This window comes from Cryobacterium sp. TMT2-42-4 (genome assembly GCF_004402645.1).
Classification (GTDB): domain Bacteria; phylum Actinomycetota; class Actinomycetes; order Actinomycetales; family Microbacteriaceae; genus Cryobacterium; species Cryobacterium sandaracinum.
Genome location: NZ_SOFT01000030.1, coordinates 1 through 57,671, shown reverse-complemented (window position 1 = coordinate 57,671; position 57,671 = coordinate 1). Strand labels below are relative to the sequence as shown.

Genomic DNA, 57,671 nt, shown 5'->3' with positions numbered 1-57,671 from the left:
GCAGGGTCAGTGTGATGACGGGGAGTCCCTGGTCCAGGAGATCCTGGGTGTCGCCGGCGGCCTGGGCGGCCAGAAGCTGCTCGAACGTGAATGGGCGACCCGGGATGAAGAGATCTGTGGATCCGGTTGTTGTGATCTGCAGGAACACACCCTTCGCCGAGCCTCCTTCCTGGTAGAGGCCGGTGGAGTGCAGGAATCGAGGACCCCAGCCCAGGGTGACAGGTCGGCGGGCCTTGGTGGCCAGGCTGTCGCGCAGATCTTCCAGTTGGGGGAAGGCCAGGCGGTTGGCATAGACCTGCACGGCCACATAGCCGTCGTCGCCGAGGTATGACAGCAGGGAGTCCACGGCCTCCTTCAGCGTATGGGAGTCGTTGACGATGTCGGCGGAGCCGCGCACTTCGATCCGTTCCGAGGTCAGGGCGGGGGGCACGGGTTGAGATCCCATCCGGACGAGTGCGCGCGTCGCCATATCCGATGCGTCGATGTCGGGCTGTGCGAACGGGTTGATGCCCAGAATTCGTCCGGCCACCACGGTCGCGTACTCCCATAGGAGGACCAGGCCGCCCAGAGAACCGCTGACGATGATGTCTCCCGGCCGGGAGTCCTCGTAGGAGTCGGCGTCATCGACCAGACGTACGATCTGCAGATCGGGCAGGTGCATGGCCTCCCGGGCGTCGAGCTCCGGTGCGTTCGGGGCGAGCGTGAACGGGAAGAGGCCTCCTGCTCGCTTGCCGATGGACTCGGTGATCAGCTGTTCGGCCCAGAGATCGAAGCCGACGGCACTGGTCCCGGTGACGATGAAGCCGAGCTTGTCCCGCAGGGGGTTGGTGGCCGCGATTGCGGCACCGAGAACGAACCCGGGATTCTCGATCGCGTCCACGGCCAGATCCGGGGTGATCGCCTCCGCCTCGTCCAGGAGCTGCTGGATATCGGCGCCGGCCAGGCCGGCCGGAACCAGCCCGATGGCCGTCAGTGCCGAGTATCGGCCGCTGATGCGGGGGTCAGTGAGGAAAACGTAGTAGCCAGCGTGGCGTGCGCTGCCTTCGAGCGGGGTGCCAGGGTCGGTGACGACGATGATGCGTCCTCGAGGATTGATGCCGGCATCGACAAATGCCTTCTCGTAGGCGCGGAGTTGGCTGTCTGTTTCTATGGTTTCGCCCGACTTCGAGCAGATGACGAGTGCCGTGCTGCTCAGGCGGTCGTGGAGGGCGGCGTGCACCCAGTCGGGATCGGTGGTGTCCAGAACGGTGAGCTCGACCCCGGCGGTGCGGGCGATCATCTCCGATGCCAGGGCGGATCCGCCCAGCCCGCCCAGCACGATGTGGCTGATCCCCGCGGCGGCAAGTTCATCGCGCAGGGCGAGGATCTCAGGAATGAGGGGCCGGGCGGCGGCGACTGCCGGTGTCCAGCCGAGACTGATTCGGGCGGCCGGCTCCGCGGCAGCTCCCCACAGGGTTGCATCCTGGGCAGAGAGGCGCGTGGCGACCCTATCCGCGACAAGCAGGGGGACTGCGCGTCGGACAGCTGATTCCGTGTCGCGGCTGCGGCGAATCGTGACGCTCATTTGGCTGCCTCCAGGGCCAGGCGCACGGTTTGGAGGAGGTCGTTCCAGGACGCCCTGAATTTGTTCAGGCCCTCCGCCTCGAGGTAGTCGGTCACTCCGGCATAGGAGATGCCGAGGGCAGCGATCCTGTCCAAGATCTTGACGGCGGCAGGGTAGGAGCCGGTGATCGTGTCACCCCGAACACTGGCATGGTCGTGGGTGGCCTCGAGCGTTTGTTCGGGCATCGTGTTCACGACATCACTGGCGGCGAGCTCGACGACGTACATCGTGTCGGGCCTGGTCGGGTCCTTGACGCCGGTTGAGGCCCAGAGCGGCCGTTGTTCGTTGGCTCCGACCGCGATCAGTCCCTGTGCGCGCTGGTCAGTGAACGATTCCTGGTAGACCTCGTATGCGAGCCTCGCGTTGGCGATTCCTGCTTGTCCCCGCAGGGCGCGGGCCTCGTCCGTGCCAATGGCGTCCAGGCGGCGGTCGATTTCCGTGTCCAGTCTGGATACGAAGAAGGATGCAACGGAGTGGATGCTGGACAGGTCCAGTCCGGCTCTCTTTGCCCTCTCCAGCCCCGCCAGGTACGCTTCGATCACCTCGCGGTAACGGTCCAGACTAAAAATGAGGGTCACGTTGACGCTGATCCCCGCACCGATGACCGCCGTGATGGCCTCCAGTCCGGCAGCGGTAGCGGGAATCTTGATCATCACGTTGTGCCGGTCGATTCGGGACCAGAGAGCCTTCGCTTCGGCAATCGTGGCATCGGCCCGATGGGCGTTCACGGGCGCACACTCGATCGATACCCGCCCGTCGAACCCCTGGGTCTGCACGTAGATGGGTCGGAGCATATCCGCCGCCAAGGCAACGTCCGTGCTCGTGATTTCAAAGACCGCATCGGCCGCGCTCGTACCTGTGCCCGCCAAATCCCTGATCTGCTCGGCGTACGCATCACCGTGGGCGAGGGCCGCCGCGAAGATCGTCGGGTTGGTCGTGACCCCGACTACATTCCGATTCTTGATGAGCTCTTTCAAACTCCCGGACTGGATTCGCTCCCGCGACAGGTCATCAAGCCAGATGCTGACTCCCGCATCAGAGAGCCTCTGCGTGGGAGTCATTGTGGACGTGTGGGTCATAGCTGTTATCTCCTTGACGCTGGCAGTAGACAAGGCCAGCTGGTTTCGTCGCGGTGATCACGGGAAGATCGTTGCCTGTTGCAAACGTGGGGGAGGGTTCAGCTTCTATCGCTACCGGATCACAGCACCCCAACTCTACACTTACGTAAGAGTATGTTTTGAAGATCAGGTCGTGGTGACGAAGACGGTGTTGGTCGACGTGCCGCCGGTGATCCGGTTGTCGAAGGAGATGACGTGGGCGGTGGACGTCACGAAGACGCTGCCCAGGCTCGCCATGAAATCGTCGTCGGGCGGATCGTCGGACCACAGCGCGAAGATGCCCCCGACCTGGAGGTGACGCGCGAGCGCCTGCAGACCAGAAACGGTGTACAGATCGGCATGACTGGGATCCAGCTGGTGGCGCGGCGAGTGATCGATGTCGACCAGGATCGCGTCGTAGCGTGGGGAATCGGGCGTCGGCTCAGCGCGCATCAGTGCGAAGAAGTCGTCGGCCTGCAGTCTGGTGCGTGCGTCGCCGGTGAGGGCGCTTGACGTGGGAAGCAGCCCTCGCTGGTGCCAGTCGATCACGGTGGGAAGGGCGTCGACGACGGTGAGGGCGTGCACGCGCGGGTCGGCCAGGGCCGCCAGTGCGGTGTAGCCCAGTCCGAGTCCGCCGACGAGCACGGCCAGTTCGTCGCCCTCGGTTGCAGCGAGGCCCAGGTGTGCCAGCTCTTTTTCCGCGACGGTGAAGAGGCTGGACATGAGGAACTCCTCGCCCAGCTTCACCTCGAAGACCTCAACCCCCAGCGTGGGCTCGATCCGACGCCGAAGAGTCAGCTCGCCCATCGGCGTCGGCTGCCAGTCCAGTTCTTCGAATCTCGCGATCATCGGCGGCCTCTTTCCATCACTGCCTTATTCCGGTGCACGGTTACTCGCCGCCGAGATTCCCGGCGAGACGGGTGTGGATGATGGTGCTGGCGTCGTTCAGGCCGACGAGGATCACCCGTTTGCCGTGACGTTCGTACTTGTTGGTGATCGCGTCGAGTGCGGCGACGGTCGAGGCGTCCCAGATGTGTGAGCGAGTCATGTCGATCACGATGCGGTCGGGGTCGTCCGCGTACTCGAACTGGGTGGTGAGGTCGTTGCTGGAGGCGAAGAAGAGCTCGCCGGTGACCGTGTAGAACGCGGTGGGCACAGGCTCACCCTCGGGCAGGGTCCGCTCGACGTTGACGAAGTGGGCGACCCGGCGGGCGAAGGCGACCATCGCCACGAGCACCCCCACGATCACGCCGATCGCGAGGTTGTGGGTGAGCACGACGACCGCGACGGTGGCGACCATGACCGTCGTCTCGCTCTTCGGCATCCGTTTCAGGGTGGACCAACGGATGCTGTGCCAGTCGAAGGTCAGCACGGCCACGATGATCATCACGGCGACCAGGGCGGCCATTGGGATGATCGCGACCAGGTCGCCGAGGCCGACGACGAGGATCAGCAGGAACACTCCGGCGAGGAATGTGGAGATGCGGGTGCGGGCGCCGGAGGCCTTGACGTTGATCATGGTCTGGCCGATCATGGCGCAGCCGCCCATGCCGCCGAAGATGCCCGACAGCATGTTGGCGACGCCCTGGCCCCAGGCCTCGCGGGTCTTGCGGGAGTGGGTGTCGGTGATCTCGTCGACGAGCTTCGCCGTCATCAGGGACTCGAGCAGACCCACGAGAGCCATTGCCACGGCGTACGGGGCGATGATCGCGAAGGTGTCCCAGGTGAGCGGAACGTTGGGGATGAACAGCTCGGGCAGGCTCTTCGGCAGTTCGCCCTGATCGCCGACGGAGGGCACGTTGATCGCGGTGACGACGACCACCACGGTGAGCAGCACGATCGCCACGAGCGGGGCGGGAACGATCTTGGTGAGGCGGGGCATCACCACCATGATCAGCAGCCCCACGGCGACCAGCGGGTAGACCAGCCACGGCACGCCGAGCAGGTGGGGGAGCTGGGCCATGAAGATCAGGATCGCGAGAGCATTGACGAAGCCGACCATGACACTGCGGGGGATGAACCGCATCACCTTCGCCACGCCGAGCACCCCGAGCACCACCTGGAAGACCCCGCCCAGGATCACCGTGGCGATGAAGTAGTCCATCCCGTACTCACGGGCCACGGGGGCGATCACGAGCGCGATTGCGCCGGTCGCGGCGGTGATCATCGCCGGCCGTCCGCCGAGGAACGCGATCGACACCGCCATCACGAACGACGAGAACAGTCCGACCCGGGGATCGACGCCGGCGATGATCGAAAACGAGATCGCCTCCGGAATCAGCGCCATCGCCACCACAAGGCCGGCGAGCACCTCCCGGGTCAGCAGGCGCGGGGAGCGCAGTGCGGTAAGCACCGAAGGGTCGGCCTTATAGCGAGTGGATTTGGGCGAACTCGTGAGAACAGCCATGAGGCCTTCCGGCAGGGAACGAAGCCGGACCCGGGAGGACAGCCGACATGGAAACGCTACCCTAACGTCAGGTTAGAGGTGCTCAGGGGGTATGCGGCGTTGTCCGCGTTCGGCAAGGTCAGAGCGTTGATCTTTCTGCCAGTCAATCAACCCTTACGTGAGGTTTGATTTAGTCTGAAGTTGCACGAAAAGTTTTTGGACAGAAATCGCAGGGAGCATGGAAGTGGAACTACAGGCTCACAACTCGGACGAACGACGGCTTCAGCGCACTTCGGCGGGTGCTCTCGCAAGCGCGTATCCAGCTGCGGCAGGCGTGCTCATTTTCGGGCACTTGGCGACGGGGTCATCTGCGCCGTCGTACCGGTTGCTTACTGCAGTGTCCCTACTAGTGTTCTTTTGGGCGCTGGCTACCCACTGGCATCTTCGTGGCCACGTCAACCTTCGGCCCAAACGCCCGGTCCCAGCCGGTAGCGCTCGCACGCCCGCGCGATCCAGCATCCTGTATGCGTTCACTCCGGAGGCATGGCAAAATTTCCCCGCCTATTCGGGAACGCTGATGATCGCAAGCTACGCCGGATGCGTCGGCCTGATGGTCGTCGTCGTTTCCGCGGGCACGCCCGCCGCATCGGGGGAGACGGCGTTGGGATATTTCGCAGCTGCGGGCTTGTCTCTGTGCCTTCACGAGCCCGCTCGGTGGGCCTTCCGACGTCAACAACTGGGCCTGGAGTCGTCAACCTAACACATACGTTAGGGTAGAGTTGCGGTGTTTGGTCCTCACTGAAACGCCTCCACGTCGCGATGAGTTACGCCGCGATCAGTCCTGACCCGATCAGTTTGACGCGATGCACGCATCCGGAGTGCACCTCCGCAGGAGAAACACATGACAGACATCCTTACCAGCGAAGAAGCAGCCGAACATCGTTACCTCGCGAAGACGCTCGAGCTTCTGGAGTCGGCGCACGCGAACATGGTCGATTCGATCGACCGCACGGCCATCTCGATCGGCGAACAGAAGCGCCAGATGTGGGAGCATCAGCGCGATATGGATCACGCTGAGAAGGCGAATGCTCGCATGGAAGTCTCAACGACGATCACGGTCGGCAACTACGCGGTCAAATCGCGTGACTCACTTGAGCGGCTGAGAAACTCGCCCTACTTCGGGCGAGTCGACTTTCAGCACACTGACACGGATGCCTCAAAGCCGTACTACATCGGCGTGCACGGATTCTGGGACCCCGAGACGCAAGACCTCCGGGTGCACGATTGGCGTGCACCGGTTTCGAGTCTCTACTACGACTACGAGGCCGGTTCGGCGTCGTTCCTCGCGACTGAGGGTGTCGCCGAGGGTGAGATCACGGGTAAGCGCCAGTACAAGATCGAGGGCGGGCAGCTGCAATATCAGCTCGAGAGCTCGATCAATATTGGTGATGAGGTGCTGCAGCGCGAGCTCAGCGAGTCTGCCGATGACAAGATGCGCAACATCGTCGCGACGATCCAGCGTGAGCAGAACGCGGTGATCCGCAACGAGACGGCCAATGTGCTCATCCTGCAGGGCGTTGCGGGCTCCGGAAAGACCTCCATCGCACTTCACAGGTTGGCGTTTCTGCTCTACCGGTTCAAGGACACCTTGTCTTCCAGCAACGTCATGATCCTGTCTCCCAATAAGGTCTTCGCCGACTACATCGCCGACGTCCTCCCTGAGCTGGGCGAGGAGCAAGTCGCGGAGATCGACCTGGACCGCATCGCCGCGCGCTTCCTCACCAAGGTCGTGCAGCACCAGACCTTCAGCGAGCAGGTCACCGGCCTCCTCGACAACGTCGACCATGCTGCCGCCGATCGGATGCGAGCCAAGGCGACCCCGGAGTTCGTCGAGGCGCTCAACGAGTGGATCGCCGCCCGGGCAAAGGACTTCGCGCCCGAGGGGATTCTGCAGCATTCAGAGCGGGTGACCGCGGACTGGGTCACGGAGACGTACGCGAGCGGACACACCTCGCCCGTTTTCACTCGACTGGATCGAGTTTCCGACAGCGCTATCCACCTGATGAAGCAACGTGTACTCGACAGAGAAGGCAAGTGGAGTGCCGCTGACTCGACCGGTGTCCGCAAACAGGTTCGCGCAATGATCCCCTTCAGAGACGCTCTCGCGCTGTATCGGGCGTTTTTCGATCAGCCATCGCGTCGTGGACAGTTCAAGATGCTCGATCGCAAGCGCATCGAGCACTCAGACGTTGCACCGTTGATCTACACGATCATTGCGACGGCACGCCACGACAGCTACGAAGACATCCGTCACCTGCTCATCGATGAAATGCAGGACTACACCCCCATCCAATACGCGGTTCTGCGAAAGCTGTTCGCCTGCAACATGACGATCTTCGGCGATTCCAACCAGTCCGTGAACCCCTTCAGCTCCTCGAACCTCGAGACGATTTTCAGCATCTTTCCCGACGCCGACTGCCTCGAGCTCCGCAAGAGCTACCGCTCGACCACCGAGATCACCGAATTCGCTCAGAACATCTCCCGCAACGACAAACTCATCCCCATCGAACGCCATGGCCAGCCACCGCAGCTCGTCGCCTGTGAAGCGCCGCAGGACGAGACCGCGCTCATTCTCGACATCATCACGACGCACGAACGAAGCGAATACCGATCGCTCGGCATCGTCTGCAAAACTCTCGACCAGGCGGAGCAGCTCTATCGATCCGTCGCGGCGGAGGGCATCGAACTCACCCTCCTCGATTACGACAGCAAAACCTTCACCGGCGGGATCATCATCACCTCAGCCCACATCGCTAAAGGACTCGAGTTCGACGTCGTCATCGTCCCGCACGTCAATGACACCACCTATGCCACCGATATCGACCGCAGCATGCTCTACATCGCGTGCACCCGCGCCATGCATCAGCTCCACCTCACTCACACCGGCACTGCATCGGAGTTTCTGCACTTCGCGCTCGAGCTCAGGCACCAGGAATCGCAATGAGCCGGTGGCGCCCGCGCCGACCAAGTGGCCCGGCCTCGGCCTGGTCCAGGTGTCATGCTGTGTTTCCGAAATTGCGTGCATTCAGCGTGGGCTTTGTGCCCACGTCGTGGGTGATGACGCACCCTGGAACCAATGGGTACCTCTCCACCTGGGGTGCCATTCTCGCGGGCTCTTCTCCCGCACAGATCGTCTCCTAGGCGTCGAGCGGAGATCACCGCGCGCGTTGCGCGGGGGATCCGCTTCCTTCCCGGTTCGGTGCGGTTTCACCGCACGACGACAGGGCTGCCGCATGTGTGGCGGCCCGTCCCCCCCCCTCCTCACCCATTCATCACGGACTCGTACGCAGAGTCGGGGACGCGGCTGTACCCACCCCTTTCGGTGGCCGATCCACGTTCCTAGAAAGGTGCTCCTTTGAGCGTCATCACCCTTCCCACATCGCCTGACTCAACATCGGGAATCCCGGCATCGCCGCACTCTCAAAGCGCAGAAGCTGTACTCAGCGATCTCGTCAGCAGCATTGACGGGCTCAGCACCGCGGATGCAGCCCAACGTCTGGGCACGTATGGTCCGAATGCGCTGCCGGTTCCGCCGAAGAAGAACCCGATACTGCTATTTCTCGGCCACTTCAACGACGTGCTGATCTACGTTCTCCTGGGTGCCGCTGTTGTCACTGCCGTTTTCGGTGAGTGGGTCGATTCCGCAGTCATCCTCTCCGTCGCCGTCATCAACGCCGTGATCGGTTTCCTCCAGGAGGGTCGCGCCGAGAAAGCCCTCGATGGCATTCGCAAGATGCTGTCCCTCAACGCACAGACGAGACGGGGTGGATCCTGGCTCAATGCCGATGCGTCGACCCTGGTGCCCGGCGATATCGTTCGAGTGAAATCCGGTGACAAGGTCCCCGCAGACGTCCGCCTCGTCGAAGCCAGCAACCTCAGGGTCGAAGAGTCTGCTCTGACTGGGGAATCTTCCCCCGCGGGCAAGCAAACTGACCCCGTTCCCGCCGATTCGGGTATCGGTGACCGTCACGGGATGCTGTTCTCGGGCACCCTCATCGCCACGGGGAGCGGAGTCGGCGTCGTTACCGGCACCGGTGCGAACACCGAGATCGGGCGCATCCAGTCGATGGTTGCCGATACCGGCCGACTCGCCACACCGCTCACCCGTCAGCTCGAGGCTTTCAGCAAGAAGATCTCCCTGATCATCCTGGGCGTCGCAGGGCTGATGCTCGTCGTGGGCCGCCTCATCCATGAACGCGACTTCGGTGACCTGTTCTCGGCGACTGTCGGATTCGCCGTTGCGGCGATTCCCGAGGGGCTACCCGCGTTGGTGACCATCACGCTGGCCCTCGGAGTTCGCCAGATGGCGAAACATCAGGCCATCGTCCGCAAGCTCACCGCGGTGGAGACTCTTGGTTCGGTTACCACAGTCTGCACCGACAAGACCGGCACCTTGACGCGCAATGAGATGACTGTTCGCACCGCCATTACTGCACGTGGAGCGTTCCAGGTCGGTGGAATCGGCTACGCGCCCACCGGCGAAATCACCCACAATGGCGCGGCCGCGGCGCTATCTGACTTTCCCGATTTGGGCAGGCTCATTGAAGTGCTGGCCGTATGCAACGACGCCCGTGTCAGTGAAACCGAGGGGGTCTGGCATGTCGTCGGTGAGCCCACCGAAGGCGCCCTCCGCACCCTCTCCCTCAAATCCGGGTTTGACGATGCGGCCCACGAGCGACTCGGCGTCATCCCGTTTGAATCCGACAACAAATTCATGGCAACCCTGAATCAGTCGGCCGACGGAAAGCCGCGCATCCTGATGAAGGGGGCCCCGGATCGCCTCCTCAACCGTGCTACCCAGCAACTAGGTGCCGGCGGCGAAGTCGAGCCCCTCGACGAGGCGTACTGGACGCAGCACATCGACGACCTCAGCGCGCAGGGTCTGCGTGTGCTCGCCGCCGCAATCAGCGACGCACCTGTGGGAACGGGCTCCCTGCAAGTCTCCGACCTGGACACCGGCATGGTGTTTCTGGGAGTGGTCGGAATTGTCGACCCGCCGCGGCCCGAAGCGATTACGGCCATCGCCACAATGCAGGGCGCGGGCATTCGGGTGAAGATGATCACGGGCGACCACCCCGGCACAGCGCTGGCGATCGCCCGAGAGATGGGCATCGCCAAGGCGGACTCTCGGGTGCTGACCGGCAGCGAACTCGAAGCCATGTCGCAAGACCAGCTCGCGAAGATTGTCCGCGACGTCGACGTGTTCGCTCGCACCAGCCCGGAACACAAGCTCCGAATCGTCAAGGCGCTCCAATCCCACCAGGAAGTGGTGGCGATGACCGGAGACGGCGTGAACGATGCCCCGGCGCTCCGGCGTGCGGATGTTGGAGTCGCGATGGGAATTAAAGGCACCGAGGCTACCAAGGAAGCCGCTGACATCGTTCTCGCCAACGACAACGTCGCCACGATTCAGCGGGCCGTCAAGGAGGGCCGCCGCATCCGCGACAACCTTCAGAAATCCATTGTGTTCATCCTCCCGACGACGGCAGCCCAGTCCCTGGTGCTGCTGCTCGCAGTGGTGTTCGGGTTCACGCTGCCGCTGCAACCCACCCAGATCCTGTGGGTCAACCTCATCACCGCTGTCACCTTGTCTCTGGCGTTGGCATCAGAACCTGCGGAGGCCGGCATCATGCTCAGGAAGCCGCGAGCCCCCGGCGGATCCATACTTGACCGCGCGTATGTCGGGCGGATTGTCTGGGTTTCCCTGTTGATCACGGCAGCGACAATTGCAGTGTTCTTCCTCGAACAAGGGCTCGGGTCCACCACAGCGGAAGCGCAGACGACCGCCGTCACGATGCTCACCCTCAGCCAGCTCGCGTTCCTGTTCAACTCACGCTTCCTCCGGGCATCGAGCCTGACGGTGAAGGTCTTTCGGGGCAACCGTGCGATCTGGATCTCGATCGGCATTCTGCTGGTCCTTCAGCTCGTATTCGTCTACGCGCCATTCATGAACGTGTGGTTCAGCTCGACGGCCGTGGGGCTCCGCGAGTGGGGCTACACGCTAGGCCTTTCCGCGGTCATCTTCCTTCTCGTCGAAGCGCAGAAGGCTCTCGGTCGGTTACGCGTTCGCCGCGCCTGAGCGTCAGCGGTGAGGGAACGATCAGTCGATTGCGTTGGTTTCTTTCCTTGGGAGTAATGGCCAAGGTGACCACTGTCCGACAGGCGGTATCGCGGTTCGCGCGGACTTGACCCGGTCCTCGGGCAGGTCCGCGGCGCGGCTACGTCCGGATCGCATCCCGACCCCTGGATCATCGAGTCGGTATTCAACCCAGCCGCCTGACACGCGTGTTCGCGGCCGCCGACTTCGCGGGCGACGTGGGCCCGCGGATGTGCTGCACCGAAGTGGACGCCCTCGCGGGGATGCTCCGTGCCGTCGGAGCCGACACCGCCGCCGACACCTGGGTATCCGCGCACGCCGAAGAAGACCAAGAAGGAGACAGTCAGCACCAGGCCTGATCATTTAAACGCCCCCCCTTGACGACGATCAAGGGGGGCGTTTGGTCACCCCAGCAACTCACCGACCGGAGTAATCGCCGACGACGGTTACGGCCGATTCTGGCGCGAGGACGGCGTCGGTTGTAGCGGCGCCGTCCCGGAACCTGGCAACGATGAGGCATCGGGCGAACTCTGCGCGCACACCCGTTGGGCGGACCGCTCAGCATCCTCCGACGAGGCTCCGGCGGGACCGACGGGACCTATTCACTCCAGCGAAGAGACCAAACCAGACCAGGTCAACGGCCTCGTCGAGAGTTCAATGGCTTCAGAGGGTAGGAGTCTTCTTGACGTCGCGAAGCGCCAGACCGAGGCGGCCGGCTACTTCTGCCTTGGGGGTTCCGAGCTCGAGCATGGACGCGATGACGGCCGCCGCTGATGTGCGGGCGGCCGTGCTCTGCTGCGCTGCGCGTTCCTGGATGGCTACGATTTCCGCCTGTGCCGTCGCGTCGATCTCGTCGAGCGAGTCAGTGGCGACGAAGTAGTCGGTGGCCAGCTGCTCGAGCTTGTCTTCCTTCGCGCGGAACTCTGCCGCCTTCTCGCGTGCGCGAGAGCGGGCGGCAGTCTGCTTCGCAGCGTCGATGGGTCGGGTGCGGAACTGCTCGACCTGTTCGTCGAGGTCCTTAGCCATGATCGACACCTGCGACTTGGACAGGCGGGTGATGCCGAGGGACTCGACGAGTTTCTCCATCCGCCTGGTCGAGACCCCGAGCAGGTAGCAGGTCGCCACGACGCTGGTCAGGGCGGCCTCGGCGCGGCGGCGGCGCTCGAGGAGCCAGTCCGGGAAGTAGGTGCCGGTGCGCAGCTTCGGGATCGCGACGTCGAGGGTGCCGGTGCGGGTGTCGAAATCCCGGTGCCGGTAGCCGTTGCGGGAGTTGACCCGGTCGGCGGAGACTTGGCCGTATTCGGCGCCGCGGACGGCTTCCGCTTCGGCGCTCATCAGCGCGTTGATGAACGTGGTCAGCATCTGCCGCATCAAGTCCGGCGAGGCTTGCTCGAGTTGTTCGGACAGGAAACGGGCAGGGTCAATAAAATGGGGTGCGGTCATCGCGTGTACTCCTTCGGAAAAGACTTGATCGGTCTTTCCAAGAATCACGCGGTGGCCGCCTCACATCGGTGCAACACACCCATCAGGGCCGGGGGTTACACCACGCTATTGGACGCAACCCGGAATGGCCGGCACCACAGCAGCCAACAGGTGCGCTGCGCAGGGATGGCGCGACACTAACCTTCAGCGGGCGGCTTTCGCCATGCTGCACTTGCCGATGGCGCACCTTCCGGGTGGGACTTATCGCTCGCCGCTGGCGGATCGTGACTCGGCCCATTCCGGCTGGTCCGCTCCCCACTGGCTGCCGATCCACCTGTAGCGATTCGGACCGCCGCTAATGCTGATCGCGGGTGCGGCACAGGTGACGGTCCCTTTTAACGTTTCCGCGTTCACGGTTTGGATCTTGTATGGGCCGGCTTCGGTCTGCGGGGAATGAGGCTGGGCGAGTAGCTCGTGAGCGACCCGGGCCAGTGAAATGTCGACGGTCCACCCGTGCCCGTCGAGGTGGCGACGTCGAAGTGCTGACATGATCCCGGCGGCAAGTAGGTACCCGGCGGAGTGATCCAGTGCTTGGGCCGGCAAAGCTCCTGGCCTGCCAGTGCCGTCTGCGTGAATCTGGGCGATGCCGCTGGCTGCCTGGACGATGCTGTCGAATCCTCGGCGCTCGGCCCAAGGTCCGCTTTGCCCCCACGCGCTCACCCGGCCGATAACGAGCCCTGGATGGCGGTTGTGGAGTTCGACCGGCGAGAGGCCGAATTGGTTGAGGCTGTTCGGCCTGTATCCCGAGACAACAACGTCGGCGTCCGTCAGTAGCTGTTCGAGGCGGTCTCGATCCGGTTTGTAGCCGAGATCAAGGAGCGCGGAACGCTTCCCTTGCCCGGTGTCGAGGTACTGCCAGGGAAGTTCCGGCATGCTAGGACTGTCGATGCGAAGGACATCTGCCCCGAAGAACGCGAGGCTGCGAGTGGCCACCGGCCCGGCTATGACGCGGGTCAAGTCGAGCACCCGAACGCCCTCCAGGGGCGCGTGTCTGTCGGCCGACCCCAGGCTATGGAGGCCCGAGTCTCCTGCCTGCTGCACCAGGCTGATGAAGGGAGCTGCTTTCAGGGATTGGGCTTGAGGATGTCCTCTCCAACTGCTCGGGCTGCGAACCGCGCTGATCACCGCACCAGAATCTGATGCTTCATCCTCCAGATCGAGGGCGCTGCGGCGCGAAATTGCGCGAGCGACAACCTCGGTGGTGGCGGAGCCATCCAATCTCAGAAGTGAGCGCAAAGCCGCTTCGTGATGGGGATAGTTGGCGTGAGTGCGAACCCAACCGTCGCTCGAGGCGAAGAATCCGGACAGGGGCGCCCACGCTGGCGCGGGGTCCCCGTTCCACCGAAATAGTTGGTCACTCCGGAAGGCGCCGGCGACCAGTTGCGGCGCAGAGCCCACCCGCGGAACTTCGTCCGCCTTCGGATCCCGCACTTCCGAACGGACAAGGTGCAGTAACGAGGCCATCAGCTTGGTCGCCGCGATGCTGTCCGCGGCAAGATCCCCGACAGGCAATGGCGACGAAAGCGGCACCGGCCCGGACAAACGAACACGATCGGCTAGCTCCGGAAGTTCCGCGGAATCGGAGAGAAACGTGCTGAGGAAGGTGCCCATCGGTTGCCTCCCACGCCCTCGACCGTTCACACGTGGGCGTGAAACCAGGCGACCATCGGTGACTTCCACTCTATCCCCACGTCACGGATTGCAATTGATGTCATGAGGGGCCGGGCAATCACTTGACGGAATCAAAACGGGGGGAGAGCCGGCGGTAGGCCAGCCGAGGAACCCCTTCCGCGAAGGGAAATGAAGGTCGAGGTCTATCGAACCTGGCGTGTGAGTCGAAGGCCGAATGGGTGTGGCCCGGCTAAATACAAAACGAGCGCGCCGAGTAGAGGCGCGAATACGACGGCGATCATCCAGAGGACTTTCTCCACCTCGGACTGGTCGCGGGTTCGCGCAAGGCGGTTTACGCGGTCACTCGTTCCGGCCGGCCTGCTCCACGGGCAAGGTACGTTTAATGGGCGGAGTCAATTAGTTGCTAGTTCGATCCGCACCTGAGAAAGAGACCCCATTTATGCGCTCTCGCGCCCATACAACATCCTGGCTGCGCGCCGCAGCTGCCATTATTGCCACCGTCGCTGTGGTTTCGGGGTGCAGTGCCACCGCCCAGAACACCGCGGCCGACTCCACTACCCTGACCTACGCCATCAACGGTGGCACGCTCAGCGGCGGCAAGATGGACATTCACTCATCGGCCTTCCAAGCCACCGCCCTCGTGATGCGCAATTCCTTCGATTCGCTCGTCTATCAGAAGGCCGACGGCTCCTTCGTGCCGTGGCTCGCCACGTCGTGGCAGATCTCCGACGACGGCCTGCAGTACACCTTCGACCTGCGCGATGACGTCACCTTCCACGATGGTGAGCCTTTCAACGCCGAGGCCGTCAAGGCCAACTTCGAGCACGTGGTCGCTCCCGAAACGGCGTCAGCGGATGCCGCCAGCCTCATCGGGTACGCCGAAACCGGTGGCTTCTACGCGGGCACCGAGGTCGTTGACGAGTACACCGTGCGGGTCGACTTCAGCCAGCCCTACGCCCCGTTCTTGCAGGCCGTGAGCACCGCCAAGCTCGGCTTCTACTCGCCCGCGGCGCTGCGTGAAAACGCAGCCCAGCTGCCCGCCGGCGGCCCCGGCATCTCGGTGGGCACCGGCCCGTACGTGCTGAGCGAGTACACGCCAGACCAGAGCATCGTCTTCACCGCGAACGAAAACTATAACTGGGCACCGGATGGCAGCACCCACCGGGGCGCGCCGGCCATCGACACGCTCGAGTTCCGCATCCTGCCCGAATCGTCGGTTCGCACCGGCGCACTCACGAGCGGTGAAGCACAGATCGCCAGCGACATCACCCCGAACGCCGTGGGACAGATCGGTGACGAGTTCACTATCGAAAACGTGACCATGCCGGGCCTGCCGTACACCCTGTTCCTCAACGAGGCGCACGGCGTCTTCGCCGACGAGAATGTGCGCCGCGCCTTTGCCCTCGGAGTCGACATCGGTCCGGCCGTGGAGAGCATCTACCAGGGGCAGGCGGAACGCGCGTGGAGTATCCTCTCCCCGGCCACCCCGAACTCCTACGATCCGAGCCTCGAAGACAGCTGGGCCTTCGACCCCGATCAGGCCAATGCCCTGCTCAACGCGGCCGGCTGGACCGAGCGCGACTCCGAGGGCTACCGCATGAAAGACGGAGCCCGACTCAGCGCGCAGTGGCTCGCCTACAACCCTGTCTCCGATGCCAACGCGAGCTTCGGAGACGTCGTGCAGTCTGACCTGCGCGAACTCGGCTTTGAAATTGTGCGCGACAACCGTGAAATCGCCCAGTACTACGAAGCATTCGACCAGCGTAATTACGACCTGTCAGACTGGAGTTTTCCCAGTGTCGACGCCGACGTGTTGCGCGCCCACCTGCACAGCGGCGGCTACAAGAACGGCTCATCCACCGCCGATCCGGTCGTTGACACGCTTCTCGACAACGCCATCGCCACGAGCGACCCGGCCGAACGCGAGGCCCTCTACGAGCAGCTACAGCAGTGGAACGCTACCCACGTCGCCATGGTTCCGATCACCGTGCCCACCGCGATCACCGCATACAGCAAGACCATCGAGAACCTGAGCTTCGACCTGTACGGGCAGCCGCTCTTTTACGAGGCGTCCCTCACGACCGCTCCGTGATCGAACGCCACGGGTACGCACGCGGCGCTGGCCGACCGGGCGCTCGCCTGCTCGGTCGGCTCGGCGGCATGGTGCTCGTGGCGTGGGGCGCCGCCACGGTGGGATTCTTCGCATTGCGGCTGATCCCGGGCGACCCGGTGAACGTGCTCATCGGGCTCGGCAACGTCTCGACACAGGTGCGCGACCAGATCCGCGAAGACTGGGGCCTCGCCGACCCGCTTCTCGTGCAATACCTCGGCTACCTCGGCCGCCTCGTGCAGGGCGACCTCGGAACGTCGTACCGTAGGCAGCAACCCGTCGCCGACGTGATCGGCCAGCAACTCGTGCCCACCGTGCAGCTGATGGCCCTCGCCGTTGTGTTCGCCCTCCTGCTCGCGCTCGGGTCGGCATTGCTTGGGCGCGGCCGGCGCACAGCACCGCTGGCCGGCCTGCTCGAACTCGTTGCCGTGTCGTCGCCCACGTTTTGGATCGGTCTCGTGCTGATTAGCGTCTTCGGCTTCGGGCTTGGCTGGTTTCCGGTCGTCGCCACGGTGGGGTTCGGCGCTCTCCTCCTGCCAGCAGCGACCCTCGCCATCCCGGTGGCCGGCATCATCAGCCAGGTGCTGCGGCAGGGCCTCGATGACGCAGCAGCGCTGCCCTTCGTCGACACCGTGCGTGCCCGTGGTGCCAGCCACACCCGGCTCGTCGTGCGCCACACCCTGCGCCACGCCGCCGCCAGCAGCATCACGCTCACTGGGTATATGGTCGGCTCGCTGCTCGGCGGGTCGGTGCTGGTCGAGACCGTCTTTGCCCGCCCAGGGCTTGGCCGCGTAGCCCTCAACGCCATCGTTGACCGGGACGTACCCGTGGTGCTCGGCATTATCGTGCTCGCTGCGGTGGCCTTCTCCGTGATCAACCTGCTCGTCGACCTTGTCGCCGACCGCATCGACCCGCGCCTGGAGACTGAGCAGGCCTACGCATGAGCGTCCTCGTCGCCGTCCGGTCACGTCGAGTCAAGCGGATGCCCGCCCCGGCACTCTGGGCCGCCGCCGGGTTCCTCGTGCTCCTCGTGGTTTCGGCCCTTCTGCCCGGGGTGTTCACCGCCGCTGACCCCCTGCGCACCGACATCGGTGAGGCGCTGCTGGCGCCCGGCCCCGGGCATCCGTTTGGAACGGACCAGACTGGCCGCGACGTGTTCGCCCGGGTGATCTACGGTTCGCGGTACTCGCTCGCCATTGGCTTCGGTGCCACGCTGATCGCTCTGGTCGTGGGGCTCGTGATCGGCTCATTTGCTGGGCTCATGCGCAGCCTTGGTGACGGTGTGCTGAGCCGCGCCATCGAGATCGTGATGGCCTTCCCGGAGTTTCTGCTGGCCTTGATCGTGATCGCAATCATCGGCCCGGGGGAGGCGAGCCTGCTCGTGGCCGTGGCCCTCGCGGTGATCCCCTCATACGCGCGCGTCGCCCGGGTGCAAACCCTCGTGGTCAAGCGCGCCGGCTACGTGGAGGCCGCGCGCACGCTTGGTGTGTCGCCCGCGGTGACCGTGCTGCGCCACGTGCTACCCAACACCCTCGGCCCGCTGCTGGTCATGGCCACCATGGGAGTCGGCACCGCTATCACTGCCGCCGCCGGCCTGAGCTTTCTCGGCCTCGGGCCGAAGCCGCCAACGCCGGAGTGGGGACTCATCCTCTCGGAAGGCCGCAATTTTCTCGCCAGCGCCTGGTGGATCGCCGTGTTCCCCGGGCTCGTGATCACCGCCACCGTGGTGTCGACAAGCATTCTAGGCCGACACCTGCAGGCCCGAAGCGCGCGGCGGCAGCGATGAGCGTCATCACGGTGCGCAACCTGCGCGTGGTTCTGCCGGGCTCGTCGACCGCCGTGGTCGACGGCGTCTCGTTCAGCATTGCCGCCGGGCAATGCCTCGGCATAGTGGGGGAGTCCGGTGCCGGTAAGACGGTGACCGGCCGCAGCCTGATCGGACTCACCCCGGAGGGCGCACGGGTGACTGCCGAGGAACTGACCGTGGCCGGAGTTGACGCTCGAGACCTGACCGAGCCGGCTTGGCGTCGCCTGCGCGGTGCCCGCGTTGGCCTCGTGAGCCAGGACGCCCTCGTCTCCCTTGACCCTCTGCGCCGGGTGGGCGCCGAGGTGGCCGAACCCCTCGAGGTGCACGAACCCACACTCGGCCGCGCCGACCGTGCCGGCCGGGTGCTGCAGCTGCTCGATCAGGTGGCCATGCCAGAGCCCGCCATGCGCGTGCGTCAATACCCGCACGAACTTTCCGGTGGCCTGCGCCAGCGCGCACTCATCGCCTCGGCCCTCGCGGCTTCGCCGGCCGTGCTGATCGCTGACGAACCCACTACAGCCCTCGACGTGACCGTTCAGGCCCAGATTGTGGTCCTGCTGCGCCAGCTGAAGGAGTCGGGCCTCGCGCTGCTGCTGATCAGCCACGACTTTACGATTATCCGCCGGCTCGCCGACGACATCGCCGTGATGAAAGACGGGCGGTTCGTCGAGTTGCAGCCTGCGGCCGACCTGTTCGCCGCGCCGCAGCATCCGTATACTCGCGAGCTTTTGGCGGCGGCGTCGCAGAGCCGACCGCCGGCCCCGCCGAACACCGGCCCCGTGGTGCTCGCCGCGCGGGACCTCGCCAAGACCTACGGCCAGGCGGCCGCGCAGCTACACGCTGTGAACGGGGTCTCGTTCGAGCTGCGCGCCGGCCACACCGTGGGCATCGTGGGCGAGTCGGGGTCGGGCAAGAGCACGGTGGCACGGATGCTGCTGGGCACGGAAACCCCGGACCGCGGCGATGTTCTGTTGCACGGTGAGCCCTGGAGCCGAGTGCCGGAATCGACGCGGCGGGCCCGACGCGGCGGCATCCAGATCATCCACCAGGACTCCCTGAGTGCCTTCGACCCGCGGGCGACAGTACTGCAGATCCTGTCGGAGGCAATCGCTCTGGATGGCACCCGGCTCGGGCGGCGTCGACGGCGCGAACGCCGGGCGCGGGCGATCGAGCTACTCGAGCTGGTGGCACTGAACGATTCCCTGCTGGGGCGGCGGGCGCACCAGCTCTCCGGCGGGCAGCGCCAGCGCGTGGCGATCGCCAGAGCGCTGGCCCGGCAGCCGAGTATCTTGGTCTGTGACGAGCCGGTGTCGGCGCTGGACGCGTCTATTCAGGCCCAGGTTCTCAAGCTGCTGGCATCCTTGCAGGAGACGACGGGGCTGGCAATGGTGTTCATCTCGCACGACCTCGCAGTGGTACGCGCGCTCAGCCACGACATCCTCGTGATGAAGGATGGCGTTGTCGTGGAGCAGGGACCGGCTGCGGCGCTATTTCTTGCGCCGCAGCATCCGTTCACCCGGGAACTGCTCGCCGCGCACGCCACGGCTTAGTCGGATCAGCCAACGGCCGGGTCGAATCCATGAAGACCAAGATCCGACTCATCAATCGCATCGCTTTCGGCTTCACATCCCCGACGCCCTGATCGCCCTCACCGTGCTCAGCCTCGGCGGCCATAAACCGGTACTCCCGAGCAGGGTTTAACCCACGGTTACGACAGGACAGCTTTGACGTACTTGATCGGCTCGACGCTGGCATTGCGGACGACCTGGAGAGATGTGTTGTGCACTTGCGGCGCGTAGTCGGAGACGTTGCGGTCGCGCCGATTGTTCCATGCCGAGTTGTTCTCAAACGTGGCCAGGTGCGCATACTGACCCGCTGAGGACGCTCCCAGCTCAAATGAGCCCTGCGAGCGGATCTCGGCCACGTAGTTCACGACCTCGTTGTGCTCGGCGACAACGACGGCGATCTCGGATCGCAATGTTTGGAACTGGTCGGAACTGGTCGGAACTGAAATAGCGATCCTTGCGGACCTTCCAGATGATCGGGCTGGCGATCAGAACCAGTGCAAGCGCGGCCAAGGCGGCAACTCCGCTTCCGGTGGTTCCGCCAAGGACGAGGGGCGCCGCAATGAGCAGCATGATTTAAAGCGGTTTGGGCATGATGCCATCTTTCCGTGATGTGACGTAGACAAGCTCATTCTGGCGGGCACTTCTGACACAAATGTCTCTTATCCAGCAAAAACGGGTCAACACCTCCAGCGGAAGCGAGGCAGAGGGCAGAGGAAACTCATGCGGGCTGGCGGCTGCGGATTAAATGACGATGCACGGCCAGGGATGCTCGAACGGCCGCTTTTTGGCGCTGCGAATTGTCCTGGTCGTGCGGTGGAGCGATGAGTGGCGGGTGGGTGCGCGAGGTTATGTTCGGAGCGGCGGGTCGAGTTCTGCGCCGTCTGCGGCGCCGGGTAGCACCTTGAGTGGCAAGTTGGCCTTGTAGTTGGAGTGGCCATCGCGGTCCCGACGTCGAGTCGTTGAACGTAACGGCCCCATGCCCGTTGGGGCAGTCGGTTTGCCTTGCGTTGCCTGCGTGGCACGGTCAGTGAGGAACTTAGGACGACATCTAATGCGTTGCCACTCGCGTTCACGGAGTTCTCCCGCCCGTGAACAGATACGCAATCATGGGTACGCTCGATGGAGTGCGTTTGCAGAACTAGTTGACGTGCCGCTCGGCGGGCAATGTCCCGTCGCGTTCAGCTCGAACGTGAAGGAAACACCGTGTCTGATCACGCAAGAATCAAGGGCCACACCGTGACCCGCACCGTGCACATCGAGGCCTCGCGCGCGAGCGTCTGGAAGGCGCTGACCGACCCCGAGGTGATGGTCAAGTGGTTCGGCGACGGTGTGGAGTTCGCCGCGCTCGAGCCCGGTGCTAACGGGAGAATCGACTGGGATGATTACGGCAGCTTCCCGATCGAAATCACCGAGGTGGTGCCCGACGGCTCGTTCGGCTTCCGTTGGTCGGGAATCCCCGCCGAAGAGCTCGACGAGTACTCGACGTACGTGCGATTTACCATCGCCGATGCTGGTACCGGGACGGATGTCACGGTGATCGAATCGGGCTTCGACACACTGCCCGGCGGCACCCGCTACCGTCGCGAACGTCTTGAGCAGAACCGAGAGGGCTGGGACGTCGAACTCGACGAGCTCGCGATCCTACTCGAGGGTGTCACCCAGTAGTTAACGAATACGGGAGAGTCGCTCGACGAGTTGGCCACGTTGCTCGGCCGGTCGAGGAATATTTGGCAGAGCGCAGAGGATGTGCGCGAAATTGCCGAAAAATTGTCCACTGATTCCGCGGCCTCCGACTTATAGGAACAACCCGCCACAGAAAACCCCCTGCATCCCCTTGTTTCACTGGGATGCAAGGGGTTTTTTCTTGCCTGGATTGACCCAGCGGTAACGCAGCGGTAACGGGAACAGCTGTGAGCGGGTGTGAGCAAGTGCGAGTTGAGGCGCGTGGTAGTGAGGCAACCCCCGCGACAGCCGGATAGCCGGCTTCTTCCTGGCTACGATCTCCATGGTGCGCCATGGCGCCTGGAGAGCAGCCGATTCGACGTCCTCGCATCGGTGACGGCGAGGGGGTGCGCTGCCGGTGAGCGCATGGAGATGCACGGCCTCGACACGCCCACCATGTCTGGGAATATGCTGTGTGGCCGATGTCTCTGAAATGCACACTCATACACCCTCGTCGGAACGTGTACTTGTCCGGAAGCGATGCGACCCATCTGCGCCGGCGCTGACCAGTAACAGCAACACCCCTGATTTCCGGCACGACGAGGCGCACCCGAAACCCGCCGAAGATGAAGTACGGGGGCGCGTACGTTAGTACTGGGCGAACGTGAGCAGAAACCCGGCGCGGTCAAGGATGTTGTTCTGGTGCCGTTCGCGGTGGCGGCTCATGTCACGCAGTCTTCGAGGTCGTGGGCCATAGGCGAACGACCTGCTGTTCTTCGAGGCTGTCATAGGGCCGGGGGTGCGTCGCACGTCGCAGCCGCGCTCACAGATCTGTTCGCTTGTACGGTGAGATTGAGGCCAAGGTGCGAGCGGCAAGCGTGTCGCACCCCATCCACGCGCATCTTATTGCGTGCGTCGTCTCTAATCAGCGGAACCGGACCTATCCACGACAGTTCGCGACTCTGTCTCCACCGCGCGTGGACAGCAGACGGAACTCGACATCGTCGCGGTCGGCATGATCATCGAAGGTCCCACGGTCATGCCCCCACCGACGAGGAGCGATGACCACTTCGGTTCCCGCCGACGCACCCTTCACGCGCTGCTGCGCCGGTCTGTCTCCGGGGCGGTTCCTCGAAGGAAAAAGGCCCCCAGTGTTCCGGCAAGGGTGGCGAACACGGCGACCGAGTAGGTCGCCAAGAGGATATGTAGCACCCGCGGGAACCCGTCAACCGACGTGATCCCGGACCCGGTCACCGTTGTCAGGGTCGCTTCGAAGAGGGCATCCGCGTAGCTATCGTAGGTGCCCGTTGCGTACAGAAGCTGGCTTGACCCGAGCGCGACGACTGCAGTCACCGCCGCCAGCCACCCGATGCGACTGGTCAGCAGCCGTCCGGCGGAACGTGTGCCCCGAACACTCGCCGACAGGATGCCGCCCAGGCGTCCCACACGAGCCAGACGAAACAGTCGCAAGGACTGGAGCGATCTGAAGAAGCGGAGGAAGGGCACAAGCAGGAAGATCACCTGCCACCAGTTCCGCTTCCAGAACCTCAGCTGGAAGCGTGCGACGTAGGCCCGCAGGAGGAATTCGGCGACGAAGACGAGCCAGAAGACCCAGCCGAGAATCGTCAGACCGCTGACAAGGGCCTCTTGGGTTGCCACCAGTTGCCCGAGGACGACGAACAGAAAGAGCAGACCGAGTATCCCCATCGGTTTGTCCAGTGACCTCGCGAAGGACTCCGCTCGGCTGAGTTTCGCCTCGCGCACCGCAGAGTCGTCGATAGTGTCAACGATTGCCGACCACCCTCCTCTTGTCCTAAGCTCTCACGGGTTCTTTCAGGCAATTCTTTCGTATTCCGGCCTTGCTGCAATGGCAACGCCCGAACGAGCGTCGCGGATTACGAGTCATCCGCGCTCGCACACCCTGTACCGTCTAAGAGACATGCTCATCTAACCCGGAGGACGACATGGCGCTGAGTAACCCGCGACGGCGAGGAACACGCCGCCTGGCCGAGAGCCTCAGCGCGCAACTGTGGCCCGTCCCCGCCATCGCGATCTCGCTCGCTATTGGGCTTGGCATCGGGCTCCCCATCCTCGACCAAGCGATCGACGACGATCTGCCCGCGTGGCTCACCGTCTACCTGTTCCAGGGGGGAGCGGATGCCGCTCGCGCCGTGCTTCAGGCGATTTCCGGGTCGCTCATCACGGTCACCGCGCTGACCTTCTCACTCACCGTCGTCACCCTTCAGCTTGCGAGCAGCCAGTTCTCGCCGAGGCTGCTGCGCACATTCACCAGCGACCGGATCGTGCACACCACCCTAGGGCTGCTGCTCGGCACCTTCGTGTATTCCCTGACGGTGCTGCGCACCGTGCGCACGGGCGACGACAACCGGGATGTGTTCATCCCGCAGATGGCGACGACATTCGCCTATGTGCTCGCGGTCGCGAGTGTCATCGGCCTGGTTGCCTTTCTCGCGCACCTCGTGCGCGAGCTGCGGATCGAGACGATGCTGACCACGGTGCACCGGGAGGCATCCGGTGAGCTCGAGCGCACGTTCCCCGAAGATGCCGGAGCAACGGTGACCGTGCCGTCCGGGGGAGGCTCGGGCGAGATCCTAGTGGGTGCGGCAGAATCTGGGTTCCTCCTCTCGGTTGACGAGCACTCCTTGCGCGAGGTCGCGACCGCCCACTCCGTGGTTATCCGGATCGATGCGCTGCCCGGCTCGTCCCTGGTGCGCGGAGTGCCGCTCGCGACGGTCTGGCCGCAACAGGCGGGCACGGTGATCGCCGCGGACGACGTGGCCGAGCTGCAGACGAGGGTGGCGGCGGCGGTGTCGAGCGGTTCAGAGCGAACGATCGTGCAGGATGCCGGCTTCGGACTGCGCCAGCTCATCGACGTGACGGCCAAGGCGCTCTCGCCGGGCATCAACGACCCGACGACCGCAGTGCACGCGCTCGGGCACGCCGCGGCGCTGCTGTGCGATCTCGCGGGCCGGGACCTCGGGCCTCGACTGCTACGCAACGACCGCGATCGGGTGTGTGTGATCGTGCGCCGGCCGTCCTTCGGCCACTTCCTCGACCTCGTGGTCGCACAACCGCGCCTCTACGGCATTGCCGACCCCGCGGTCACGGGCCGGCTGCTGCGCCTGCTGCAGGAAGTCGCCTGGAACGGCGAGCACCCTGCGGTGCTCGCCGCGGTGCGCGATCAACTGGCGCGGATGCGGGAAGCGATGGCCCGGCAGGAGTGGATCGCCGCGGATCGCTCCCGGCTGAACGTGCTCGCGACCGAGGTCGACGATGCGCTCGACGGACGCTGGTCTGCCACGGCCTACGAAACAGCCTGAGCGGTCCGGAGCGCCTCAGTCCCCGGGTGTGGTACTCGGCTCCGGCACGATACGGCGCCTCGTCGATGACCGGGCTGAGATCGGCGCCGTCGGGAGATTCGAGAGTGCCCTGACGCTGGTCGAGCGAGATATGGGCCCTGGGGACCTGGGATCGGTCGTAGTCGACGTCGCCGGGACCCGGGTTCGGGAGGAGGTCCTCCACTAGCACGAGGGTGAAGCCTCGGGCCCTCAGGTCGGTGATGATTCCGGGCACCGCGTCGACCGCGGCCGTGACGCTGGCGTCCGCGATCATCGCCCATCGAATCGATGGTTCGGCGCTCTCAGAAGTTCCGGGCGAGCCACAAGCTCCGACGCCGATTCGTCCGAGGAACTCTAAAGGTCTAAATCTAAACAGCCTGTGTCGTGGGCCGAACCTCCAGAGGGACGGTCCGGGTCTGAATCTTCAGAGCGATGCGTGCCAGGTTCGCTGAGTGGCGAGCCGGGCGGTCAGGAAGAGCGCAACGCCGACGATTCCGAGGATCGCGGCGAACGTGATTCCCCAGTCCCACACGCTCGACTCGGTATGCACCAGGAGGAGTTCGCGGTTGCTCGTGAAATAGGAGCATCGGACCCCGACGGGAAAGAACGAAAATGCACCGTCCGCGGTCCAGCCTGCTGAGGGCAGAGCCAGCTTGCCTAGCTCGGGGTTCTGATAGCAGGATTCGCCGATACCCGCATGTGAGATGAACGCCAACTGCAGCCCAGCCAAGGCCATGAGGGCCATCGACGGGAGGCCGAGGATCCAAGACCGCGCAGTCACGGCGAGGAGCACGGGAAAAACCGGTCTGTGGAGTTTCATTTCGTGTACCCCCTCCTTAACAAAGTACGTGCTACCAGACACCAGGTAAGCGTTTAGGGACTGACTGGAAAAAGTCGCCTGCAGACAGAGTCAAGGCCCATAGCCGAACGTTGAGCGGCGCGGAGCCACGCCTGATCCGCAAGCCCTTGCAGCACACGGGACACAAATCGTCCGCAGTTCCGGGTAAAAGTCTCAGCTAGAAATCAATCCAACGACCATCTGGAGCTTGCGAAATCGCTTTCACGGAACTACTTGGAGGGTTCCTCTCCGCATAGAAGACCAATACCGCGGCGACGATCGCCGCCACGACCGCCAGCACGAGAGCTATCGCGACGATGAGTATCATCCAGGAGGCGGATCCTCGCACCGAATCCGCTATTCCTGCGATGGCTCCCAACAGCATGGTTCCCGCGGCTGCCCCGACGGCGGCCAGCGAAACGCGCATGCCTGGCCGTCTCTCAAACCATCGGTCAAACAGTGCAATGGAGGCCCAACCTCCAACACCGGCCCCGAGCATATCCGCGCACGGCGCGCAAACTCGGTATCGATCGGAGCCCGAGCGATGTCCGGCCCGTGCATTGGCGCCGTCGCCCGTAAGCCGGAGCATGACTGCCCCAGGACGACGGCCTCCTGATGGATTCCCCGGGCGGAGACCAGCGCGGTGCGAAGTCGCCCTTTCGCGGTCGCGTACCGTGACCGTGCTGTTGACGCAGTGATTTCGAACGTTTCGAAGAGCAGGTCGGGGTCGGTGACGTGCGGGAGGGCGGTGAGGGTCGCCATGATCCCCGATCCTCCCCTATCCGGCCGGAGGCGACCCCCACCGCATCAGCCACGCCAGGAGATAGGCACGGCTGTTGCCGTCGTCGATCCTCTCCTCCGGCAGACTCTCGGCGTCCGCCAAGGCTGCGGATGCGGCCTCCCGGCCCTGCAACGCGGCGTACATCAGTAGGTAGTCCCCGAACATCACGTCGTACCGATCCGCGTCGACGCCGCCGGTCGGCAACGCGTCGGCGAGGTTTGCCTGCACCCGGTCGGGGTCGCCGCCGAGGTATCCGGCGACGGGGCTCATCGGCAGCACCAGGATGCCGAGCATGGCGCTGGATTCGGCGCTGAACCAGGTGGCGTAGTCGCGCTTGCCTCCCCACACCAGTGAGGTGACGGTGTGTTCGAAGCCCTCATAGACCGGGTCAGCCAGGTCGAAGTCGGTCCAGTAGGCGCGGGAGGATGCCGCCTCGCTGGAAAGCATCCACTCGGCCTCGGTCGCCAGATCCGCCTGCCCGCTCACGCCGCCCCACAGGGCCAGGCCGTTCCACGCGGTCACGGCTTCGGAGCTGGATTCCTGGTTGTTGCCGTCGCCGAACGGCGAGGTGCCGCTGGCCCAGGAATGGCCGGCGTAGGCGTCGAAAACCCGGCGGTCGGGGAAGAAGTCGCTGCCACCACTCGTGGCCAGGTCGGCGGCGAGCAGGTTCATCACCGGTGCCCAGCGCCCGACGGCCTCGGGGTCGTCGGCCGCGACCACCGCGGCGGCGTAGAAGAAGTAGCCGTAGTGGAAGTGGTGGTCGTTGAATTCCTCGGAGCCGAACGAGGTGGCCAGGCCCACAAGACCTTTGGCGTCCGGGTCGTAGACGAAGCAGCGCTCGGTGCCGTCGACGCACCCGTCCGGGTCCATCCACTGGTCCAATGCCTTGGTCAGTCGATCGGTCAGCTCTGTCACGGCATCGTCGGCGCCCACCTGCCGGGCCACCTCGAGCAGGTTGGCGGCCCGGTAAAAGGACTTGCCGCCGAAGTAGGTGTCCGCGGCGAAGGTCTTCGTGGCCGCCACATCCGATCGCACCTGGTCGGCCAGGCGCTGACGTTCATCGTCGCTGAGCCCCGTGAGGTCCAAGGCACCCGACGGCGCGATCGTGGGCACAGACCAGGACAGCGTCGTGCCAAGGCACACCGAGAGCCCCCCATAGATGCTCGAGTATTCCCCCTCTCCGCAGTCGACGTCATCCGCGAGGCCCGCCAGTTGATGCGGCATCGCGGCGACCAGGGTGTCGCCGCCGTCACTGGTGTCGTAGTGGATGGTCGTGGTCGCTGATTCCGCATCGGTTCGGTACTCGACGCTGGTGCCCACAACCGGGTGCACCGCTGCCTCGGCGAAGGTTTCGAGCTCGCCGCCTTCCGGCAGTGCGAACCAGGTGACGGATTGGCCGGCCTCGAGCGACAGGTCGGTGCCGTCTGAAAGCGTTCCCGCGCTGACCAGGCCGTAGGTGCTGCCGGCCACGTCGGCCGTCCACACGCCATCCGCTGTCTCCGTAAAGGCGGTCGACATTGACACGGCAACATCCGTCGCCGCCGTGAACGACACGAACGGTGAGCCTCGGGCGATCACCGTGCGGCCGAGCTCCGAACCATCGCTGGACTGGCTGACGGTGACCGACGCCTCATCGTATGCCGTCACCTCCTGATCCGGGTTACCTTCGGATGCGCCGATGCGTACGCCGATCTGCCCGGTGAAGCCGCCGCGGATCACGTTGGTGTCAGCTGACACCTCCGGCAGTCCGAAGGCGAATCCACTGTCGGTGAGTTGGAACGACAGCGGCAATGGGAACACGGGCATGGACTCCTCACCGAACACCAGGCCGGAGAACCACCGGTTGGTCGGCGGGATGAGCCCGTCGGCCAGTCGCGCTGCCGGTAGGTCCTTCACGGTCCGTTGAGGCATGTCCTCGACGAGCGAGGAAACCTCGCTGGTGGGGAAGACGGCCGCCCCCGACGAGGCCGCTTTAGCCGTTGCCGGCGCCGAGGTCGGCGCCGAGGTCGGCGCGGGGGCATCCGTCATGGTGCACGCCGCGAGGGCAACGACAGTCAGGACGGCAGCGGCCACGGTGATCGATATCTTCGGTGACTTGTGCATACTCATAGGCCGATCGTTTGAAGGAAGTTGAACAGGCCGTCGCTGGCGCCGGCGAGGGGGCCGTCGTCGCGCAGGGCGATCGTCGCCGTCACCGGCGTTCCGGGAGCGATGAGACCGTTCGAGGCACCGTCGACCAGGTCTGGACTGAGCACCTTGGCCGTGGTCTCCGCCTGGCCGTCCGTCGTCTGCACATCCAGGGCTTCCATGGTGCCGGCCATCCGGGTCTGATTGGGCAGCACGATGTCCACGGCAGCGCCGGGTTCGATTCTGGCGTAGTCGCCGCTGGTGAGCACGTAGTCTGCTGACACGAACAGGGAACCGGTCTTGTCGATGACGGCGAGCACCTGGCCGGCCTGAACGAACGAGGCTCGCTCGGTGCTGATGTCGGTGACGGTGCCGTCGACGGACGCGGTGAGGGTGAGCACCCCGTCGTCGGCCACCGAGTATGCGACGGTGTCCGCCGTCACCAGCCCCTCGGCGAGATCGGCCAGCAGGGTGGGACTGTGCAGTGTGAACAAGGGTTGGCCCGCCGTGACCTGGTCGCCATCGTCGACGAGTCGGTCCAGTACGGTTCCGCCGTAGTCGGATCCCACCGGATACTCGGCCGCTTGGATCGAGGCCGAAACGCTCATCACCTGCGCCTGCCGTTGATTGAAGATCAGCGTGAGCACGGCCACGATGCCGACGACCATGATGAGGCCGAAAAAGAGTTTGAATCGATTGGCCCAGGTCATGCGGGCACCACCTCTCGGGTCTGTCCGTGCGGGGAGGATACGGGTCGGCCTTCGGGTGCCGATCGCCGCCCTGACATGCGACGCCGGGAGCGGGCCTGCCGTGCCCGGCGCGACTCGAACATGGCCGTGACAACGAAGGTGCCGAGGATGAGGGTGTTCGTCACGTTCCAGGCCGTGGCCAGGGTGAGCGTGCCGATGCCGACATCACGCCAGATTGCAACCATCGAGGTCAGGAGGAGGAATACGAAGAACAGCACCTGGGGGATCATGAAGTCGAACGGCGACCGCACCCTGGATTTGTCGCCGGTGGCGCTCCAGTGCTGCTCTTTGCCGACGAGGACGTTGATCAGCGCTGCCACGTAGATGGGGAACGATGCTGTGACGAGCATGAGAGTCTCCCAGCGGAACGAGCCCATCGTGTAGAACGCCAGCACCACCTGCATCAGATAAAAGCCCGCGTAGTACAGCAGCCAGGTCACCACGGTTGTGGAGATGTTCATCGGTTGCAGGTCGAAGAAGATTTCCAGTGGCGGCACCAGCAACAGCAGCAGGGGGGCGATCCCGGTGAGGTAGAAGGATGCCGTCACCAGGTACTGCAGGCGCTGGTCGAAGGTGAGACTGCGGCGCCGGCTCAGCGGGTTGCTCTGAAACAGGATCTCGAAGCCGCCGGTAGCCCAGCGCAGCTGCTGCTTGGTGTACGCCTCCACGGTGTCTGGTGCATGCCCGGTCGCCAGCACCGTGGGGATGTAGATGGTCTTCCAGCCCCGCTCGTGCAGTTTGAGCGACGTCCAGACGTCTTCGGACTTGGAGTCGGTGTACATGCCACCAACGTCGTTGATGGCATCCCGGCGGAAGATAACGTTGGTTCCCACGCAGAACGCGGCGTTGAACCGGTTGCGTCCGGGTTGGATGAACCTGTAGAAAACGGCTTGCATGTATCCGGCGCCGCGCGAGATGACGTTGTGCAGGTTGCTGTAGGCCTGCGGGGTCTGCACGAAGGCGACCTTGTCATCGATGAAGAACGGCAGGGTCTCGATCAGGAACTCGCGTTCGGGCACGAAGTCAGCGTCGAAGATCACGAAGTACTCCGCCGTGCTCATCGTGAGCGCGTGATTGACGTTGCCCGCCTTGGCGCCATTCGAGCTCAGCCGGCGGAGGTAGCGCACGCCCAACTCCGCGGCAAGGTCACGTACGTCGTCTGAGTGGCCGTCATCGAGCACCCAGGTCAGGTGCTCGCCCTGCATCGCCCGCACCGCGGTAACAGTTGTCCGGATCACGTCGATGTCCTCGCCATAGGTGGTGACGAACACGTCGACGGTGGCCGGCTGGTCGCCCAGGTGCAGGGGCCACCGCTCTGGCCGGTCCGCCAAGCCATCCTTGGCAACGGATCGGGTGTGCACGAGGCTCGCCCGCGCCTGGTGGAAGTTGAATTCCCGTGGGTCGCCCGACCCGGACAGGATCGTCCACATGGACAGCAGTGCCTGGAAGATCAGGATCGACTCGGCCAGGATGACCAGCGAATAGGGCAACCAGTCTCCTCGACTGGCCGGGTTCAACAAGAATGACGAGTAGGCGAGGATGCCGAGGGTGGCGATCAGCACCAGCATCACGAGCGACGGCGACTGGGCGTGGGCCGAGGCCGTTGGTCGGCGCGGGCGGATGCCGGTCGTCGCTTCGTGCGCGGGGATCCGGTGCATGGCTTCCGGTAGTACCACCGATTCCGGTGGAATGGGTGCGCCATCGCGGGGATGGAGGGTGGCCATCTGTCTCTCTTTCACTGCCGGATTCGGGTCCGGGATTCGCAAACGGGGTCTCGGGCGAGGTTCGCGGGGGTGTGCTGAACGTCGATAGTGCCCGGGAGCGCACGTGAAGGACCCATCTTGACAGGCAGGGAATGCTGACTGGAGGAGAATGGGTGGGCTTCGTCGGCCGTGGTTCGCAGGATCTATCGAGATCGAGATCGGGATCCGAAACGGATCGGGATGAGGAAGCAACGACGAGGCGCCACTGGGTCTGGGTGGCTGAGACAACGAGCGGGAAGGTCTAGTTCGACCGTTCGATGTGGCGGTTATAAGCACGCTAAGAGAAGATCAAACGATCCGCAAAGTCGTTGCCGAAGATTTCTCGCTTTCGTAACAACACCGTAACCTCGCTATAGGCCGCCTGCCGACCGGCGCCGCTGCAGCATGGGGCAGATCGGACACCCCACCGGCGGCATCGGAGACCGGGTTCAGGCTGAAGCGGGACGCGCAGGCATACCTCGACACCGTTGAGGTGTCGAGGCTCCAGGGGGCGTACATCGCGCCGAGCGACGGTCTCTCGCTCGTGTGTGTTCTCGGAGCAGACTGGCTCGCGGCGCACAAGACCGCCGTCAAGCCGACGTGGGGAGCCCGTGCCGTCGGCTCGATCCGTCACACCACGGTGCAGACCTGGATCTCGAAACTTGCGTAGGACCAGCGGCCGGCGCGCATACCTCTCGCACCAGCAGGTCGAGCGGCTGGCTGTGGAATCGAAATACCCCGACTTCGTTGGCTTTCTGGCGTACACCGGTCTCAGGTGGGGGGAGGCGACCGGACTCAGGGTCAGGCACATCGACCAGGCGACGCGGAGCTTCCGGATTGAGGAGGACGCCGTCAGTGTGAACGGCTATGTCGTGGTCGGCACTCCGAAGACCCACGAGTGCCGCTCGGTCGACTACCCGGCATTCCTGGACAGCGCGATAGCGAACGCGAGCCAGGGCAACAGTGCCGACGCGCTGCTCTGGGGTGACGGCGTGATTAACCTGACCCCAGGCCATGCGCACAAGGGCTGGTTCAGGGGTGCCGTCATGCGCGTGCGTGCCTCCGAGGAGAAACAGCCAGCGAGGCCAAGCGCCTCAAGCGGGAGGAGCCTCCGATCATGCCGCGGGTGACCCCGCACGACCTGCGACACACGGCGGCATCACTCGCGATCAGCGCGGGCGCGAACGTCAAAGCGGTGCAGCGAATGCTCGGCCACGCTTCCGCCGCGATGACTCTCGACCGCTCTGCCGACCTGTTCGGGGACGACCGGGACGACGTTGCCGAGGCACTCGACGCAGGAAACCGGCGCCATATCCTCGTAAACCAGTCGATTCGGGGGTGTTGGGCGACGAGCATCGGGTCGTGATACGGGTTCAAATCCCACCGGTACCGCGCCAGGGTTGTTCTTAGAACTGGTTGATTCTGTTCCTAGAACTCGTCCCAAAACGAATGGCCTCCGACGTTTCGGAGGCCGTTCGTCGATTCCGGGGTGGATTGTCCTCGCGGGGAGGGGTTTCCTGAACAGTATCCCCTGGAGGCAACGAGGGCCCCGGTCACGTCACTCGAACGCCGACTGGAGCGACCTGCTTCGGCGTCGACGTGGTTCAGGCGCGCGCTATCGTGCGTGAGTGCGGGCGAAGGCGGATGCCGCGGCGACCTGCTCCGGCGCCGGCCGCACCCCGGTGTAGCGCTCGAACTGCTCCGCTGCCTGCAGCGCGATGACCTCGGCCCCCGTGATCACGGTCTTGCCTGCCGCGCGCGCGGCCCGGATGAGCGGAGTCTCCGCGGGCAACGCCACCACGTCGAACACGCAGGTCGCGTCGGCGAGCACCTCGGCGGAATAGGACAGGTCGTTCGCCTCGGCACCGCCGGTCATGCCGATCGGGGTGACGTTCACGAGCAGCGGTGCGGTGAGGCCGGTCGGCTCGGCCGCCCAGCGGTAGCCGAGCTCGGTGGCGAGAGTCCGGCCTCGAGCCTCGTTCCGGGCGATCAGGGTGCCGTGCTCGAACCCGGAATCGCGGAAGGCCGCTGCGACGGCCTTCGCCATTCCGCCGCTGCCGCGGAGCAGGAACGGGGTGGTCGGGTCGAGGGCGCGCGCGCGGATCAGATCGGCGGCGGCGATGTAGTCCGTGTTCGAGGCCCGCAGGCAGCCGTTGTCGTTGACGATCGTATTGATCGACGCGATGGCGCTCGCCGAGTCATCCAACTCGTCGACCAGGGCGATGACGTCTTCCTTGAAGGGCATCGACACGGAGCAGCCACGGATGCCCAACGCCCGCACGCCGCCGATCGCGGCGGCAAGATTCGTCGTGGTGAACGCCTTGTAGATGAAATCGAGCCCCAGCTCGGCGTACAGGTAATTGTGGAAACGCGTGCCGAAATTGCTGGGCCGGGTGGCCAGGGAGATGCACAGGCGGGTGTCTTTGGTGAGCAGGGGCTGCAGTGTCATGCGGTCAAGTTTAGGAGCGGAAGCGCCGGCGCAAGCCCGGGCGGGAGGAGCGGGACCCAGTCAGCCGGCGGTGGACTCCCGCACGATCAGCTCCGGTTGGAACTCGATCTGCTCGTGCACGAAATCGTCGCCGCCGGCGGCTTCGCGCAGCAGCAGGTCGACGGCCGTGTGGCCGATCAGGGCGCTCGGCTGGCGGATCGAGGAGAGCGGCACGATGGCTGCCGCCGCGAAAGCGATGTCGTCGTAGCCGATGAGCGCCACGTCTTCGGGGACCCGCACATCGCCCAGCATGCTCAGGGCCTGCAGCACGCCGATGGCGAGCAGGTCGTTCGCCGCGAACACGGCGTCCGGCCGGTCGACCGGGTCGCGGGCGCGCAACTGCTCGCCCACGAAACGCCCCTGCAGCACCGAGAGGGACTCCGTGCTGATCACCTCGAGCGACACGTTCGGATGCTCCCGCACGGCCTGGCGCGCGCCCTCCAGCCGGTCGGCAACCTGACGGATGCTCTGCGGCCCACCCACGAACGCGATCCGGGTGCGCCCAATCGAGGCCAGGTGCTCCGCGGCGAGGTGCCCGCCGGCCACGTCGTCGACGGCCACGGAGGAGAAGCTGTGGTCGGCTGTCTGCCGGTCGACGAGAACGGTGGGAGTGCCGCGGGCGCGCAGCCGCACGAGCCGGTCCCCGACCTCGCCGAGCGGGGAGATCAAGACTCCGTGCACACGCTGCTCTTCGAACAGGTCGAGGTAGGCACTCTCCCGGTCGATGTTCTCGTCGCTGTTGCCGAGAAGCAGGGTGAGACCCGCTTCGGCGGCCCGGTCCTCGGCGCCGCGCGCGATATCCGTGAAGAACGGGTTGGCGACGTCGAGCACGACGAGCCCGATGCTGCGGCTGCGGCCGGCCCGCAGTTGCCGGGCAGCGTCGTTGCGCACGAAGCCGAGGTCGGAGATTGCCGTCTGCACCCGTTCCACGGTTGCCGGGGAAACCTTGCCCGGCCGGTTGAGCACATTGGAGACGGTGCCGACCGACACCCCGGCGCGAGCCGCGACTTCGCGCACACTCACCGTTGCCATCGTCACCCTTTCGCCCCGCGCGTTGCTGCCTCTAGGTGAAGTGTAGATCACCGCACCGCAGATTGAAACGAATCAATACGCGAGACCCATTCGAGGTCTCGGTTGAATCTCATTGCGGGAATTGCACTTTTTCTGCTGTTGACGGATGCCCCAACCTCACCCTATATTCGCTGATACACGATCTCTGAAACGATTCACCCTCAATGTGGAGGCACTCGACGCCATGCAAACTGAATCCCTGCCCGCAGGCGATCGGCCACCCGAACCTCGCTTGACCCTCTCCGGTGCCGTCAAGGCATTCGGACCGGTCGTCGCCCTCGCAGACGGGAACATCGAAATCCTCCCGGGTGAGATCCACGCCCTGGTCGGGGAGAATGGGGCCGGCAAGTCCACCCTCGTGAAAATCCTGGCCGGGCTCTACCGCCTCGACGCCGGTGAGTTCCAGGTTGAAGGGCAGCCGGTGTCGTTCCGCACCGTGGCCGACAGCAAGGGCGCCGGCATCTCCGTGATCTATCAGGAACCCACCCTGTTCCCCGACCTCACGGTGGCCGAGAACATCTTCATCGGGCGCCAGCCGAAAGGCAGGCTGGGCCTGATCAGTCGGGCCGCCATGCGCACCGCCGCCCGCGACCTGTTCGACCAGCTCGGCGTGCGCATCGACCCCAACCGGGTGGCCGAGGGCCTGTCGATTGCCGACCAGCAGATCATCGAGATCGCCAAGGCCATCTCCCAGGGCGCCATGGTGCTCGTCATGGACGAGCCGACCGCCGCGCTGTCGGGCATCGAGGTGGAGCGCCTGTTCCAAGTTGCCCGCAACCTGCGGGGCCAGGGCGCGGGCATCCTCTTCATCTCGCACCGGTTCGACGAGGTGTTCGCCCTCTGCGACCGCATCACCGTGATGCGGGACGGCCGCTACATCGCGACTCACGTCACCAGCACGGTGACCGTCGACGCGATCGTGCACGAGATGGTGGGACGCGATGTCGGGGCGCTGTTCCCCAAGGAGGTCGCCCCGGTGGGCGACACCGTGCTCTCCGTGAAGGGGCTCGGCCGCGCCGGCCTCTTCGCAGACGTGACCTTCGACGTCAAGGCCGGCGAGGTCGTGGCCCTCGCCGGACTCGTCGGGGCCGGGCGCACGGAGGTCGCCCGGGCCGTCTTCGGCATCGACCCCTACGACCGCGGCACGGTCGAGTTCCTCGGACAGCGCCTCAAAGCGCACAGCCCCAAGGCCGCGATCGACGCCGGCATGGGTTTCGTGCCCGAGGACCGCCGCAAGCAGGGACTCGTGATGGACCTGTCCGTGGGCCGCAACACCGCGCTGACCCTGCGCGACCGGGTCGCCCGCTTCGGCATCATCAACGGCCGCGCCGAACGCGCCGCCGCCGTCGAGTGGAGCCGGCGGCTGCAGGTCAAGACCTCCTCGCAGGAATACGCCGCATCCACCCTCTCCGGCGGAAACCAGCAGAAGGTCGTGCTCGCCAAGTGGTTGGCCACCGACCCGAAGTTTCTGATCGTCGACGAACCCACTCGCGGCATCGATGTAGGTACCAAGAGCGAGGTTCACCGGCTCATCTCCGACCTCGCCAATCGGGGAATCGCCATCCTGATGATCTCGAGCGAACTGCCCGAGGTGCTCGGCATGGCCGACCGGGTGCTCGTCATGCACGAGGGGCGCATCACCGCCGAGCTGAGCCGCGCCGAAGCCACTCCCGAATCGATCATGCACGCGGCCACCGCGTCACTGGAGCGTACACAATGACCACTGCCCCGACCCGGCCGCCCGGCACGGGTGAGCACACCCCCGCCGCGGCGCCGTCCCGACTGGGAGCCCTCCTCCGCCTTCGGGAACTGCCCGTCACCGTGGCGCTGATCGCCCTGGTGATCATCACCACCGTGGTGAACCCGCTATTCCTCAGTCCCCAGGGGGTCAAGGACCTGCTGCTGAACGCGACCATCGTGATCATCCTCGCCGTCGGCCAGGCCCTCGTGATCATCACCCGCAACGTCGACCTCTCGGTCGGCTCCATCCTCGGCCTGGTCGCGTTCGGCACCGGCACCCTCTTCGCGACCGTTCCGGGCCTCCCGATCATCGTCGTGTTCCTGGCCGGGATGCTGCTGGGCGCCGTCCTCGGCGCGATCAACGGCCTCCTGGTGACGGTCGCCAAGGTTCCCGCGCTCGTGATCACCCTCGGCACGCTCTATATCTATCGCGGGCTCAACAACGCCTGGGCCGGCGGCACGCAGTACTTCGCCGGGGACCGGCCCGACGCTTTCGGTTCGCTCTCGGTCGACACCGTGCTCGGCTTTCCGCTGATCACCCTGATCGCCATCGTCGTCGTCGTGATCGTGGCCGTCTACCTGGCGGGCACACGCCCCGGCCGCGACCTCTACGCGATCGGCTCGGACCCGGATGCCGCGACACTGTTCGGCATCCCGGTCAGCCGCCGCGTGTTCCTGGCCTTCCTGACCAACGGGGTGCTCGCCGGCCTCGCCGGGGTGCTCTACGCCAGCCGCTTCAACTCGGTCGGAGCCACCACCGGCAGCGGACTCGAGCTTGCCGTCGTCGCCGCGGCGGTCGTCGGCGGTGTGGCCATCTTCGGCGGCAGTGGCTCGGTCGTCGGCGCGGCCATGGGGGCCTTGCTCCTCACCACCATCACCAGCGCTCTCACGGCCCTGCGGGTCGACAAGTTCTGGCAAGAGGCCATCGTCGGCGTGCTGATCCTCAGCGCCATCATCATCGACCGGATCGCCAGCGTGCGAACGGCCCGCAAGCTCCGAACCAGTGAGGCCCGCAATGTCTGAGCCCAGCTCTTCCGCCATCCGCAGCGCGCCGGTGCCGCCGGCGGACAAGATCTCCTCCCTCGACACCCGGCTCATCGACACCACCAAGACCCTGCCGACCGAGCCGAAGGGCCGCACCGGGGCCGCCCGCATCCTGCTCGGCCGCGACGCGATCATGATCTACCTGCTGCTCGCCTTCGTGCTCTACGCGAGCATCGCGATTCCTCGCTTCGCCTCCCCGGTCACGGTCGGCTTCCTGCTGCTCGACGTGATCCCGGTGCTCCTGATCGCCATGCCGATGACCCTGGTCATCATCACCGGCGAGATCGACCTGTCCGTGGCAAGCATCGCCGGGCTGACCAGCGCGCTGATGGGCGTGCTCTGGGCCTCCGGCCTCGACATCGAGCTGGTCCTGGCGATCAGCCTCTTCGCCGGGGTGGTGGCCGGAGCCTTCAACGGGTTTCTGATCGCGGTGGTCGGGTTGCCGTCGCTGGCGGTCACCATCGGTACCCTTGCGCTCTACCGGGGGCTGGCGCTCGTGGTGATCGGCGACAATGCCGTCGCCAACTTCCCGCCCGAGCTCACGTCCTTCTTCACCTCGAAGATCGGCGGCACGGGCATCCCGACCGTGATGATCGGCGTCGCCGCCGTGGCCCTGTTCTTCGGGGTGTTGCTGCACCTGACCCCGTTCGGTCGCGGCCTTTACGCCCTCGGCTTCAGCGCGGAGGCCGCCACCTTCGTCGGCATCCGGGTGGCACGGGCCAAGTTCTGGCTCTACGTGGGCACCGGGTCAGTGTCGGCGCTCGCCGGGATCTACTGGACCCTGCGTTACTCCAGCGCCCGCAGTGACAACGCCAGCGGCCTCGAGCTCACGGTGATCGCGGCCGTTCTGCTCGGCGGGGTCTCGATCTTCGGCGGCAAGGGGTCGATCCCCGGGGTCATCGCGGGCGTGCTCCTGATCGGCACCATCAACTTCTCCCTTCGGCTCGAGCGGATCTCCGACGTGGTGCTCATCATCGTCACCGGATCCCTTTTGATCGCATCCGTTGTCGCACCGAGTGTTTTCGAGGCGCTCCAACGCTGGCGGCACGGCCGCAGGATGCACAAAACACTTCCCCAGGTACCTGCCTCGGGATCAATCAGCGCCACCGCACCTGGCGTCCAGGAAAGGAAATGACAATGGAGTTCATTCGCAATCACACCCGGAAAGGCGCGGCAGCCCGGCGGCTCGCGACGGTGACCGCGGTCGTCGCCGCCGTCGCACTGCTTGCCGGCTGCGCCTCCGACACCGGGACCGACTCCGCCGGCGGCGGAACCGACGGCGACCTCAGCATCACCTTTATCCCCAAGCAGCTCAACAACCCGTACACCGACGTGGTGCTCGGCGGCGGGGAGGCCGGCGCCGAAGAGGCCGGGTTCGCCGCGACCGAGGTCGTCGGCCCGCTCGAGGCCAGCGCGTCCAGCCAGGTGTCCTTCATCAACGCGGAGACCCAGGCCGGCACGAAAGTCATCGTGATCGCCGCCAACGACCCGGATGCCGTGGGTCCGGCCCTCGAGGAAGCCCGGGCCGCGGGCGCCAAGATCGTCGCCTTCGACTCGGACACCAACCCAAAGTACCGCGACGTGTTCATCAGCCAGGTCGTCGCCAAGGACGTCGCCCTGATCCAGGTCGAGCTGATCGCAGAACAGATCGGCGGCTCCGGTGAAATCGCGATCCTGTCGGCCACCGCGAACGCCACCAACCAGAACGAGTGGATCAAGTTCATGGAGGAGGAGCTCGCCTCCAACCCCGCGTACAAGGACATCACCCTGGTGGCGAAGGTCTACGGCGACGACGACGACACGAAGTCGTTCCAGGAGGCCCAGGGTCTGATGCAGGCCTACCCGAACCTCAAGGGAATCGTCTCGCCGACGACGGTCGGCATCGCCGCCACGGCCCGCTACCTCTCGACCTCGGAGTACAAGGGCAAGGTCGCGCTGACCGGGCTCGGCCTGCCGAACGAGATGCGACCGTTCGTCAAGGACGAAACCGTCACCGCGTTCGCCCTCTGGGACCCGGCCCAGCTCGGCTACGTCGCCGCGTTCGCCGGCAAGGCGCTCGCCGACGGCGACATCACCGGCGCCGAGGGTGACACCTTCGAGGCCGGCGAATTGGGCGAGCGCGAGGTCGGCGCCGACGGCATCGTCATCGTCGGCCCGCCGACGGTCTTCGATGCCGACAACATCGACGAGTACGACTTCTAGGTCGCACGCGCGCCGCACTGAATCGCGGCACCCGGTGGGGCGGATGCCCAGGCATCCGCCCCACCGTCCCTACTCATGCAGTCCCGCGGCGAGCGCCGCGGTGCTCTCCGACAGGAGCCAGCCATGAACGAGAATCTTCGCCGCTCGGCCAGCGAACTGCTGGAGCCGAAGAAACGCAGACCCACCCGGATCGGGTTGGTCTCCGGGGGACTTGGCGCCTACTGGCCACAGTTCCCCGACCTGCTGCCGCAGCTGCAGGCATCCTCCCGCTATGTCACCGAACGCTTCGACCAGCTCGATGCCGAGGTGGTCGACGTCGGGTTCATCTCCGACGCGCAGGAAGCCGGCATTGCCGCCGAGAAGCTGCGGCTGGCCGACTGCGACCTGATCGTGGTGTTCCTCGCCACCTACCTGACCTCGTCGATGGTGCTGCCGATCGCGCAGCGGGCTAAGACGCCCGTGCTGGTGATCGACCTGCAGCCGACCGAGGCCATGGACCATGCCGCCTTCGACACCGGACAGTGGCTCGCCTACTGCGGCCAGTGCCCGGTGCCGGAGGTCGCCAATGTGTTCCGGCGGGCCGGCATCACGTTTCGCTCGGTGTCCGGTTACCTCCGCCAGGAGAGCGCCTGGGACCGCATCATCTCGTGGGTGCACGCGGCCGGCGTGCGCGCCACGCTCCGGACCGCGCGGCACGGCCTGATGGGCCACCTCTACCCGGGCATGCTCGACGTGTCCACCGACCTCAGCAGCGTCTCGACCACCTTCGGCTCGCATGTCGAGGTGCTCGAATTCGACGACCTCCGCGAGCGCGTGAACCAGGTGACGGATACCCAGATCGCCGACCGCATGCTCCTCGCCGAGCAGCTGTTCCAGGTCGACGCCTCCGTCAATGACGAGGACTTCGCCTGGGGCGCGAAGGTCTCCGTGGGCCTCGACCGGCTCGTGGCGGACTTCGACCTCGACTCGCTCGCCTACTACCACCGCGGCCTCGCCGGTGAGCAGCACGAACGGCTGGGCGCCGGCATGATCCTCGGCGCCTCGATCCTGACCGCCCGGGGCATCCCGATGGCCGGGGAATACGAGCTTCGCACCTCGATCGCGATGCTCGCCAGCCACGCGATCGGCGCCGGCGGCTCGTTCACCGAGATCCAGGCGCTCAACTTCTTCGACGGCGTGGTCGAGATGGGCCACGACGGCCCCGCTCACCTGGCGGTCAGCGCCCGGGACCCACTGCTGCGCGGTCTCGGCGTCTACCACGGCAAACGCGGCTGGGGGGTCTCCGTGGAGTTCGACGTCACGGCCGGGCCGGTCACCACCTTCGGCATCGGGCAGGATCCCGACGGCCGCTACGTGTTCATCACCGCCGAGGGCGAGGTCGTTCCCGGGCCGCTGCTCGCCATCGGCAACACGACTTCCCGCGTCGATTTCGGCGGCGACCCCGGAGTCTGGGTGGACGAATGGAGCCAGACCGGCATCGGCCACCACTGGGCTCTCTGCCTCGGGCACCGCGCCGTCGACATCAAGGCCGCCGCTAGCCTGCTCGGCCTGGAACACCGGCACGTCACGCTCGGGGGGCGGTAGTCCGTGCAGCGCGTGTGCTTCCAACTTCAGGTCAAGCCCGACCGGATCGAGGAATATACCCGGCGGCACGCCGCCGTCTGGCCGGAGATGTTGCGGGCCCTGCACGAAACCGGTTGGCAGAACTACTCCCTGTTCCTCCGGCCCGACGGCCTCTTGATCGGGTACTTCGAGACGGAGTCCCTCGCGGCGGCGCAGGCGGGAATGGCGGCCACCGAGGTGAACGCCCGCTGGCAGGCCGAGATGGCTGAGTTCTTCGAGAACCTCGAGGGCGCTCCGGACGAGGACTTCCTTCGGCTTGCCGAGGTGTTCCACCTCGAGGACCGGCTTGACTCGATTGATGCAGTTGAAACGATTCATCTAGAATTCAAACCGACCCCCACAGAGAAGTGACACGACGATGACGACATTCGACTCCATCACCGCCCAGCTCGCGGCGCAGGCCATCGAGCTGCCCTCCTGGGCCTTCGGCAACTCCGGCACCCGGTTCAAGGTGTTCTCCACCCCCGGCACGCCGCGCACCATCCAGGAGAAGATCGCCGACGCCGCCCAGGTGAACGAATACACCGGGCTGGCGCCGACGGTCGCGCTGCACATCCCCTGGGACAAGGTCGACGATTACCCGGCACTGTGCGACTACGCCGGCGAGCGCGGGCTGACGCTCGGAACGGTCAACTCGAACACGTTCCAGGATGACGCCTACAAATTCGGCAGCCTTACCCACACGGATGCCGCGGTGCGCCAGAAGGCCATCGATCACCACTTCGAGTGCATCGACATCATGCACTCAACCGGGTCCGTCGACCTCAAGATCTGGCTCGCCGACGGCACCAACTATCCCGGCCAGGGCGATATCCGCGGCCGTCAGGACCGCCTCGCGGACTCCCTTGCCACGATCTACGCCCGCCTCGGGAAGAGCCAGCGACTCGTGTTGGAGTACAAGTTCTTCGAGCCCGCTTTCTACCACACGGATGTCCCCGACTGGGGAACCAGCTACGCCCAGGTCGCGGCCCTCGGCGACCGGGCACTGGTCTGCCTCGACACCGGCCACCACGCCCCCGGCACCAACATCGAGTTCATCGTCGCGCAGCTGCTCCGCCTCGGAAAGCTCGGCTCCTTCGACTTCAACTCCCGCTTCTACGCCGACGACGACCTGATCGTGGGCGCGGCCGACCCGTTCCAGCTGTTCCGCATCCTCTACGAGGTGATCCGCGGTGGCGGCCTCGGCTCGAACTCGACCGTGGCGTTCATGCTCGACCAGTGCCACAACGTGGAGGACAAGATCCCCGGCCAGATCCGCTCGGTGCTGAACGTGCAGGAGATGACGGCGCGCGCGCTACTCGTCGACCGCGAGGCGCTCACCGCGGCGCAGGAGTCCGGGGACGTGCTCGTCGCCAACGGCCTGCTGATGGACGCCTTCTACACGGATGTCCGCCCCGACCTGGCAGCCTGGCGTGAGTCTCGCGGACTCGCGGCCGACCCCATGGTCGCCTACGCGGCATCCGGTTACCAGCAAACGATCGCGGCCGACCGCGTCGGCGGCATCCAGGCCGGCTGGGGTGCCTAGCCTCGTCCCACAAGCAACTGTTGCCGTTTCGGACAACTGTGGCCGCCACGCCGGCATCAGTTGTCCGAAACGGCGACAGTCGTTGCTCCCAGAGTCTCACCGAACCGATTTTTGAAAGAAAGTGTCGCAATGACAAACCCCACCGCTGCCGAACTCATCGCCCGGTCCAACCGGCTCGGCTCCGACCCTCGCAACACGAATTATGCCGGCGGTAACACCTCCGCCAAGGGCACCGAGATCGACCCCGTCACGGGCGAGAGGATCGAGCTGCTCTGGGTGAAGGGGTCAGGGGGAGACCTGGGCACGCTGACCGAGTCGGGCCTGGCCGTGCTGCGCCTCGACCGGATGCGCGCCCTCGCCGGTGTCTATCCCGGGCTCGACCGGGAGGACGAGATGGTCGCGGCCCTCGACTACACCCTGCACGGCAAGGGCGGCGCGGCCCCCTCCATCGACACGCCCATGCATGGGCTCGTCGATGCGGCGCACGTCGACCACCTGCACCCCGACTCCGGCATCGCGATCGCGACCGCTTCCGACGGCGAGGCTCTCACGTCTACGATCTTCGGCGACCGGGTGGCGTGGGTGCCGTGGCGCCGGCCGGGCTTCCAGCTCGGCCTCGACATCGCGGCGATCAAGGATGCCAACCCGCAGGCCGTCGGCTGCATCCTCGGCGGCCACGGCATCACCGCCTGGGGAGAGACCAGCGATGAGGCCGAGGCCAACTCGCTCTGGATCATCCAGACCGCCGCCGCGTACATCGCCGATCACTCCACGGCCGAGCCTTTCGGCCCGGAACTGGCCGGCTTCACCCCGCTCGCGCCCGAAGAGCGCCGCGCCAGGGCGGCGGCCCTCGCCCCGACGATTCGGGGTCTGGTGTCCACGGATGCCGCCAAGGTCGGCCACTTCACGGATGCCCCCGAGGTGCTCGACTTCCTGTCCCGTGCCGAGCACCCCCGACTGGCGGCCCTCGGCACGAGCTGCCCCGACCACTTTCTCCGCACGAAGGTCAAGCCGCTGCTGCTCGACCTGCCGGCCACGGCATCCGCCGCCGACTCCCTCGCTCGCCTTCTGGAGTTGCACGAGCAGTACCGGACCGACTACCAGGCGTATTACGACCGGAACGCGGCGGCCGAGTCGCCCGCGATCCGCGGCGTGGACCCGCTGATCGTGCTCATCCCGGGCGTCGGCATGTTCAGCTACGGCGCGAACAAGCAGACCGCTCGGGTCGCCGGCGAGTTCTACCTCAATGCCATCAACGTGATGCGCGGCGCCGAAGGGCTCTCCAGCTACGCGCCGATCGACGAGGCCGAGAAGTTCAGGATCGAGTACTGGGCGCTCGAAGAGGCCAAGCTGGCGCGGATGCCCGCGTCCAAGCCGCTCACCGGCCGGGTCGCCCTGGTGACCGGGGCGGCATCCGGCATCGGCAAGGCCATCGCCACCCGCCTCGCGGCGGAGGGCGCCTGCGTCGTGATCGCCGACCTCGACCTTACGAAGGCGCAAGGCGCGGCAGCCGAAATCGGTGGGACGGATGTCGCGATCGGGGTGCAGGCCGACGTCACCGACGAGGGCCAGGTGCAGGCATCCGTCGACGCTGCCCTGCTCGGGTTCGGCGGGCTCGACCTCGTGGTCAACAACGCGGGCCTCTCGCTCTCGAAGTCGCTGTTGGAGACCACCGTCGCCGACTGGGACCTGCAGCACAACGTGATGGCCAGGGGGTCCTTCCTCGTTTCCCGGGCGGCGGCCCGCGTGCTGATCGACCAGAAGCTCGGCGGCGACATCGTTTATATCTCCTCGAAGAACTCGGTCTTTGCCGGCCCGAACAACATCGCCTACTCCGCGACCAAGGCCGACCAGGCGCACCAGGTGCGGCTGCTGGCGGCCGAGCTCGGCGAGTACGGCGTGAAGGTCAACGGCATCAACCCAGACGGGGTCGTCCGCGGCTCGGGCATCTTCGCCGGCGGCTGGGGCGCCAAGCGCGCCGCCGTCTACGGCGTACCGGAGGAGGAGCTCGGCACGTACTACGCGCAGCGCACGCTGCTCAAGCGCGAGGTGCTGCCCGAGAACGTCGCCAACGCGGTTTTCGTGCTCTGCACGAGCGACCTCAGCCACACAACCGGACTGCACATCCCGGTCGACGCCGGCGTCGCCGCCGCCTTCCTGCGATGAGCACCGCCGAGCCCGACCCTTCCGGTCGAGCCCTACCGTTGCGCCTGGCCAACTCGACCGCATCCGTCGAACTCGGCGAACTCGTCGAACTCGGCCGGGCCGGCGCCGGCCTGCCGAGAGCAGGGCTCAACTCGTGGTGAGATCATGGTACAGCGCGGGCACGGTCGCCGCGATCGACCTCGGCGCATCGAGCGGCCGGGTCATGCTCGGCCGTGTCGGCCACAACGAGCTGCGCCTGCGGCCGGTGGCACGCTTTCCGAACAACCCGGTCCGCACCATCGACGGGCTGCACTGGAACATTCTCGAGCTCTACCGCAACGTGCTCGTCGGCCTCCACGCCGCCGTTCGGGAGGAGCCGAGGCTGATCAGCGCGGGGATCGATTCCTGGGCGGTTGATTACGCGCTCCTGCGCGGCCGGCGGATGCTTGGCAACCCTTACCATTACCGCGACGAACGCACCGGGGGAGGAGTGCACGCTACCCACGACCTCGTCGCTCCGGCCGACCTCTACGCCGGCAACGGCCTCCAATTCCTGCCGTTCAACACGCTCTACCAGCTCGCCGCCGACCGTCTGGCCGGCAGCCTCGACGACGTCGACACGATGCTGCTGATCCCGGACCTGCTCGGCTTCTGGCTGACGGGGGAGCAGGTCGCCGAGCGCACGAACGCGTCGACGACCGGGCTGCTGCGGATCGGGGGTGGGTCGCGCGCAGCGGCCGGGCGAACCGTCGCGGCAGCTGCCATCTCGGCGGCCACGGTAACGGCCGCCTCGGCCGCCGCGGACTGGGACGATGCTCTCATCGAGCGGCTGGGCCTGCCCCGGTCGATCTTCCCCCGACTGGTCAGCGCGGGGGAGCGGATCGGGTCCCTGCTGCCCGATGTCGCTGCCGAGATCGGATCGGCCACGCGCCTGGATCTCCTCGCCGTCGGGTCGCACGACACAGCATCCGCCATCGTGGCCGTGCCCATGACCGGCGACACTGACGCCTTCATCTCCTCGGGCACCTGGTCGCTCGTCGGAGTCGAACTGGCCTCGCCGGTGCTGACCGAGGCGAGCCGCGCCGCCAACTTCACCAACGAGGGCGGCGTCGACGGCCGGGTGCGCTACCTGCGCAATGTCATGGGTTTGTGGCTGCTCAGCGAGTCGCTGCGCACCTGGGAGGCGCAGGGCAGCACGTTCGAGCTGCCGTTCCTGCTGGCCCAGGCCGCGCAGGTGACCGGCCCGGTCACGGTCTTCGCCGTGGACGACCCCCGTTTCCTGGCACCCGGAGACATGCCGGCGCGCATCCGTTCCTACTGCGCCGAGCACGGCTTGCCGGTGCCGGGCACCCCGGTCGAACTCGTGCGCAGCATCGTCGAGAGCCTCGCGGCTGCCTATGCCGAGACCCTCCGGGCCGCGAGCGAGCTGTCGGGAATGAGTATCCGTGCGGTGCATATCGTCGGCGGTGGGTCGCAGAACGACCTGCTCTGCCAACTCACCGCGAACCGAACGGGGCTGACCGTGCTGGCCGGCCCCGTCGAGGCCACCGCGATCGGGAACGTGCTCGTGCAGGCCCGTGCCCAGGGTCTTGTGACCGGAAGCCTCGACAGCCTGCGCGCCCTGGTCGCCCAGGCGTATGCCCCGCGGCGCTACCGGCCCGCGGCCTGACGTGTGCCGGTGCTGCCTGCCCCGGGGCGGAGCCGCCCCGACTGCCCGCCGCGGTCGAGAAGGGGCCAGGGTGGATGGCGCACAGGGGCGCCTATGTCCCGGGCCCCGGGGTGTCGGTGCGCGAGGTACGCGTCGCTGAACGCCCAAATTCAGTCGTCGTCACGGTGAACGATGATCGTCGTCCTGTGCCCGGGAATTGTGTCGCCGGTGAGCACCGACCCGTACGGTCCGTCAGCGGGCAGCGGCAACCACACGGAATCCGCGGCGTGCTCCGGCGTGAGCCGAGCGAACCGTTCACTCGCCGCGCTGAGGTCCGCGTGGTGATGCGTGATCAGGATCGGCTCGATCGCGCGAGGTGGCCGCTCAGGCCCAGAGGCCGATGCTGAGCTGGAGGTGCGCGTCGCTGCCGAGCACCGCCTGCCCCATCGGGGCGATGGGAACCGGCAGTTGCCATTGCCCCTCGCTGGACTTGCCCGGTGCCCAGTCGAGCTGGTGGGGCAGCTCTGCCTGTTCGGCGATTCGACCGGCGAGGGTGCTATTCCACTCCCAGGTCACGCTTCTGGCCGCGCCCTTGTCGTTCACCTCGACGTCGACGATGAGCGTGTCCTGCCAGTCCGCGATCGGCTCAAGGTGTGCCCCGAAACCGAGGATGCCGCCCGTCTCCTTGAGTGAGATGACCTTGAGGTCGAGGGCGTAGCGGCACTTACGCACGTTCTTCGGCTGCAGGAAGATTGTCATCAGCGGGACCGGTGACAGCGGCCCGGCGATGCCCTTCTTCGTGGCGTTCAGATCGATCGGGCAATAATGATCGGCCGTCTGCTCATGAATACGCGCAGGCACGCCACGGATGGCCAGCCTCGCCTCGCCCTGCCAGATGCGGTCCTTGCGATCGAGCTCCACCCCGTGCAGGGCGACCTCCACCCGCAACCCGCCGAATAGGAAGCGGGAAAGGTTCTGGTACGTTTCCTCGGAGTTGACCAAGCCGTATCGACCCGAGTGGGAGCGATGGATGTAGGCCCGCCCGCCCCCGTAAACGTAGGCGTTGCGGATCGCGACGAGACCATCGCTCTGCACGCCCATGACCGCGGACGACAGCCCGGCGGCCACGGAATAGTCCCGCGAATTCGTGCCGACGATGCTGAGGATGCGGGAGGGAGGGAAGGAGCCCACCATGCGCCGGGGGTCCCACCGGCCCGTTTTCGGGTCGGTTTCCCGGGCAGGGTCGTGGGTGGCCGGCAGCATGTACTCCTGCATCTGCCGGGGGAGAAGATATCGCTCCCCAGCGGCACGAACCGGTCCATGAGCCAGCCCCCGATCGGGCCGCCGAGCTCGGGGGAGATTCCTCCATGCGGGGTCCCGATCGTGCAGAGTTTCGACACCGCTTCGGCGGGGTCGGCCAGTTCGCGCTGCAGGACGGTGCGGCAGATCAGCCCGCTCATGGAGTGGGCCACGAGGTAGACAGGTGGTTCGCCGCGCGTCTTGGCACGCACCAGATCGATGAAATCGACGAGACCCCTGGCCGCGCGGCCGATGTCAAACGATTGCGGCTCGACCCCGAATGTGCCCGATGCGGTGTCGTAGAACCGGTGGATCCAGACGGAGTCCGGTTCCAGCGTGCCGGGATCGGCATTGATCAGGACGTTCTGCTGGCTGCCGGCCACTTCGATCCGGTACTGCTGGTCCTTGACAAGTCGCAGCAGCGGACCCTCGTATCGATAGAATCGGGGCTGCCCGCTGGCCCCCACCCGCACATGAGTCGAGCCCTCGTTGAAACCGTAAAACGGGTCATCCGCCGCATCGTCCATGGCATTCTGGCCGCCGGCAAAGCCCCGCACATAAATGATGGGGTAGCGTTCGCTCATCGCGTCTCCATTCGCAGGTCACGTGTCACGGCAGGAGTCACGGTGACACGACTGGACGTGTTCGGCAAGCGGGTGGCGGTCCTGAACCGATCTCCCCGCTAACCCCGCACCGAAACCCGTCGATAGAGAAAACTGAGAGGTGCGACACGATGGATGCAGAGCCGCGCGAGACCGCGAGCACGACGATCGGACTGCTTCTGCGCCATGTCCGTGAGCGCGGTGGGGAGGGAGCCGTCACCGAGGTGCTCGCCCGGGCGGGCGTGCAGCACGATGCAAAGACTCTCCTGAACACGTCCGCGTGGGTCAGCTACGCCACCCGCATCCGGCTGTTCGAGGCCGCAACCGCGGTGCTCGGTGACCCGAACACCATGTTCACCGTGGGCACCGGTGCGGTCCGCGGTGACGTCCAGCCGGTGCTGGTGCAGCTCTTGAGTGTGTTCGCCTCACCCGGAGCAATTTTTCGCCAGCTGCCACGCATGGTGCCGAAGTTCACCACAACGTCGACGATGGATGCAGTGCGGGTCGGAAAGACCAGCGCGACCGTGCGCTATCGCCTCCACGACGGCTATCGTCCATCTCGACTCGACTGCCAATACGCCCAGGGACTGTTTTCGTCCGTTCCGGTCATCTTCGGCCTCGCCCTTGCCCACATCAGCCACCCGCAGTGCCAGTCGGACGGCTACCCGGCGTGCGAATACGTGCTGACCTGGTCAACGCGGGTGCGTTGGTGGTCGTGGCGCACGCGGAGTCGCTGGGTCGACGCATCCCTCGGCGTACTGCGCGACAAGGTGCGGGAGGTGCAACTGGCCGCGGCTGACCTCGTTAGCAGCGACGATGTCGATGAGGTGCTCGCCCGAATCGTCGATCGCGCCGCCTCCGCCGTGCTCGCGCCATCGTACCTCCTCATCGTCGAACCTGCCGGGGGCGGCGCGCCGCTGGTCCGCCACCGAGGGCTTGGCGACGAACGTGGCGCCGATCTCGTGGCACGGATGCTGCGCGGCGAGCAACTGGGCGAGCGCGCGCTGGTCGTCGACATCGCCTCCAATCGCAGGATCCACGGGCATCTGGCCGCCGTGTTCACGGAAGGACACACCGCGATGCTAGGAGATCGGGCCCTGCTCGAGGCCTACGCCGGACACGCGGCCGCGGCCCTGGACCTGTTCACGGCGCTCGAGGAATCCCGCCGGGAGGGAGTTCGCACGGCCGCACTGCTCAACCTCGCCCACCAACTGGCGATCAGCGACAGCGTCGAGGCGATCGCGGAAGTCATCGCGTCGGCACTGGCGGCGATCGTCGGCAGTGACGCGGCATCCGTTCTCCTCTGGGACGCCGACCTTGGTGAGCTTCGCCCTGCCTCAGCCGTCGGTTTCGAGCCTGCTGATCGCGAATTCTTCATGCGTACGACGCTGACTGTGGAGCAGACGCCGGAGCTTCTCGGCCTTCTCAGGCGGCAGGAACGCGTTCTGATCACGGCTGACGACGCCAGCCCGGCCCTGGCGGAGCTGCTCCGTGCCATCGGTTCACACAACGTTGTCGCCGTCCCCCTTCTCGCCGGGGATATGTTGATGGGCGTCGCGACGGCCAGCTGGGTTGCCCCTGTCGCGGCCGAGGTCCTGGCGGAGGCCATCACCCTGATCGAAGGTGTCAGCCACCAGGGAGAAACGGCCATGCAAAGGGCCCGGCTGCTTGAGACTGTGAGGCACCAATCCCAGCACGATGCCCTGACGGGCTTGCCCAACCGAGCGCTGTTCGCGCTGCTGCTCGACACCGCGCTGGCAGAGTGCCAGCCTCACAGCCGAACGGCGGTGCTGTTCTGCGACCTCGACAACTTCAAACGCGTCAATGACCGGCTGGGCCATCGCGTCGGGGACGAGCTGCTGCGGCAGGTCGCGGCTCGCCTGCGCGCCGAGGTTCGAACCAATGACATTGTCGGCCGCCTCGGTGGCGACGAGTTCGCGGTGCTGGTCACCGATCTCGACGGCGAAGATTCGGCCATCGAGCTGGCCCACCGAGTGGTCGGCTGCCTGAATCCGCCTTTCCACCTGGCCGGCCAGCACGTGCGCATCTCCGCCAGTGTGGGTGTTGCCTCGCACAGTGGACAGGGGGGTCGCGGCGAGCAGCTCCTCGACGCGGCCGACGCCGGGATGTACGACGCAAAGAGAACGGGACGGAATCAGATCGCCGTCGCCCGCACCGAGGTGCCGGGTAGTGCATCATCGAACCTGGAATCACCGGGGGACACCGACACGTCACTGCTGGTCGAGCTGGCCCGTGCCGTCGAGGCAAACGAGATGAGGCTCTACTACCAACCTGTCGTGGACATCTCCCGTTTCGGCGAGGAGACGGTGGTGGGCGCGGAAGCCCTCATCCGCTGGGCGCACCCGCGACTGGGCGTTTTGGCCCCGGGCGCGTTCCTGCCGCTGGCGCAGGAACGCGGCCTCATCACCGAGATGGACCTGTGGGTGATCGCGACCGCGTGCCGGGACGTGGTCGAGTGGCCGCAGCTGGGCGCTCGTCCTCTGGGCGTCGCGGTCAACCTCGACGCCGCCACCCTTCTGGATCGTAGGCTCGTGTCGACGGTTCGCACGGCTCTCAACCGCAACGACCTCGCACCGGAGCGACTCACCCTCGAGGTGGTGGAGAGCAGATCTCTGGTCGACCTCCCCGGCATCGTCGAGCGCCTGGTGGAACTGCGCCGCCTGGGCATCCGCATTTCCCTGGACGATTTCGGCACCGGCTTCTCGACCCTGGCCTGGCTCAACACCCTTCCCGTCGACCAGATCAAGATCGACCGCAGCTTCATTCAGGATCTTCCCGACGCCTCTTCCGTCTCCCTCGTGCAGGGAATCCTGGCGCTGGCGTCGAAGCTCGACGTGGAGGTGATCGCCGAGGGGGTGGAGACCACGGAACAGCTCGATAGTCTCCGCACCAGCGGCGCCGTGCTCGCCCAGGGCTACCTGTTGGGCCGCCCGAGCGCGACCTGGGACCCGATGGCTGGAAGCGCGGTTGCGGCGGCCCGACGCGGGGCATAGCGCACGAATCGAGGCGTGCTCGCCTCAGCGCGGCCTGGCCGCCGTCGGCCGGCAGGACGGCCAACTGGTTCAGTCGTTCGGGGACACATCGCTCGCGATGACCCCGGCACCCTCGATGATGCCGCTCTTCCCAGAGCGCGAATTCGATGCCTGCAGCAGGGCGGCCGACGCGGCCCTGCTCTGGTGGGTCGAATTCAGCGTTGGAGAACAGCAGGCGCTCGTCGGCCAGGTGATCGATCGGATCGGCCGTGCTCTGGGCGGCTGAATGCAGTGGGCAGGCTCAGGCCAGCATGCTGCGCAGCATCCACGCCGTCTTTTCGTGCACGTCGAGGCGACGCACGAGCAGATCGGTGGAGACCTGGTCGGGAGCACCCTCGGCGAGGGGCAGTACCTCCCGGATGGTGCGGGCCGTGGCCTCGTGGGCGGCGACCAGGCGACGGAGCATCTCCGGGGCATCCGGCAGGTCGGTGTCCTCGCGCACGACGGCGAGCTCGGTGAACTCACGGTAGGTGCCCGGCGCCGGGGTGCCCAGTGCACGGATGCGCTCGGCGATGTCGTCGACGGCCAGCGCCAGCTCGGTGTACTCGTCCATGAACATGGTGTGCAGAGAGTGGAACATGGGGCCAACGACGTTCCAGTGGTAGCTGTGAGTCTTGAGGTACAGGGTGTACGAGTCCGCCAGCACCCGGGACAGGCCGTGAACGATCTTTTCGAGCTGCTGATCCGGGATACCGATGTCGATTATCTGACTCACTGGTGACTCCTTAGGTCGTGTGGGTATTCACGCTACACACCCGGGGTGTGACGCCCCCGTGAGGACCGGCGGCCAACCGCAGTGACCGCGAAACAGGTCAGTCGATCCGGGCCACGGTGACCGCGATCTCGGTCACGGCCGGGTTGCCGTTCTGGTCGAGCTGATCCGTGATCGCATTGTGCACGCGGCGGCTCACGTCGGTGGCCGCGAAGGGTGCGGCGACGCCGATCTTGACCGCGATCTTCAGGCCGCCCCTTTTCTCGGAGACGGAGACGGAGCTGGTCGATTGCGGCTTGCCGGTCACGGCTTCGACGGTGGTGGCGATCACCGAGGCGACCACGGTTGCCACGAGCGGGGCTGCCGAATACACCACATCCACGCCGGGGACTGCCAGTACCGCCTCGTCGAGTTGAGCGGTCAGCTGGGCCGGCGTCCCGGGGTCGGGCGCCGGCGCTTCAGGTGCAAGGGCGTCACTCATCGCTGCTCGCTTTCGCCGGCGGTGGTACGGGTTGGTACAGGTCGCCGATGGTGATGTCGACGGCCTCGACGGCGAGTTCCGTGTGCTGGCGAAGTGCGGTGTAAAGCGCCTCCCGGAGCTGCTCGGCGAGCGGTGGGATGTTCCTGCCCTCCAGAACCGTGGCATCTACGCGCACGGTGACGGGTGCGCCGGGCTCGCTGACCTCGCCGTCGAGGCGGCACCGGCCGACGATGATGTTCGGCACGCCGTCACCGGCGGCACGCAGAATGCCGCGCACCGCACCTTCGGTCACGCTCAGGCGAGCGGTGGGGGAGGGGTGGCTGATCGGGATGTCCCGGCCCGCGCGCGCCTCCAGATTGATGTGCTGCAGAATCGAGTTGACCCAGCTGTCCTCGCGTTCGGCTTCGCGCTCCACGTCCTTCCGGAACAGGGCACGCTGCGTGCGCCGGAGCCGCTGCATGCCGCGAAGGGCGATCTTGCACTCGGGGGAGCCGTCGATGCTCGGGACAGCCGGGGTGCGGTCCCGGTCGAGGTAGTCGCTCAGCTCTTCGAAGGTGTGGCCCGCGAGCTCGTCGGAGAGGTTCATCATCGCCATTCCTCCATCTCTTGGAGCAGAGTCTTCCGAGCTCGGGCGAGAAGCCCACGAACCGTTGAAACGGGAAGGTCCAGTTCCTCCGCGATCTCGCCGTAGCTGCATTCCGCGAGTTCCCGCAGCATCCAGCAGCGGCGCTGGTCCTCCGGCAGATCGCCGAGGACACGCGTCAGGGCCTCGGTTTGAGACTCCGCCTCTACCAGTCTATGGGGGGAGTGCCTCTCCGGTGCCGGGGCGTCGGTGAGATCGATGTTGAGGTGCGGACGCCGGGCACGCAGCCGGTCGACGCTTTTCCGGCTCACGATCCGCATCAACCAGCTCCTGACGGCGGCGCCGTTGTCGAGGGTGGGCAGCTGCTGCCAGGCGGTGATGAATGACTCCTGAACGACGTCGTCCATCTCGTCACTTGATCCGAGGACCCGGCTGGCATACACCCGCATCAGCGGGCCGTAGCGACGCACGAGTACCTCAAACGCCCGAATGTCCCCGTCGGCGGCGCGATCGGCCAGGGTCTGGTCGGTGAATGACTCAAGCGGAGATGCGAGCGGTGCCCGGGTCGGGGTCGTTGTCATCATTCCTCCACCCTTTCACCCGCCGTGTCCAAAAGTTATTTGACAAATCCGTGTGACAAATGTGCCACAACCCACGTCGTATTACTGACAGCCTTTGTCAGCCGCAGACCGGAAGGACTCCCGATGTTCCACTCACCCGCCGTCGACGACAGCATATCCGCCGGCGCCGTTATGCCCACGTTCGATGCGTTGCTCGTCGGTCCGGCCGATGATGATGGTGACGCCGGGGACTCGACGGCTGCGACCGCATACGTCTGGGGCACACGCGCCTGGCTGCCACCGACGCAACACCACTGGAAAAAGAAGACGCTATGAGTGCATCCGACAAGATCGAGAACGCCGCCCAAGACCTCAAGGGCAAGGCCACTGAGGCCGTGGGCAAGGCCACCAAGGATGATTCCAAGGTTGCCGACGGCAAGGCAGAGCAGTCTTCGGCGAGTGTGAAGAAGGCTGGCGAAAACGTCAAGGACGCGTTCAAGCACTGAGTTCTTCACGCAAAGAGCGTCATATCCAGTCGTTGCGCTTGAACAGCACGTAGAGCAGCGTCGATAGCCCCACGATCAGCGCGGCAGAGCTGTAATAGCCCAACGGCTGGGCGAAGCCGGGGTAGGGCACGTTCTGGCCGTAGAAGCCCGTGATGGCTGTGGGCACGGCGATGATGGCCGCATAACCGGTCACCTTCTTCGTGATCACGTTGAGCCGGTTGCCCTGAATCGCCAGATTCGCCTCAAGGATGGCGGTGGCCTGGTCACGCAGGCTCTCCGTCCATTCCATGACGCGCAGCACATGGTCGTACACGTCTTGGAAATACGGACCCATCTCGTCCCGCAACAGGTGCAGATCGCGCCGCAGCAGCGTGTTCACGACCTCGCGCATGGGAAGGATGACCCGGCGTAACGTCAGGAGACTCTTGCGCAGTTCGAAGGAGGCCCGCTGCACCGCTTCCTGCTTGGTTCCCGGCAGGAAGAGTTGGTCCTCGAGTTCTTCGATTTGGTCGTCCAGTGCTTCGACGGCGTCGAAATAGCCGTCGACGAGGTGGTCGAGCAGGCCGTGCAGGAGGAAGGCCACTCCGTTCCGGGCCAGATCGGACGCCGAATCCCAGCGGGCCACGACGGCCTCCAGGTCGAAGGCTCCAGTGTGCACGGTCACCAGGGCCCGGTCGGTGATGAACGCCGCGATCTCGTGCGTGGTGACCTGAGCGGTCGCCACACCGAATTCGGCCGAGTACGCGGACAGGAACAGGTGGTCAGGGTAGCGGTCGAGCTTGGGTCTCTGTTGCAGCGTCAGGGCGTCTTCGACCGCCAGTTCGTGCAGGCCCAGCTCGCCCGCGAGGTGGGCGAGATCTTCTTCGCCGGGATCGGCGAGGTCCACCCAGACGACGGCGCCGGACAGGGCGAGGTGCTCAGACACCTCGCTGAGCGGGAAATCCTCGTCGACGAGAGAGCCGTCGCGGTAGCAGCGGGTACGGGGTGTGGGCACACTCCAGTCAAGCCCGATCTCGACCGATCTAATAGGTCAGCGCGCGGGGGGCTCCCAGGCGGCGATGGATGTGACGGTGTCGAGCACCTGCGTGCGTCCGGCATCCGTCAGCTCGATGCGGAGGCTCGGTGAGTCCAGCGTCATCGCCACGGTGAGTCGCGCGACGGCGTCCGCACCGGTCCAGAGGAGTTCGAGTCGGTCGTCACCGATGGCCGTCCAGGAGAAGTCGCCGTCGAAGGCCGGGTGCGTGCTGCGGATGCGGGTCAGGCCGAGCTGGGCCCGGGTCACGTCGGTCGCGAGGGCCCGTTCGACCTCCTCCGCCGTGTAAACGTGGCGGTTGACGTCGCGGCCGTTGCCGGTGCGCTCGAAGAGTTCCGTGTCGTCGAGGCCGCCGAGCAGTCCCACGTAGTACACCTGCGGTCGGCCGGGCAGGAAGTGCTGCACGGCGCGGGCCAGAAGATAGGGCACTTCCTCGCCGCCGAGGACGCTGTAGAACGTCGCGTTGATCTGGTGCGGCAGCGTGAACCACTCGGGCACGACGGATGCGATGGAGGAGTGGCCGTGTGTGGCACGCTCCGCCCGCGCGAAGATGTCGATCATCTCGGCCTGGGTCAGCAGGCCCGGCTTGTCGCCGATCGGCCCCGCGTCGATTATGCCGATACCGTCGTGAGTGTCGAGCACGGTGATGGCGTTCGCGGGGCGGATCTTGAACCAGTCGGCGAGGCGGTCAACGGTTCCGGTGCCGAGCGAATGAAGAAGCAGAGGCGCCAGCGCGAAGTCGTAGACGCGGTCGACCAGCGGGGCGATCGCGAGCTGCTGGCTGTAATGCGCGTGCACCTCGACCAGCACCTCGAGGCTCTCCTCGTGGGCCATGGCCACGACCGTGCGGGCGAACTCGAGGGTCTGCTCGGTCATGAAGCTATCGGTTCCGGGGGTCTTCACGGCGTAGCCGACGGCGTCGAGGCGCACCGTTGTGACGCCGCCGGCGGCCAGCGTCTGCAACACCCGACGCAGATAGGCGAGGGCCGCGGGGTGGTTCACGTCCAGGTCGACCTGGGTGGGCATGAAGGTCGTCCAGACGAGGTGACGGCTACCGTCGGCGCCCTGGAAGGCGGTGAAGGGGAGTCCGGGTCGCGGCCGGTAGAACGCCGTGATGTCCTTCTCGGTGCCGCCGTTCGGGAACACGGTGTCGAAGGTGAGGAACATGCCCTCGGAGGTGGAGGCGGTGCCGTGGGCCAGCCAGTCGATGAACTCGACCGACGAGGAGGAGACGTGGTTGACGATGAGGTCCGCGGTGAGCCCGCGCGTGCCGGCGAGGCTGCGCATGTCGTCCCAGGTGCCCAGGCGGGCATCGACCGCGGCGTGGTCGATCGGGTCGAAGCCGGCATCCGCGCCGTCGAAGGGAACGTAGAACGGCAGCACGTGCACGCTGCCGAAGGCCCTCAGCGGGCCGTCGAGGAGCGCCTGCAGATTGTGGATGGTGCCGCCCAGGCGGTCGGCGTAGACGAGCAGCTCGATTGTGGTCATGTTCAACTCCGGTTCGACTCGGCGCGGCAACGAACAGCACCGATTCAGAAGTTACGGCACCCGGTGGACCAGAGCAATTCCGGTGGCGGTCCTGGGGCCGCCGAGCTTTCGGTGGTCGAGCCTGTCGAGAACACGGTCATTCCTCGTCCCCAGTGACGGTCTTCCGTTCGGCCGCGTCGGTCATCCGGGTGCGCGATGTGGTGGCGTTTCGCCGGGTGCGGGGCCCGGTCTCGAGCCAGGGTGGTGCCATGATCTGCGCGGCGCCGTGCAGCATCCGGATCACNCAGCAGAGCAGCACCCCGTTGTCGGTGTGCGTCGGTCCGCTCTCGGAGTGCGGGATCGCGTGGTGGATCTCGGCCATCCCGGCCGGGATTTTGCAGCCCGGGATGATGCAGGCGCCGTCGCGGAGTTGGATCGTCCGGCGTTGCGCGGCGGTGAAGCACCGTTCGGGTGAGCCGAGGGCGATGATGCGGCCCTCGTCGGTGATGACGACTTTCTGTTGTCCGCCGGTGCTGATCAGGTCTGTGACGGCGCTGATCGAGATCGGGGTGTCGACGCCGCCGATGGTCGGGGCCTCCCCGGCCCGGGAGGCAACGTCGAGGATCACGGCGAGCACGTCGTGGCGCCGCTGGTCGGGCGTACGGTCGTCGCGTTCGAGCGGCGCCTGCTCCCGCTCGGCGTCGGCTTCTTCCGCGGTGTGGAAGGCGACCGGGGCGCTCTTCGGCGACAGGTACGCGTCGAAGAGGCGGCGGAGCCTGCCCGCGATCT

General features: G+C 65.8%; 49 protein-coding genes and 2 pseudogenes (1 of these 51 running past the window's edge). 28 read left to right on the top strand and 23 right to left on the bottom strand.

What is annotated here, in order from left to right:
• The 4 genes from E3O18_RS10490 to E3O18_RS10475 form a co-directional block, all read right to left on the bottom strand.
• On the bottom strand, positions 1-1,564 hold the 5' portion of the coding sequence (locus E3O18_RS10490) for a glucose-6-phosphate isomerase (protein ID WP_134395349.1). The gene continues 47 nt to the left of window position 1, outside the view; the window shows 1,564 of its 1,611 coding nt (coding positions 1-1,564); its start codon is at positions 1,562-1,564; its stop codon lies beyond the left edge, outside the window.
• On the bottom strand, positions 1,561-2,682 hold the full coding sequence (gene tal, locus E3O18_RS10485; protein WP_134418063.1) for a transaldolase: 1,122 nt from the start codon (positions 2,680-2,682) through the stop codon (positions 1,561-1,563). The genes E3O18_RS10490 and tal overlap by 4 nt, the downstream gene beginning before the upstream one ends.
• Positions 2,683-2,847: 165 nt before the next feature.
• On the bottom strand, positions 2,848-3,549 hold the full coding sequence (locus E3O18_RS10480; protein WP_134418061.1) for a spermidine synthase: 702 nt from the start codon (positions 3,547-3,549) through the stop codon (positions 2,848-2,850).
• A 40-nt stretch (positions 3,550-3,589) separates the two neighbouring features.
• Positions 3,590-5,107 (bottom strand): SulP family inorganic anion transporter, encoded by a 1,518-nt coding sequence (locus E3O18_RS10475; RefSeq protein ID WP_134418060.1) that lies wholly within the window; start codon positions 5,105-5,107, stop codon positions 3,590-3,592.
• 880 nt (positions 5,108-5,987) lie between these two features.
• Between E3O18_RS10475 and E3O18_RS10470 the strand changes: the two genes are divergently transcribed.
• From E3O18_RS10470 to E3O18_RS16135, 3 genes are all read left to right on the top strand, one after another.
• Complete coding sequence (locus tag E3O18_RS10470; protein WP_134418059.1) at positions 5,988-8,090, top strand: UvrD-helicase domain-containing protein; 2,103 nt, start codon at positions 5,988-5,990, stop codon at positions 8,088-8,090.
• A gap of 411 nt (positions 8,091-8,501) precedes the next feature.
• The gene (locus tag E3O18_RS10465) at positions 8,502-11,225 is read left to right on the top strand and encodes an HAD-IC family P-type ATPase (protein WP_347232344.1); all 2,724 of its coding nucleotides are present in this window, start codon (positions 8,502-8,504) and stop codon (positions 11,223-11,225) included.
• Between the two features lie 206 nt (positions 11,226-11,431).
• Positions 11,432-11,602: a hypothetical protein gene (locus tag E3O18_RS16135; RefSeq protein WP_166784914.1), complete on the top strand. Its 171-nt coding sequence runs from the start codon at positions 11,432-11,434 to the stop codon at positions 11,600-11,602.
• Positions 11,603-12,218: 616 nt separating this feature from the next.
• Here the strand turns inward: E3O18_RS16135 and E3O18_RS10460 are convergent.
• Together E3O18_RS10460 and E3O18_RS10455 are read right to left on the bottom strand one after the other, a co-directional pair.
• A pseudogene (locus E3O18_RS10460) lies at positions 12,219-12,686 on the bottom strand (transposase); the annotation flags it as partial.
• Between the two features lie 240 nt (positions 12,687-12,926).
• Positions 12,927-14,336 (bottom strand): CoA transferase, encoded by a 1,410-nt coding sequence (locus E3O18_RS10455; RefSeq protein WP_134395344.1) that lies wholly within the window; start codon positions 14,334-14,336, stop codon positions 12,927-12,929.
• A gap of 460 nt (positions 14,337-14,796) precedes the next feature.
• Here E3O18_RS10455 and E3O18_RS10445 point away from each other — a divergent pair, with 460 nt between their 5' ends.
• The 5 genes and pseudogenes from E3O18_RS10445 to E3O18_RS10425 form a co-directional block, all read left to right on the top strand.
• A complete protein-coding gene (locus E3O18_RS10445) occupies positions 14,797-16,449 on the top strand; it encodes an ABC transporter substrate-binding protein (protein ID WP_134418058.1) in 1,653 nt (550 codons plus the stop codon).
• Entirely contained in the window at positions 16,446-17,411 is a 966-nt protein-coding gene (locus E3O18_RS10440; protein ID WP_241976510.1) for an ABC transporter permease, read from the top strand. The genes E3O18_RS10445 and E3O18_RS10440 overlap by 4 nt, the downstream gene beginning before the upstream one ends.
• Entirely contained in the window at positions 17,408-18,253 is an 846-nt protein-coding gene (locus E3O18_RS10435) for an ABC transporter permease (protein WP_233191474.1), read from the top strand. Before E3O18_RS10440 ends, E3O18_RS10435 begins: the two co-directional genes overlap by 4 nt.
• Complete coding sequence (locus E3O18_RS10430) at positions 18,250-19,824, top strand: ABC transporter ATP-binding protein (RefSeq protein ID WP_134418057.1); 1,575 nt, start codon at positions 18,250-18,252, stop codon at positions 19,822-19,824. The genes E3O18_RS10435 and E3O18_RS10430 overlap by 4 nt, the downstream gene beginning before the upstream one ends.
• Positions 19,815-19,975: pseudogene (locus E3O18_RS10425) on the top strand (ISL3 family transposase); the annotation flags it as partial. The gene E3O18_RS10430 and the pseudogene E3O18_RS10425, both read left to right, overlap by 10 nt.
• Positions 19,976-19,982: 7 nt before the next feature.
• Here the strand turns inward: E3O18_RS10425 and E3O18_RS10420 are convergent.
• The gene (locus tag E3O18_RS10420; RefSeq protein ID WP_134395340.1) at positions 19,983-20,252 is read right to left on the bottom strand and encodes a hypothetical protein; all 270 of its coding nucleotides are present in this window, start codon (positions 20,250-20,252) and stop codon (positions 19,983-19,985) included.
• 793 nt (positions 20,253-21,045) lie between these two features.
• On the opposite strand from E3O18_RS10420, the gene E3O18_RS10415 reads away from it, so the two are divergent.
• Complete coding sequence (locus E3O18_RS10415; RefSeq protein ID WP_166784913.1) at positions 21,046-21,507, top strand: SRPBCC domain-containing protein; 462 nt, start codon at positions 21,046-21,048, stop codon at positions 21,505-21,507.
• A gap of 1,089 nt (positions 21,508-22,596) precedes the next feature.
• Here E3O18_RS10415 and E3O18_RS10405 read toward each other — a convergent pair.
• Positions 22,597-23,211 (bottom strand): hypothetical protein, encoded by a 615-nt coding sequence (locus E3O18_RS10405; RefSeq protein ID WP_134395338.1) that lies wholly within the window; start codon positions 23,209-23,211, stop codon positions 22,597-22,599.
• A gap of 257 nt (positions 23,212-23,468) precedes the next feature.
• On the opposite strand from E3O18_RS10405, the gene E3O18_RS10400 reads away from it, so the two are divergent.
• On the top strand, positions 23,469-24,845 hold the full coding sequence (locus E3O18_RS10400) for a DUF2254 domain-containing protein (RefSeq protein ID WP_134418054.1): 1,377 nt from the start codon (positions 23,469-23,471) through the stop codon (positions 24,843-24,845).
• A 442-nt stretch (positions 24,846-25,287) separates the two neighbouring features.
• On the opposite strand, the gene E3O18_RS10395 is transcribed toward E3O18_RS10400, so the two are convergent.
• The 5 genes from E3O18_RS10395 to E3O18_RS10375 form a co-directional block, all read right to left on the bottom strand.
• Positions 25,288-25,683 (bottom strand): hypothetical protein, encoded by a 396-nt coding sequence (locus E3O18_RS10395; RefSeq protein WP_134418053.1) that lies wholly within the window; start codon positions 25,681-25,683, stop codon positions 25,288-25,290.
• A gap of 196 nt (positions 25,684-25,879) precedes the next feature.
• Entirely contained in the window at positions 25,880-26,128 is a 249-nt protein-coding gene (locus tag E3O18_RS10390) for a hypothetical protein (RefSeq protein ID WP_134418052.1), read from the bottom strand.
• A gap of 351 nt (positions 26,129-26,479) precedes the next feature.
• Positions 26,480-28,591, bottom strand: a complete 2,112-nt coding sequence (locus E3O18_RS10385; protein ID WP_134418051.1) for a glycosyl hydrolase — start codon at positions 28,589-28,591, stop codon at positions 26,480-26,482.
• Positions 28,588-29,319, bottom strand: a complete 732-nt coding sequence (locus E3O18_RS10380) for an HlyD family efflux transporter periplasmic adaptor subunit (protein ID WP_134395334.1) — start codon at positions 29,317-29,319, stop codon at positions 28,588-28,590. Before E3O18_RS10380 ends, E3O18_RS10385 begins: the two co-directional genes overlap by 4 nt.
• Complete coding sequence (locus tag E3O18_RS10375; RefSeq protein WP_241978172.1) at positions 29,316-31,082, bottom strand: cellulose synthase catalytic subunit; 1,767 nt, start codon at positions 31,080-31,082, stop codon at positions 29,316-29,318. Before E3O18_RS10375 ends, E3O18_RS10380 begins: the two co-directional genes overlap by 4 nt.
• 511 nt (positions 31,083-31,593) lie before the next feature.
• On the opposite strand from E3O18_RS10375, the gene E3O18_RS16125 reads away from it, so the two are divergent.
• Genes E3O18_RS16125 through E3O18_RS10365 form a run of 3 tightly spaced genes read left to right on the top strand, consistent with a single transcriptional unit; the run spans position 31,594 to position 32,466 of the window.
• Positions 31,594-31,770 (top strand): hypothetical protein, encoded by a 177-nt coding sequence (locus E3O18_RS16125; protein ID WP_166784550.1) that lies wholly within the window; start codon positions 31,594-31,596, stop codon positions 31,768-31,770.
• The gene (locus E3O18_RS10370) at positions 31,763-32,230 is read left to right on the top strand and encodes a hypothetical protein (RefSeq protein ID WP_134395333.1); all 468 of its coding nucleotides are present in this window, start codon (positions 31,763-31,765) and stop codon (positions 32,228-32,230) included. The genes E3O18_RS16125 and E3O18_RS10370 overlap by 8 nt, the downstream gene beginning before the upstream one ends.
• The gene (locus tag E3O18_RS10365; protein WP_134395332.1) at positions 32,218-32,466 is read left to right on the top strand and encodes a tyrosine-type recombinase/integrase; all 249 of its coding nucleotides are present in this window, start codon (positions 32,218-32,220) and stop codon (positions 32,464-32,466) included. The genes E3O18_RS10370 and E3O18_RS10365 overlap by 13 nt, the downstream gene beginning before the upstream one ends.
• Before the next feature lie 249 nt (positions 32,467-32,715).
• On the opposite strand, the gene E3O18_RS10360 is transcribed toward E3O18_RS10365, so the two are convergent.
• Both E3O18_RS10360 and E3O18_RS10355 read right to left on the bottom strand, forming a co-directional pair.
• Positions 32,716-33,549, bottom strand: coding sequence for a shikimate 5-dehydrogenase (locus E3O18_RS10360; protein ID WP_134395331.1), 834 nt, complete (start codon positions 33,547-33,549; stop codon positions 32,716-32,718).
• Positions 33,550-33,609: 60 nt separating this feature from the next.
• On the bottom strand, positions 33,610-34,620 hold the full coding sequence (locus E3O18_RS10355) for a LacI family DNA-binding transcriptional regulator (protein WP_134395330.1): 1,011 nt from the start codon (positions 34,618-34,620) through the stop codon (positions 33,610-33,612).
• Positions 34,621-34,843: 223 nt separating this feature from the next.
• Between E3O18_RS10355 and E3O18_RS10350 the strand changes: the two genes are divergently transcribed.
• The 10 genes from E3O18_RS10350 (at position 34,844) to E3O18_RS10310 (ending at position 46,607) form a co-directional block, all read left to right on the top strand.
• Entirely contained in the window at positions 34,844-36,379 is a 1,536-nt protein-coding gene (locus tag E3O18_RS10350; protein WP_134395329.1) for a sugar ABC transporter ATP-binding protein, read from the top strand.
• Positions 36,376-37,422: an ABC transporter permease gene (locus E3O18_RS10345; RefSeq protein WP_134395328.1), complete on the top strand. Its 1,047-nt coding sequence runs from the start codon at positions 36,376-36,378 to the stop codon at positions 37,420-37,422. The genes E3O18_RS10350 and E3O18_RS10345 overlap by 4 nt, the downstream gene beginning before the upstream one ends.
• On the top strand, positions 37,415-38,578 hold the full coding sequence (locus tag E3O18_RS10340) for an ABC transporter permease (RefSeq protein ID WP_134395327.1): 1,164 nt from the start codon (positions 37,415-37,417) through the stop codon (positions 38,576-38,578). Before E3O18_RS10345 ends, E3O18_RS10340 begins: the two co-directional genes overlap by 8 nt.
• Positions 38,579-38,580: 2 nt before the next feature.
• The gene (gene rhaS, locus E3O18_RS10335) at positions 38,581-39,645 is read left to right on the top strand and encodes a rhamnose ABC transporter substrate-binding protein (RefSeq protein WP_134395326.1); all 1,065 of its coding nucleotides are present in this window, start codon (positions 38,581-38,583) and stop codon (positions 39,643-39,645) included.
• Positions 39,646-39,768: 123 nt separating this feature from the next.
• On the top strand, positions 39,769-41,229 hold the full coding sequence (locus E3O18_RS10330) for an L-fucose/L-arabinose isomerase family protein (protein WP_134395325.1): 1,461 nt from the start codon (positions 39,769-39,771) through the stop codon (positions 41,227-41,229).
• A gap of 3 nt (positions 41,230-41,232) precedes the next feature.
• Positions 41,233-41,619, top strand: coding sequence for an L-rhamnose mutarotase (locus tag E3O18_RS10325; RefSeq protein ID WP_134395324.1), 387 nt, complete (start codon positions 41,233-41,235; stop codon positions 41,617-41,619).
• 7 nt (positions 41,620-41,626) lie between these two features.
• On the top strand, positions 41,627-42,793 hold the full coding sequence (rhaI, locus tag E3O18_RS10320) for an L-rhamnose isomerase (protein ID WP_134395323.1): 1,167 nt from the start codon (positions 41,627-41,629) through the stop codon (positions 42,791-42,793).
• Between the two features lie 129 nt (positions 42,794-42,922).
• Positions 42,923-44,959 carry a bifunctional aldolase/short-chain dehydrogenase gene (locus tag E3O18_RS10315; RefSeq protein ID WP_134418050.1) on the top strand — a complete coding sequence of 679 codons (2,037 nt, stop codon included), beginning with the start codon at positions 42,923-42,925 and terminating at the stop codon, positions 44,957-44,959.
• Positions 44,956-45,099 carry a hypothetical protein gene (locus E3O18_RS16120; protein WP_166784549.1) on the top strand — a complete coding sequence of 48 codons (144 nt, stop codon included), beginning with the start codon at positions 44,956-44,958 and terminating at the stop codon, positions 45,097-45,099. Before E3O18_RS10315 ends, E3O18_RS16120 begins: the two co-directional genes overlap by 4 nt.
• 62 nt (positions 45,100-45,161) lie before the next feature.
• Positions 45,162-46,607 (top strand): rhamnulokinase family protein, encoded by a 1,446-nt coding sequence (locus E3O18_RS10310; RefSeq protein WP_134418069.1) that lies wholly within the window; start codon positions 45,162-45,164, stop codon positions 46,605-46,607.
• A gap of 363 nt (positions 46,608-46,970) precedes the next feature.
• On the opposite strand, the gene E3O18_RS10305 is transcribed toward E3O18_RS10310, so the two are convergent.
• Positions 46,971-47,861, bottom strand: a complete 891-nt coding sequence (locus tag E3O18_RS10305) for a hypothetical protein (RefSeq protein ID WP_134418049.1) — start codon at positions 47,859-47,861, stop codon at positions 46,971-46,973.
• Positions 47,862-47,953: 92 nt separating this feature from the next.
• On the opposite strand from E3O18_RS10305, the gene E3O18_RS10300 reads away from it, so the two are divergent.
• From E3O18_RS10300 to E3O18_RS10290, 3 genes are read left to right on the top strand one after another with little or no spacing between them, the layout of a single operon-like run.
• Positions 47,954-48,571 carry a hypothetical protein gene (locus tag E3O18_RS10300; RefSeq protein WP_134418047.1) on the top strand — a complete coding sequence of 206 codons (618 nt, stop codon included), beginning with the start codon at positions 47,954-47,956 and terminating at the stop codon, positions 48,569-48,571.
• 47 nt (positions 48,572-48,618) lie between these two features.
• Positions 48,619-51,501: a sensor domain-containing phosphodiesterase gene (locus E3O18_RS10295; protein WP_134418046.1), complete on the top strand. Its 2,883-nt coding sequence runs from the start codon at positions 48,619-48,621 to the stop codon at positions 51,499-51,501.
• On the top strand, positions 51,476-51,766 hold the full coding sequence (locus E3O18_RS10290; RefSeq protein WP_134418045.1) for a hypothetical protein: 291 nt from the start codon (positions 51,476-51,478) through the stop codon (positions 51,764-51,766). The genes E3O18_RS10295 and E3O18_RS10290 overlap by 26 nt, the downstream gene beginning before the upstream one ends.
• A gap of 15 nt (positions 51,767-51,781) precedes the next feature.
• On the opposite strand, the gene E3O18_RS10285 is transcribed toward E3O18_RS10290, so the two are convergent.
• The 4 genes from E3O18_RS10285 to E3O18_RS10270 form a co-directional block, all read right to left on the bottom strand.
• Positions 51,782-52,255, bottom strand: coding sequence for a Dps family protein (locus tag E3O18_RS10285; protein ID WP_104102258.1), 474 nt, complete (start codon positions 52,253-52,255; stop codon positions 51,782-51,784).
• Positions 52,256-52,352: 97 nt separating this feature from the next.
• The gene (locus E3O18_RS10280) at positions 52,353-52,733 is read right to left on the bottom strand and encodes a hypothetical protein (protein ID WP_134418044.1); all 381 of its coding nucleotides are present in this window, start codon (positions 52,731-52,733) and stop codon (positions 52,353-52,355) included.
• Complete coding sequence (locus E3O18_RS10275) at positions 52,726-53,322, bottom strand: Asp23/Gls24 family envelope stress response protein (RefSeq protein ID WP_134418043.1); 597 nt, start codon at positions 53,320-53,322, stop codon at positions 52,726-52,728. The genes E3O18_RS10280 and E3O18_RS10275 overlap by 8 nt, the downstream gene beginning before the upstream one ends.
• Positions 53,319-53,897, bottom strand: coding sequence for an RNA polymerase sigma factor (locus E3O18_RS10270; protein WP_134395390.1), 579 nt, complete (start codon positions 53,895-53,897; stop codon positions 53,319-53,321). The genes E3O18_RS10275 and E3O18_RS10270 overlap by 4 nt, the downstream gene beginning before the upstream one ends.
• 123 nt (positions 53,898-54,020) lie before the next feature.
• Here E3O18_RS10270 and E3O18_RS10265 point away from each other — a divergent pair, with 123 nt between their 5' ends.
• Entirely contained in the window at positions 54,021-54,212 is a 192-nt protein-coding gene (locus tag E3O18_RS10265; RefSeq protein WP_134395315.1) for a hypothetical protein, read from the top strand.
• Complete coding sequence (locus tag E3O18_RS10260; protein WP_104195005.1) at positions 54,209-54,382, top strand: CsbD family protein; 174 nt, start codon at positions 54,209-54,211, stop codon at positions 54,380-54,382. The genes E3O18_RS10265 and E3O18_RS10260 overlap by 4 nt, the downstream gene beginning before the upstream one ends.
• Before the next feature lie 19 nt (positions 54,383-54,401).
• On the opposite strand, the gene E3O18_RS10255 is transcribed toward E3O18_RS10260, so the two are convergent.
• The 3 genes from E3O18_RS10255 to E3O18_RS10245 all read right to left on the bottom strand — a co-directional run.
• Positions 54,402-55,376 (bottom strand): magnesium transporter CorA family protein, encoded by a 975-nt coding sequence (locus E3O18_RS10255; protein ID WP_134418042.1) that lies wholly within the window; start codon positions 55,374-55,376, stop codon positions 54,402-54,404.
• Positions 55,377-55,412: 36 nt separating this feature from the next.
• Complete coding sequence (gtfA, locus tag E3O18_RS10250; RefSeq protein ID WP_134395313.1) at positions 55,413-56,903, bottom strand: sucrose phosphorylase; 1,491 nt, start codon at positions 56,901-56,903, stop codon at positions 55,413-55,415.
• A 136-nt stretch (positions 56,904-57,039) separates the two neighbouring features.
• Positions 57,040-57,671, bottom strand: a 632-nt coding sequence (locus tag E3O18_RS10245; RefSeq protein WP_134418041.1) for an HNH endonuclease signature motif containing protein, incomplete at its 5' end; no start/stop codon positions are given.

What these genes read in the sequence shown, in the direction of transcription:
- E3O18_RS10310 (WP_134418069.1), top strand. Translation starts at nt 45,162, where the DNA reads ATGCTCGGCCGTGTCGGCCACAACGAGCTGCGCCTGCGGCCGGTGGCA.
- E3O18_RS10455 (WP_134395344.1), bottom strand. Translation starts at nt 14,336, where the DNA reads ATGGGCACCTTCCTCAGCACGTTTCTCTCCGATTCCGCGGAACTTCCG.
- E3O18_RS10275 (WP_134418043.1), bottom strand. Translation starts at nt 53,322, where the DNA reads ATGATGAACCTCTCCGACGAGCTCGCGGGCCACACCTTCGAAGAGCTG.
- E3O18_RS10295 (WP_134418046.1), top strand. Translation starts at nt 48,619, where the DNA reads ATGGATGCAGAGCCGCGCGAGACCGCGAGCACGACGATCGGACTGCTT.
- E3O18_RS10480 (WP_134418061.1), bottom strand. Translation starts at nt 3,549, where the DNA reads ATGATCGCGAGATTCGAAGAACTGGACTGGCAGCCGACGCCGATGGGC.
- E3O18_RS10305 (WP_134418049.1), bottom strand. Translation starts at nt 47,861, where the DNA reads ATGCAGGAGTACATGCTGCCGGCCACCCACGACCCTGCCCGGGAAACC.
- E3O18_RS10400 (WP_134418054.1), top strand. Translation starts at nt 23,469, where the DNA reads ATGGCGCTGAGTAACCCGCGACGGCGAGGAACACGCCGCCTGGCCGAG.
- E3O18_RS10365 (WP_134395332.1), top strand. Translation starts at nt 32,218, where the DNA reads ATGCCGCGGGTGACCCCGCACGACCTGCGACACACGGCGGCATCACTC.
- gtfA (WP_134395313.1), bottom strand. Translation starts at nt 56,903, where the DNA reads ATGACCACAATCGAGCTGCTCGTCTACGCCGACCGCCTGGGCGGCACC.
- E3O18_RS10360 (WP_134395331.1), bottom strand. Translation starts at nt 33,549, where the DNA reads ATGACACTGCAGCCCCTGCTCACCAAAGACACCCGCCTGTGCATCTCC.
- E3O18_RS10280 (WP_134418044.1), bottom strand. Translation starts at nt 52,733, where the DNA reads ATGAGTGACGCCCTTGCACCTGAAGCGCCGGCGCCCGACCCCGGGACG.
- rhaS (WP_134395326.1), top strand. Translation starts at nt 38,581, where the DNA reads ATGGAGTTCATTCGCAATCACACCCGGAAAGGCGCGGCAGCCCGGCGG.
- E3O18_RS10265 (WP_134395315.1), top strand. Translation starts at nt 54,021, where the DNA reads ATGTTCCACTCACCCGCCGTCGACGACAGCATATCCGCCGGCGCCGTT.
- E3O18_RS10385 (WP_134418051.1), bottom strand. Translation starts at nt 28,591, where the DNA reads ATGAGTATGCACAAGTCACCGAAGATATCGATCACCGTGGCCGCTGCC.
- E3O18_RS10260 (WP_104195005.1), top strand. Translation starts at nt 54,209, where the DNA reads ATGAGTGCATCCGACAAGATCGAGAACGCCGCCCAAGACCTCAAGGGC.
- E3O18_RS10300 (WP_134418047.1), top strand. Translation starts at nt 47,954, where the DNA reads ATGCGGGGTCCCGATCGTGCAGAGTTTCGACACCGCTTCGGCGGGGTC.
- E3O18_RS10330 (WP_134395325.1), top strand. Translation starts at nt 39,769, where the DNA reads ATGAACGAGAATCTTCGCCGCTCGGCCAGCGAACTGCTGGAGCCGAAG.
- E3O18_RS10355 (WP_134395330.1), bottom strand. Translation starts at nt 34,620, where the DNA reads ATGGCAACGGTGAGTGTGCGCGAAGTCGCGGCTCGCGCCGGGGTGTCG.
- E3O18_RS10350 (WP_134395329.1), top strand. Translation starts at nt 34,844, where the DNA reads ATGCAAACTGAATCCCTGCCCGCAGGCGATCGGCCACCCGAACCTCGC.
- E3O18_RS16120 (WP_166784549.1), top strand. Translation starts at nt 44,956, where the DNA reads ATGAGCACCGCCGAGCCCGACCCTTCCGGTCGAGCCCTACCGTTGCGC.
- E3O18_RS10435 (WP_233191474.1), top strand. Translation starts at nt 17,408, where the DNA reads ATGAGCGTCCTCGTCGCCGTCCGGTCACGTCGAGTCAAGCGGATGCCC.
- E3O18_RS10390 (WP_134418052.1), bottom strand. Translation starts at nt 26,128, where the DNA reads ATGCGCGTTTCGCTGGCCGCCGTCGGGGCAGCCGCGGGAACCATGCTG.
- E3O18_RS10380 (WP_134395334.1), bottom strand. Translation starts at nt 29,319, where the DNA reads ATGACCTGGGCCAATCGATTCAAACTCTTTTTCGGCCTCATCATGGTC.
- E3O18_RS10405 (WP_134395338.1), bottom strand. Translation starts at nt 23,211, where the DNA reads ATGGGGATACTCGGTCTGCTCTTTCTGTTCGTCGTCCTCGGGCAACTG.
- E3O18_RS10315 (WP_134418050.1), top strand. Translation starts at nt 42,923, where the DNA reads ATGACAAACCCCACCGCTGCCGAACTCATCGCCCGGTCCAACCGGCTC.
- tal (WP_134418063.1), bottom strand. Translation starts at nt 2,682, where the DNA reads ATGACCCACACGTCCACAATGACTCCCACGCAGAGGCTCTCTGATGCG.
- rhaI (WP_134395323.1), top strand. Translation starts at nt 41,627, where the DNA reads ATGACGACATTCGACTCCATCACCGCCCAGCTCGCGGCGCAGGCCATC.
- E3O18_RS10340 (WP_134395327.1), top strand. Translation starts at nt 37,415, where the DNA reads ATGTCTGAGCCCAGCTCTTCCGCCATCCGCAGCGCGCCGGTGCCGCCG.
- E3O18_RS10470 (WP_134418059.1), top strand. Translation starts at nt 5,988, where the DNA reads ATGACAGACATCCTTACCAGCGAAGAAGCAGCCGAACATCGTTACCTC.
- E3O18_RS10345 (WP_134395328.1), top strand. Translation starts at nt 36,376, where the DNA reads ATGACCACTGCCCCGACCCGGCCGCCCGGCACGGGTGAGCACACCCCC.
- E3O18_RS10475 (WP_134418060.1), bottom strand. Translation starts at nt 5,107, where the DNA reads ATGGCTGTTCTCACGAGTTCGCCCAAATCCACTCGCTATAAGGCCGAC.
- E3O18_RS10270 (WP_134395390.1), bottom strand. Translation starts at nt 53,897, where the DNA reads ATGACAACGACCCCGACCCGGGCACCGCTCGCATCTCCGCTTGAGTCA.
- E3O18_RS10395 (WP_134418053.1), bottom strand. Translation starts at nt 25,683, where the DNA reads ATGAAACTCCACAGACCGGTTTTTCCCGTGCTCCTCGCCGTGACTGCG.
- E3O18_RS10430 (WP_134418057.1), top strand. Translation starts at nt 18,250, where the DNA reads ATGAGCGTCATCACGGTGCGCAACCTGCGCGTGGTTCTGCCGGGCTCG.
- E3O18_RS10445 (WP_134418058.1), top strand. Translation starts at nt 14,797, where the DNA reads ATGCGCTCTCGCGCCCATACAACATCCTGGCTGCGCGCCGCAGCTGCC.
- E3O18_RS10375 (WP_241978172.1), bottom strand. Translation starts at nt 31,082, where the DNA reads ATGGCCACCCTCCATCCCCGCGATGGCGCACCCATTCCACCGGAATCG.